This window comes from Mesorhizobium sp. M0778 (genome assembly GCF_040320105.1).
Taxonomy (GTDB): Bacteria; Pseudomonadota; Alphaproteobacteria; order Rhizobiales; family Rhizobiaceae; genus Mesorhizobium.
On the sequence record NZ_JAMYPA010000003.1, the window covers coordinates 170,864 to 225,507 of the forward strand.

Genomic DNA, 54,644 nt, shown 5'->3' on the forward strand with positions numbered 1-54,644 from the left:
CCAGGCAGAGATAATAGAAGGCCTTCGGGTCGCGCCAGTTGACGCCCCAGAACACCGGCGCGCGAATGCCGGCATAGCCGGAATGGCCGTTGAAGATCGCGTAGTTTTGCTGGGCGAAATAGAAGGTCGCGGTGGCGATCGCCAACGTGATCATGATGGTGTAGATGCCTTCGGTGCGCACCGAGATCCAGCCGATCAGCGCCGATGCCACCGCAGCTGCCAGAATGGCGAAGGGTGCTGCGATCCACCACGGCCAGCCGAGGCCGAGCACGTTCGAATTGTTCTCGCCGAGGATGGCGATGGCATAGGCGGCGATGCCGGCGACAGTGATCTGGGCAAGGCTGACCATACCGCCATAGCCGGCCAGCATCATCAGCGACAGTGCGAGCATGCCGAAGATCAGCGAATAACCGCCGATCTGCGTCAGGAAGAAATCGGATGCCACCAGCGGGTAGAGAACCAATGCTACGGCAAGGATGATGTGACCGGCGCCGAGCTTCTCCAGCCAGTTCTGTCGAGGCGCGGCGCCTACGGCGACGGTCAGGCTCATCGCGCTTTCCCCATGATGCCTTGCGGCCGCACCGACAGCACTACCACCATGATGACGAAGGTGAGCACGATGCCGTAGGTCGGGAAATAGACGAGGCCGATCTGTTCGGCGAGGCCGATCAGCAGCGCGCCGATTGCAGCACCGGTAATCGAACCCATGCCGCCGACGATGACGACGACGAGCGAGGCCAGGAGATAGCGGACGTCCTCGCCGGGCGCAACCGACAATGCCGAGCCGCCGACGACGCCGGCAAAGCCGGCAAGCCCGGCGCCGACGGCAAAGACGATAGCAAAGACCGCGTGTACGTTGACGCCCGAGGCCGACAGCATGGCGCGGTCGTCGACGCCGGCGCGGACCATCATGCCGACGCGCGTCTTGTGCAGCATCAGCCAAAGGCCGATGCCGATAACGATCGCAGCCGCCAGCACGACGACGCGATAAAGCGGGTAGGTGAGAAACACCGAGACGCCGTTAGACCGCACGGCCGTGACCACCGGTAAGGTCAGTGCACCGTCGAGCCATTCCGGCACCGGGATCTGATAGGTGCCGCCGGCCCAGACCGCCAGCATCAGGTCGGCGGCGACGATCGAGATACCGATGCTGACCAGGGTCTGGCGAAGGTCGTCGCCTTCCAGTCGCCGGAAGACGAAGATCTGCATGACGACGCCGACAAGGGCCAGAACGATGAAGCCCGCGGCGACACCCAGCAGCCAGTAGCCGGTGCGGTTCGCCACCTCATAGCCGATATAGGCGCCAAGCAGATAGAGCGAGCCATGCGCCAGGTTGACGTTGCGCATCAGGCCGAAGATCAGGGTAAAGCCGCTGGCGACCAGGAAATAAAGGCCAGCCAGGGTGATGCCGTTGAGGATGGCGCTGACGAATGCCTTCTTGGAAATCAGGATGGCGTTCAGCCAGTCCGGCCAGACGGCAAAGACCAGCCATGCAATGACGGCAGCTGCGAGGAGCCAGAAAAGACCCCACGCCTGTCTGCGCGTCATGCCGCCGCCAGAAATCTCGAGCCCCGAAGTCTTAGGCCGCGAAATGTCGGGCGAAGATGGCCGGTCCAGAATGCTCATGCGGTCAGCCGGCGGCGCTGCTCATTCAAGCGCGGCGCCTTGTGGAACTTGCCGTCCTTCATGATGGCGAGGATGCGGTTCTTGTCCTGCAGGATGCGCACGTCCGATATCGGGTCGCCGTCGATCAACAGCAGATCGGCGAGATAACCTTCCTTGATCATGCCGAGCTCGTCGGCCATCCCCATGATCTGTCCGCCATATTTGGTCCCGGCCTGGATTGCCTCCATCGGCGAGAAGCCAAGCATCTCGACGAAGGTCTGGATGTCCTTGGCGTTGGTGCCTTGCGGCGTCCAGGCAAAACCGTAGTCGCCGCCGATGCAGACGCGGATGCCGCGTCGATGCATCTTTTTCATCGTCTCGATGCACATTTCGAGCTCGCGCTCATATTCGAGCGAGAGCGGCGAGCCGGGCTTGATGCCCCATTGCTCGGCATGGCGCGCGGTGTTGATCAGCCAGGCGATGCCGGGGGCCACGAAATGCTTGTCCTTGGCCGCCTCGAGCATGTCGAGCGCTTCCTCGTCGGCAAACGAAGCGTGGTAGATGTTCTGGATGCCGTGGCGGACACATTGCTTGACCGAGCCGGATGAGCGCGCATGCGCCGACAGCACCTTGTTGCGGCAGCGCGCCTCGGAGGCGGCCATGGCGACCTCTTCCTCCGACATCGGCGTTTCTTCGGCGCCCATGCCGGTGATGCTTTCGCCGGACAGATTGAGCTTGATGGAATCGACACCGTATTTGATCAGCTGGCGCACCGTGCGGCGGATTTCCTCGGGACCGGAGACAACGATGCCGAGATTGAGGCCTTCATGCGGAATGTGCGAAGGCGCGGAATCGCCGAGGCCGCCGACCGTCGTGATCTCGGGACCGGCGGCGAGGTAACGCGGCCCGGGAAAACGCCCCTGATTGATGAATTTCTTGCACACCACGTCGAGCCGCGGCTTGGCGGCTGCGGCGCCGCGGCCGGCAGTGAAGCCGGCGTCGAGTACCAGCTTGGCCATCTCCATGGTGACCAGCATGTGCTCTTCCACCTCCATCATCTGGATCGGGTCGATGCCGGGCGCGTTGTTCCAGGAGATGCAGATGCGCGTCGATCATGCCCGGCATCAGCGTCGCGCCCATGCCGTCGATCGTTGTGACACCGCCTGACAAGCCGCTGTAGGAGGACGACACAGCCGGCGAGCCGAAACGCGACGAGCCCTTGGTGATCTGCTTGATACGGTTGCCCTGAACCAGCACTTCGCCGGTGTAGGGGTATTCGCCGGTCGCATCGAGCACGCGCACATTGGTAAAGAGCGTGCTGCCCGAACCGTTTCCGTTCCAGCCGTCGTCTGCCATCAGAAAACCTCCCAAACTGTCGGGCGCACTGTTTTTACGCCCGAATTCCGATCCTCACCTATCAACGCGTCTCAAAAAATCGGCGAGCCTTTGGCTGCTTTCGCGGGGGCACTCCACCGTGGCCCAATGTCCGCACCGATCGAGGGACAAGAATATCGCTCCCTTTATCCTGTCGGCAAGCGCCTGGCCGACGCTCATCGGATTGATCGTATCGGCGTCGCCGGTAACCAAAAGGGTCGGCGCTGAAATCCGGCGCGTATCCACAGCCGTGGCCTTGGCCAGGGCTTCGCAGGTGCGGGCATAGGCTTCCGGGTCCTGCCTGGTGATGGATTCGCGCACGAAGGCGACGGCGGCCGGCGAGGTCTCCCTGGTATGGGCCGACAGTGCATTGGCAACGATCTGGTCGGCGATGTCGGCGATACCGCCCGATCGCGCCAATCGCGCCCGGTTGGCAAGGCCTTGCCGCGTCGCCTCAGCTGGCTCGGCGAGAGCACCGAACAAAACCAGCGACCTGACCAGCGACGGCTGCATCGCTGCGACCAACTGACAGACGATCGTGCCCATGGAGTGGCCGACGAAATGCGCCCGGGTGACGCCCATGCCCGCCATGGCGCGGATGACGGCGTCGCTCATGACCTCGATCGTCAATGGATCGAGCGGCCGCGGCGAGCGGCCGGATCCAGGCAGGTCGAGGCGGATGACACGGTAGGCCGAGAGCGCCTCCAGCTGCGGCTGGAACATGTTCGAGGTTCCGCCGAGACCGTGGATCATCACCACCGGCTCGCCCTCGCCGGCGACTTCCGCGACAATCGGACCGACGGTGACAGTCGTCATTGCACCCGCTCCACGATCCGGTTCTCCAGCGTCCCGATGCCGTCGATCTCGACCCGCACAATGTCGCCGGCTTTGAGATATTTCGGCGGATCAAAGCCGATGCCGACACCGACCGGCGTGCCGGTGGCGATGATGTCGCCCGGCTTCAAGGTGATGCCTTGCGAAAGCGTCGATATGATCGTCGGAATATCGAAGATGAGCAGCGATATTTTGGAATTCTGGCGGAGGTCGTCATTGACGAAACAACGTACCGAAGCGTTTTCCAGGTCGAGCTCATCCTTGGTGATCGCCCATGGCCCCATCGGGCAAAACGTATCCTGCGACTTACCGATTAGCCATTGGCTATATTTTCCCTGCAGGTCGCGGGCAGTGACGTCGTTGACAATCGTATAACCCCAGACGTGATCGTAAGCCTCGGCTTTCGAAATGCCGCGTCCGCCCTTGCCGATAATGACCGCCAGTTCCGCCTCATAATCGATCGCAATCGATATGGAAGGGTCGATCAGCACGTTCGAATGTGTTGCAACGACCGATTCGGGGACCTTCGAGAAAATGATCGGATGTTGCGGAATGGCGCCGGCACCGGCGCTCGAATCGAAGCCGCTGCGGGCAAACTCGTGGGCGTGTTCATAATAATTCTTGCCGACGCAAAAGATGTTGCGGGCAGGCAAAGGTATCGGCGCCTCGAGCTCGACCTGCGCCAGCGGAACCGGCGACAGCGTGCGCGGCATCCCGGCGCCGTTGCGCCGCAACAGCGCCAGCACGCCAGACAGCGCCTGGTCAACAGGGATATCGAAGGGGGCGACCGACTGATTGTCGACATCGACAACGCCGACGCGACGTTCGCCTGCAATCGAAAACGTCGCGACCTTCATTCGTTCCTCCCTGAACCTTTTATGAGCCAATATAAGCTCTTTCGTTACACGCTATCGCCGATTGGTTTAGGCTGCAAGAGGGTTTTCGTCACTTGTCGCGGTAAATCGGGCCTTGACCTCATCAGGTACTGGACCGGCAGGGCGCCGGCTGATAGTATTGGTTCAACATTGGATCAGATTAAAAGCTCTCAACAAATGCCCAAGCTCGTCGCCAACGACATCGCCACTGTGCTGAAAAAACGGATTTCGGCCGGCGAGTGGCTTCAGGACGGGCGGATGCCGCCCGAGCGCGACCTTGCGGCCGAGTTTGGCGTGGCGCGCAATACGGTGCGTCGTGCCGTCGGCTTCCTGGAGGAGGACGGAACGGTTGTCCGGCATGTCGGGCGCGGCACTTTTCTGACTGCGACCAATCCCGATTCCATCGCGGCGACGGTCACGCGGATGGAAGGCACCAGCCCCGCCGACATGATGGAGATCAGGCAGTTGCTGGAGCCAGCGGCGGCGGCCTTCGCCGCCACAAATGCCAGCATGGCGGAACTAAACGCGGTTCGCGAAGCGCATCAGACCGCATGCGCTGCCGAGGACATGCCGGACTTCGAGCATTGGGACGCCGAGTTCCATCACTGCGTCTTCGCCTGCTGCCGCAATGACTTCCTGAAAGAGATTCACAATCTCATGCGCACGATCCGCAACCAATCGCCGTGGTTCGAAATGAAAAAGCGCTCATTCTCGGAGGAGCGCAGGCGCGTTTATTGCGACGAGCATCAGACAATATTGGACGCATTGCTGCGCCGCGACCCGGAAAGCGCCAACCAGGCGATGCTCGCCCATCTCAAGACAGTCGAGCGCAACCTTCTGGGCCGCTAATAGACGCGCGGCTCAAGGAGAGCGGGTGAGATGCGTCCAACGACTAAGCCTTCAGTACCGAGACGGCCAGTTCGCTGTTGTGGACGTATTCGTTGGCGTCAGGCTGCTTCTGCACGAGCAGGATGAACAGCAGGTCGGTGAGCGTCAGTTGTGCGTCGCGCGCGGTTATCGACGAAGAGCGCGCGCGCTCTTCATCGGCGATCGTGTGGAGGCGAATGTCGGCAACGCGGCTCAGCGGATTGTCGCGAAGTCCAGTGACGGCGATCACGGTGGTGCCACGTTTGCGAGCCAGTTCGGCTATCCGCAGGGTTTCGATGCTCGCCCCGGAATAGGAGAGCGCGAACAGCACGTCGCCTCGTCCAAGCGTCGAGACATTGGCCATTTGCACATGGCTGTCGCTGTCGTGCAGCACGTTGCGGCCGAGCTTCATCAGCTTGTAGGAGAAATCGCGCGCCACGAGCGAGGATGCGCCGACGCCGGCCAGATGAATGCGGCGCGCCCCGTTCAACGCTTCGAGGGCTTTGCCGATTTCCTGCTCGGTGTTGGCTGCGACGGTCTGTTGCATCGACAAGAGCTTGCTGCCGATCAGCTTGCGCAAGATGACCAGATAGCTGTCGCCGACCTCGATCGAACCGTGGATCATGCCGGCCGGCACGTGCCATTCCTGCGACTTGGCCTCGCTGACGGCGAGCTTGAGCTCCTGATAGCTGGCATAGCCGAGCTTCTGGCTGAACTTGACGACGCTCGACTGACTGCGGCCGATTTCGGCGGCGAGCGCCGCCGTCGACAGGCGCAGCATCTGGTCGGGATTGTCGACGATGTACCGCCCGATCTCGCGATCGCCGGGCGCCATGATCTCGAGCTTGGCCTCGATCTTCTTCAGGACGGACATGCGTTCCCCTGTTGCCAGTCATCGACAATGCCAAGCCAAGGAATAAATTATTCCGTTCCTGATTGACAGCCAAGAATGATCTATCAAATCTCGACCCGTGCGGTTTCGGCCTAGCCTTTCGCCCACACCAACGATCGGACATGCACGGGAATTCGGACATGAAAGATCGCCTGCAAGCGCGTAGACTCGCCGACACCTTGGATTAGGTCAGAGCCATGGATAGATTGCGGATCGTCGGCGGGCACAGGCTTGAGGGCGCGGTGACGATCTCCGGCGCCAAGAACGCGGCCTTGCCGCAAATAGCGGCAGCTTTGCTCAGCCCCCACCCGCTGGAGCTGACCAACCTGCCTGAGGTGACCGATGTCGACAACATGCTTGGCGTCGTCGGGCTTCATGGGGCTGAAGTCACCAGATCGGCGCATGCCGCCACAATCGATGCCAGTGCTGCCGTCTCCAGGGAGACAAGCTACGACACAGTCAGGCGCATGCGCGCGACGGTGCTGGTTCTCGGTCCGCTGCTTGCCCGCTTCGGCCATGCCCGGGTCTCGCTGCCTGGCGGATGCGCGATCGGCGCACGGCCGGTCGACATGCATGTCGCCGCGCTTGCGGCACTTGGCGCCGACATTGCCATCGAAAACGGGCTGATCGTCGCGTCTGCGCCGGGCGGGCTGAAAGGCGCGCGCATCGTTTTGAGCTCGCCGTCGGTCGGCGCGACCGAAACTGCAATGATGGCGGCGACGACTGCAAACGGCGAGACCGAGATCCTCAACGCGGCCCGTGAGCCGGAGGTGGCCGATCTTGCCGCCTGCCTGAACGCCATGGGCGCGCGGATCGAGGGCGCCGGCACGCACCGCATCCTGATCGCGGGCAGCACAGACTGGCGCGCCGCCACGCACGACATCATCCCGGACCGGATAGAGGCCGGCACCTATGCTGTCGCAGCGGCCATCACGGGCGGCCAGCTCGAGCTGACCCATGCCCGGCTCGAGCACATGGCATCCGTCGTCCAGCTGCTCGAAGCCAGCGGCGCGAAAATCTGGCCGGGCGATCGCGGGCTGATCGTATCGAGAGATGGGCCACTCGAGGCGGTCGACGTGACGACGGAGCCCTATCCGGGCTTTCCGACCGATCTTCAGGCGCAGTTCATGGCGTTGATGTGCTGTGCCGAGGGCGCTTCGCTGTTGCGCGAGACGATCTTCGAGAACCGTTTCATGCATGTGCCCGAACTGATGCGGCTCGGCGCCAATATCAAGCTGCAAGGCACCATGGCGCTGGTGCGCGGAGGCGAGAAGCTGAGGGGCGCGCAAGTGATGGCGACCGACCTGCGCGCCTCCGTCTCGCTGGTGCTGGCGGCGCTGGTGTCCGAAGGCGAGACGACGATCAACCGGGTGTACCACCTCGACCGTGGCTATGAGCAGCTGGACCGCAAGCTCCGCCTGTGTGGCGCCCAGATCGAGCGGATAAGTGGATGAGTGCCGGCGCGGCGTCTCCGCATTATTTCCTGGGCGTCGATGGCGGCGGAACCGGCTGCCGGGCGCGTATCGAAGACGAGGCAGGAACTGTGCTCGGGCAAGGCCTGTCGGGCCCGGCGACAACGCGGCTCGGTATAGAGGCGGCCTGGGCCTCGATTGCCAAAGCCTTTGGCGCGGCGATCGAAGAGGCAGGGTTCGCGGCGGCGGAAATCGCCAGGATCCGCGCCGGCATCGGTCTTGCCGGCATCGGCCGCAAGGGTGCGCTCGAGGCGTTTCGTGGCATCGAACATCGCTTTGCGAGCATCGACTTCGTCAGCGACGGCGTCGCGGCTTGCCTGGGCGCTCATTCGGGTCAAGACGGCGCCATCGTCATAGCCGGAACCGGTTCGATCGGGCTCGGCTTTGTCGAAGGGCGCGACATGCGCGTCGGCGGCTACGGTTTTCCGATTTCCGACGAGGGCAGCGGCGCCGATCTCGGACTAAAGGCAGTGCAGCTTGCCTTGCGTGCCCATGACGGCCGGCATGAGCGGACGGCGCTGCTGACCGAGGTGATGCAGCGCTTCAGGGACGATCCGTTCGAGTCGGTGGCCTGGATGGACCGCGCCACCGCGACCGACTATGCCGCCTTGGCGCCGATGGTGATCCGCCACGCCGACCAGGGCGATCCGGCCGGACGGCGCATCGTGCAAGGTGCTGCCGAGCAGGTCGACACGTTCGTGCGGGTGCTGTTCGAAAAGGGCGCGCCGCGGGTTACGCTGCTCGGCGGTCTGTCCAGCCCGCTAGAGCCATGGCTCGCTCCCGACGTCCGCCGACGTCTGAAGCCGGCCGATGGCGATGCGGTTTCGGGAGCCATAATCCTGGCTAGGAAATCCCTGTGTCAGCGATAGTGCTCCTGCCTGAAGGAATATTATATTCCTAGTATCCGTTGACACGAGGAATATCGAATTCTAAAAAGTTAACCAAGCAGAAGCAAGTTGCCGGTCGCCGGCTGCGGGCACTGGTCGTCGGCTGGCACCGCATCACATTCCTGCTCACAGCAGATTGAAAGCAAGCAAGTGGTCGAACACGGGTTGATGTCGGAGCTGGAGCGATTGGTTTCCGAGGACCGGAATCCGAAGACGATGGACATCGATCTGTTGCCGACCCTCGAGGTGCTGCGCAAGATCAATGACGAGGACAAAGGCGTTGCGGCAGCCGTCGAGAAGGTCATCCCCGACATTGCTGCGGCCGTGGACCGGATCGTGAGCGCGTTCCAGAAAGGTGCACGCCTTGTCTATATGGGCGCGGGCACGAGCGGCCGGCTTGGCGTCCTCGACGCCTCGGAATGTCCGCCGACCTTCGGCGTGCCCGAGGACATGGTGATGGGCCTGATCGCCGGCGGCGTCGACGCGCTGGTGCACTCCGCGGAAGGCGCGGAGGACGATCCGAAGCAGGGAATAAAGGCGCTGCAGGACATCAAGCTGACCGCCGGCGACGTGGTGGTCGGCATCGCTGTCAGCGGACGCACACCCTATGTCATCGGCGGCTTAACCTATGCCAAGCAGGTGGGAGCCACCACCGTGGCGCTGTCCTGCAATCCGCGATCGACCATTGCCGGAATTGCCGATATTGCCATCTCTCCGGTGGTTGGACCGGAGGTCCTCACCGGCTCGACCCGACTGAAATCGGGAACCGCGCAAAAGCTGGTGCTCAACATGCTGTCGACCGCCAGCATGATCCGCATCGGCAAGAGCTATCAGAACCTGATGGTTGACCTCAATCCAAGCAACAAGAAGCTGATCGCCAGGGCGGTCAGGATCGTGATGCAGACGACCGGCTGCGCGGCGCAGCAGGCACGACAGGCACTCGACCAGACCGGCAATGACGTAAAACTGGCAATCCTGGTGACGATCACCGGCATGGGCGTCGAAGAAGCACGTAAGGCGCTTGCCAATGCGGGAGGTTTCCTGCGCAAGGCGATAGGCGAAAAGACGGTGTAAGACCGCATGGATGCTGGGCCGATGTTCCGGGGCGTGTGTCCCTTTGAACCGGTCCGGGGAACTGCAAGGCATCAGGTTTAACAATAATGGGAGACGACAATGGTACGGCACATTGGCAAGAAACTGCTTTCCGGGATGACGCTTGCGGCAATGCTGGCCATTGCCGCGGCACCGGTGCAGGCGAGTGCGGCGACGCTGCACATGGCCTGGTCGCAGGACGCCACCGGTCTTGATCCGCACAAGCAGACGGCATTCTCCTCGCTGCGGTTGCTGGAGCTGATCTATGAACCGCTGGTACGGCTCGACGCCAATCTGCAGATCACGCCCGCGATTGCCGACTCCTGGCAGTTCTCGGCGGACGGCAAGGAGCTGAGCTTCAGGCTCAATCCGAAAGCAAAATTCCAGAACGGCGCCGCCGTGACCTCGGCCGACGTCAAGGCATCCTTCGAGCGCATACTCGACGAGAAGACCGGTGCGGCCGCCCGCGCCAACTTTCTCTCGATCGCCAGCATCGACACGCCCGATCCAGCCACCGTCGTGTTCCACCTCTCGCAGCCGGATGTGCCGATCCTGACCGCGATGAGCGACGTCAATGCCGCGATCGTCCCGGCAAGCGAAATCACGGCCGGCTCGATCGGCACGACGACGGTCGGCTCGGGTCCGTTCAAGCTCGAAAAGTGGGATCCTAATTCCAAGGAAGTGCTTGTCGCCAACAAGGATTGGGCGGGCGGCGCGACCGGTGTCGACGGCATCGAGATCAGCGTGCTGCCGGACGAAACGGCGATCCTGGCGGCGATGCGCACCAAGCAGATCGACTTCGCCCTGCTCAACGATCCACTTGTCGCCACGCTGGTGCCCAAGGAAGCCAGCCTGCAGTTGAACCGCGTGCCGGTGCTTGCCTACCACGTGCTGCAGCTCAATCCGTCCCGCAAGCCGATGACCGAACTCAAGGTGCGTCAGGCGATATCCTGCGCCATCGACCGGCAGGAAGTGCTGGACACCGCCTCGCTCGGCGAAGGCAAGGTCACCGGCCCGCTGACCATCCCGGCGCTGGCGACCGATCCGAACCAGTTGTTCTGCTATAAGCGCGACATTGACAAGGCCAAGCAGTTGATGGCCGAGGCCGGCTATGCCGACGGCTTTTCGGCGACCGTGATCGGCGCCACCGGCGAGCCGCCGACAGCAGCGGCGGAAGCCCAGGTGATCCAGTCGCAACTCGCCGAAATCGGCGTCAAGCTCGATATCAAGATGATGGAGCTCAACGTCTATGTCGATGCCTGGCTGAAGGGCGATTTCGACATGGCCGTCGCGCTGAACGGCGGCAGGGCCGATCCCTACACTATGTACAACCGCTACTGGACCAAGACCGGCAATCTGCAGAAGGTGGCGAACTATATCGACGATACGCTGGACAGCCTTATGCAGAAGGGCCGCACCGAGACCGACCCGGCGGCGCGCAAAGCGATCTTCGCCGACTTCGAGAAGCACATCACTGAGATGTCGCCCTGGATCTGGCTCTACACGTCCTACAGCTACACGGCCCAGCAGAAGAATATCGCAGGATTCGAACCGGTGCCGACAGGTTCGCTGTTCAGCCTCGCCAAGGTGACGATCCAGTAGCTGCTTCGATGCCGGACGAGAGGATATTATTCGCGTGAACTATCTGATGCGGCGACTGGCGACCTTCCCTCTCGTCCTGCTTGGCGTGTCCATCGTGGTGTTCCTGGCGATCCGGATGGTTCCGGGCGATTCGATCACGGCAATGCTGGGAACCGAAGCCGGCCTGCTGACGCCTCCTCAGCGCGACGCGCTTGCGGCCTATTTCGGCATCGACCAGCCCTGGTTCATCCAGTACTGGCGCTGGCTGCTTGGTCTTTTCCAAGGCAATCTCGGCATTTCGTCCACCTATGGCAGGCCGGTGCTCGGCGTCATCCTCGAACGCTTCCCGCTGACGCTGGAGCTTGCGCTGCTGTCGATGATCATCGCCCTTGTCGTCGGCATGCCGGCCGGGATCTTTGCCGCCACCCACAATGAGAAGCTTTCCGATCTCGGCGTGCGCGTTGTCGCAATGATCGGACAATCGACGCCGAACTTCGTCCTTGCACTGCTGATCATCTACACGCTGTCGGCGGGGTTTGGCGTTTTGCCGGCGATGGGCGAGTTTTCGCCGCTGTGGCGGGATCCGCTGCGCAATATCGGCCAGCTGTTGCTGCCGGCCGTCACGCTCGGTTTCGCCTTCGCGGCGTCGGTCACCCGTATATCGCGTTCGGCGATGCTCGACGTGCTGAGCGACGATTACGTCAGGACCGCGCGCAGCAAGGGCGTCTCGGCGCGCGGCGTCATCTGGCGGCATGCTTTGCCCAATGCGCTCATCCCGGTCGTGACGCTGAGCGGCATAGAGTTCGGCTATCTCCTGGGCGGGGCAGTCATCGTCGAGCAGATCTATGCGCTGCCCGGTCTCGGCCGCATGGTGCTGGACGCCATCCTGCAGCGCGACTATGCGCTGGTGCAGGGAAGCGTGCTGTTCATCGCCTTCAACTTCATGATCGTCAATCTCCTCGTCGACCTCGCCTATGTCGCGCTCGACCCGCGTATTCGGCTAAGCGAGCACTGATGGCGACATTGCGGGCCATACTTGCGCACACCAGCGGCCGCATCGGCGGTGCCATCGTTGCGCTTTATCTGCTGCTTGCCGTACTTGGCATGCTGGGGCTGACGCCGGACAATCCGCTGACGCAGCACCGGGTCGAGCGGCTGCATGCGCCTGACAGCACGTACTGGATGGGCACGGATCTGTTCGGCCGCGATGTCGCAAGCCGGCTGATGACCGGGATCGGCCAGTCCTTCCTCGTGGCCTTCTTTTCGGTCGCCTTCGCGACGCTGGCCGGCACCGTGCTCGGGCTGGCGGCAGCCTGGTTCGGGCGCCGCTGGGACGGCCTGGTGATGCGCATCATGGATGTGCTGCTGGCATTCCCGGCGATCCTGCTGGCGCTGCTGATCGTCGCGGTTGCGGGACCGGGAACCTGGACCAGTGTCGTCGCCATTGCCATCGTCTACACGCCGATCTTCACGCGCGTGGTGCGCGGCCCGGCTCTGTCGCTGAAAGCGCGTGAGTTCGTCGACGCGGCCCGCACGTTCGGCAGCAGCTCGAGCTACATCGTGACACGGCATCTGCTGCTCAATCTGGTCGCGCCGTTGACCGTTCAGGTGACGCTGGCGCTGGCCTGGGCACTGCTCACCGAAGCCGGCTTGAGCTTCCTCGGGCTCGGCACGCAGCCGCCCGCCGCGTCGCTCGGCCTGATGCTGAGCGACAGCCGCAACCTGATGGAGACGGCTCCCTGGTTGATGATCTTCCCGGGGGTGGCGATCATGATCAGCATCCTCGGTTTCAACCTGCTCGGCGATGCGTTGCGCGATGTGCTCGACCCGAAGACGCGGAGATCGATCGCATGATCCCGCTGCTGTCCGTCAGCGGTTTGCGCGTCGGCTTCGGCCGAAAGCCGTCAGCCAATGAGGTCGTGCGCGGCGTCAGCTTCGATCTCGCTGACGGCGAAACGCTGGCCATCGTCGGCGAAAGCGGCTCGGGCAAATCGGTGACGGCGCTCTCGATCAATCGCCTTGTCGATTATGGCGGCGGCCGCATCACCGCGGGCTCGATCAAGCTGAAGCGGGCCGACGGCAGCATGTTCGACCTGACCGCCGCGGCCGAGCCGCAGCTGACGAAGATCCGCGGCGGCGAAATCGGCATGATCTTCCAGGAGCCGATGACCTCGCTCAATCCGGTGCTGACCATCGGCAGGCAGATCGAGGAGTCGTTTCGCCTGCATCGCGGCCTGACCGGCCGGCAAGCGACGGCGGCGGCCAAGGACGCGCTCGACCGTGTGCGCATTCCCGACGCAGCACGGCGGCTGAAATACACGCCCAACCAGCTTTCGGGCGGCATGCTGCAGCGGGTGATGATCGCCATGGCGCTCGCCTGCAACCCGCGCCTGCTCATTGCCGACGAGCCAACGACGGCGCTGGATGTTACGGTGCAGGCGCAGATCATGGCGTTGCTCGCCGAGTTGAAGCAGGAAACCGGGATGTCGATGATCTTCATCACCCACGATATCGGCTTGGTTGCAGGTATCGCCGACAAGGTGATGGTGATGCAAAGCGGAGAAGCTGTCGAGCAAGGCGCGCTGAACCAGATATTGGACGATCCGCAGCATCCCTATACGCGGCATCTGCTTCATGCGGTGCCGCATTTCGCCGGCGGCAGTGCGACACGCAAAGACATGCAACGCGAAAAGCAAAAAGCTACCGAGCCGGCGCTGAAGGTCGATGGCCTCGTGGTGCGATTTCCCGTCAAGGGTGGCTTTTTGAGCCGCGCCAGCGGTGCCGTGCATGCGGTGGACGGTGTGGATTTCGACTTGATGCCGGGCGAAACATTGGCCGTCGTCGGCGAGAGCGGTTCCGGAAAATCCACCGCCGCCCGTGCGATTCTGGGGCTGGTGCGCTCGACGCGCGGCACAATCTTGGCCAGCACGCGCAAGGCCGCCGCCGGGCAGAGCGCCCTTCCCGTGCAGATGGTGTTCCAGAATCCCTATGGCTCGCTTAATCCCAGGCTCGCCATCGAAAGCATTCTTGCGGAACCGGTGATCGCCACGGGCGGGCGGATAACTGCTGAGACGCGAGCGAAAATGGCCGCGCTGCTGAACCGCGTCGGCCTGCCGGAAAACAGCCTGCAGCGTTATCCGCACGAATTCTCCGGCGGCCAACGCCAACGGCTGTGCATTGCCCGTGCGCTGATGCTCAATCCCTCCGTTGTCGTCCTCGACGAAGCGGTTTCGGCGCTCGACGTATCGGTGCAGGCCAGAGTGCTGGAGCTTTTGATCGAGCTGCAGAGTGAATTCGGGCTGGCCTATCTGTTCATCTCGCATGACATGGCTGTGGTCGAGCGGATCGCCCATCGCATCGCGGTCATCTATGCCGGCCAGATCGTCGAGATCGGCGATGCCAGATTGGTGCTCTCGGAGCCGAAGCACTCTTATACCAAACAGCTTATCGCGGCCGTTCCCACCATAGACCGGCGGCATGAACGTTTCGAGCTGGACACGCGCCAGGTTCCCTCGCTCGTGCGTCCGCTGGGATTTGAGCCGGGCCCGGCCAAATGGCAGCAGTTCGGGCCGGATCATAGAGTACGGGTGGAAGTGTGATGATTGTCGCCCAGACGGATGCAAGGCCAGAGGGAGTGGGACGGATCGCTGCTTTTCAGACGGAGGCCGCAATTGATCGACCATGATCTTTTCGACCGGGCGTTTGCCCCACTCGAAGCGGCGGTGGCTGCGTCGCGCATTCCCGGCGGGGTGCTCGGCATGGTCGACCGGGACGGCCAACGCGTCGTCCGGGCAATCGGCTCGGCCCAGCGGGTGCCGAAGGTGCGGCCGATGCATGCCGAAACCTGGTTCGATCTGGCATCCCTGACAAAAATCATCTTCAGCACGCCGCGTATATTGGCACTGGCGGAAGAAGGCGTCATCGACCTCGAGGCGCCGCTGATTTCGGTCCTGCCCGACCTTCGCCAATATGACGAAAAAGCCTGGGAGCGGACGGTGACGTTTCGCCAGTGTCTCGGCCATCAGACACCGTTTCCCGCCGTCGCGCCGATCTACACCTATGGGCGTGACCCCGAGCTGTTGCGCGCCTTTGTCTTGCAGCGCGAGTGGCAGGTCGGGGAGCCGGTCTATTCCGATATCAACTTCATTCTGCTCGGCTTCGTCCTGGAGCGCCTGTCCGGCAAGACCATTCGCGACATGGATCCCGGTCCGGGCTTCGCGTTCTCCGCCGAACCGGGTCAAGCGGCGGCCACAGAAGATTGCACATGGCGCTATCGCGTGCTGTCAGGCGAGGTCCACGACGACAATTGCTCGGCATTGCAAGGGGCCGGTCACGCCGGGCTGTTCGGAACGGCAGCTTCGGTCCTCGACTTTGCGCGAGGGCTGCTGGACGGGACCGGCGCGTCGCAGCGCTCGATAGCGCTGATGCGCACGCCCTTGTCGGCAACCCGCACCCATGGCTGGGAGCGACCCTACGAAGGCTGGTCCGGCGGCCGGCTGTGCAGCCCCGAAACCATCGGGCATACCGGCTTCACCGGCACCGGGCTTTGGGTCGACTTCGACAAAAGCAGAGCGTGGACCTTGCTCACCAACCGGATCCATCCGACACGTCATTTCAACAGCGGGATCGCAGCGCTTCGCCAAGCGGTCGGCGATCTCGTCAACGGAGCCTGACAATCATGAAAAATGGCGAACCAATGTGGGCCGTCGGCTTGATGACCGGCACCGTGCTGGACGGCAATATCGACGTCGCGCTGATCAAGACCGACGGCGAGCGGATCGCGGATTTCGGCACCTACACGCTGGCCCCCTACCCGCAGTCGATCCGGACCTTGCTGGAAGAGACGCTTAGGCAGGCAAGGAACTGGAATTTCACCGGGCCGGAACCGGCAATCTTCCACGAGGCAGAGGAAGCGCTGACGCGCGCCCAGTCTGCGGCGGTCAAGGATCTTGTCGAAAGCCACGGCCTGACCATGGCCGACATCGGCGTCGTCGGCTTTCATGGCCAGACCGTGCTGCACCGTGCCCCGCAAGTAGGCCGACTGGGCCAGAGTCGCCAGCTCGGTGATGGCGAGCTGATGCATGCCATCCTGGGCACCAAGGTCGCCTATGACTTCCGCTCGGCCGACATGCGCGCCGGCGGCCAGGGCGCGCCGCTGTCGGCGGCCTATCACGCCGCGCTGCTGCGCGAAGCCGACGCCAGCGGCGACACGGCGGTGCTCAATCTCGGCGGCGTCGCCAACATCACCTGGTGGGACGGCAAGGACAATGTCATCGCTTTCGATACCGGACCCGCCAACGCGCCGCTGAACGACTTCATCAAGTCGAAGGGGCTTGGCGAAATGGACCGCGACGGCGCGCTGGCTCGCGTCGGGACGGTCGATGAGGCACGGTTGGCCAAGCTCCTGCAGCACCCGTACTTGACCAAGCCATACCCGAAATCGCTGGACCGTTTCGATTTCGGCGCCTCGATGGCGGACGGGATGAATGCCGAGGATGGCGCTGCCCTGCTGACGGCCTTCACCGCGGCCGCGGTCGGCAAGGCGCTCGATCTTCTGCCGCGCCGGCCGAAGCGGCTGGTGGTCAGCGGTGGCGGTCGCCACAACCCAACGATCATGGCCATGCTTGCCAGCCGCGCCGGCGTCGAAGCCGTGCCGGCGGAGGCGCTTGGCTGGAAGGGCGACGCGGTGGAGGCGGAGTGTTTTGCCTTCCTGGCTGTGCGCGTGCTTAGGGGCTTGCCGATCAGCTTCCCCAGCACGACCGGCGTGCCACAGCCGATGTGCGGCGGACGCCTTGCCGGCTAGTTAAGCCACCAATTTCTTCTGCAGGAAGATACGGCTTCGGCCAATGGGAAAGTCGGCGAGCACACCGAACGGTCGATAACCTTGGCGCTCATAGGCCTTGGCGGCCTTGGGATTGAACGTGTCGATCCAGGCGCCGTGACAGCCGCGCGCCATCGCCTCCCTCTCGGCTGCCTCGAGCATCCGGCCGGCCATGCGCTGGCCGCGCAGCTTTTCATCGACCCAGAGCCATTGCACATAGAGCCAGCCCCAGGCGGTGTATCCCGAGATGCCGGCGACAATCGCGCCGTGCTCATCGCGCACGAACACGGCCAATGTCTTCCTGCCGGAGGCGCCGACATCGCTGTCGTTGAACGCCGCAAGCCGCTCTCCAAGAAAAGCCAGCTCGTGCGGCAAGGGATTGGCGGTTGTCTCAAGCGTTGTATTGTCCATCCAACGAGCATCTATCGAAGGACCGGGCCGAGACGCAAGCCTTGCTGCGCTATAGCTTCGGCGAACGCCACGCCGCTGCCGCAGCAGCGATCAGCATGAGCAAGGCTGCAACCACCGCCGATGCCGCAAACCCGAACGTGGAATAAAGCGGCCCGAACGCCGTGGTGCCGACGAACACCGCGAGATAGGTCACCGCGCTGTTCAAACCCATGATCGTGCCGCGGCGCGCAGGGTCGAGCGCCGATAGGCGCATCACCAGGACGTTCAGCCCGAAATGATTGGCAAGGCCCCAGACGGCTATCATCGCTATGGTCAGGCCGAAGCTGCCACTTGCCGCAGCAATCGCGACATAGACGAGCGCGACGAGCAGATAGGCAAACGGCATGACCCGCCGCGCGCCCAGACGATCGATGACGCCGTCAAGAAGTGCCGCCGTGCCAAAGCCGGCGCCATAGGCGAGCGCGGCCAGCCCGTTGGCACTGACCGGCCGTCCTAGGCCGTTGTGAAGGTGATCGCCGAGATAGCCATAGACGCCATAAAACGCCGTCATGAAGGCGGCGCAGGCGACCAGAAGCGGCACTATGCCGGGAACACCCAAGGCGCCCAGCGGCGTCGGTGCCGGACCGCTCTTCCTGACGTCGCTGAGCAACGTCAACGTGAGGCTGGCCAATGCGAGTGTTGCGAGCACCGCGACCGCCGCGAACACGGCGCGCCAATGCACCAGGTCGGCAAGTACGGCCGACAGCGAAACGCCGGCGACCATGCTCAGCGTCCAGCCGGTCAGCACGACGCCGATGGTCCCGCTTTCACGACCGGGCGGCGCAATCGCGGCGGAGCTGGCATAGATTGCCGGCATGGCGACACCCGCAGCAATGCCGGCGAGAAGCTGGGCCGCGACCAGCGCCGTCACCGTCGGCGCCGCAGCGCTGGCGACGAGCGCTATTGCCAGCAGCAGCAACGCTCCCTGCAGCATGCGGCGGGCGCCGAGCCGGTCGATGTAGCGCGCCAGGAACAAGGCGCTTGCCGACGTACCGAGCCCGAACGCGGCGGACGCGATCATGACCGCCGGCACGCTTGTGCCGAACGACGCGGCCACCGCCGGTGCAATCGGACCGAGCACAAGCGAGTTCGAGCCGATCACGGCAATGCACCCGGTCAGCAGGTAAGCGAGTGCCGGGATTGGCGGCTTGGGGGCCGCTGCGAATGTGGCGACTTGATCACTGTTCGACATATGGCAATAATGGCCGTATTAAATTCTGCATCAATCGGGAATTTTAATATGGATGAAGAAACAGATGGCGTTCCGCAGAACAGGCCTGCCGCCCGCGATATCGATGCAATCGACCGAAAAATATTAGGCGTCCTGGTCGACGACGCGACGATCAGCTATGCCGAGCTCGGCGACCGCGTCGGCCTTTCGCCGCCGGCAGTCCATGAACGCGTCAAGCGCCTGCGGCGGAGTGGCGCCATCCGCAACACCGCGGCCATCATCGATCCCAAGGCGGTACACAAGCCGCTGCTCGCCTTCGTCCATATCGATACCAAGGGGTGGGGAAAGACGCCGGAGCTGATGGCGATTTCCGAACATCCCGAAGTCGAGGAGATCCATTCGGTGGCCGGCGACACATGCATGCTGATCAAGGTCCGCACCGAGGACACGCGGGCGCTCGAAGGCCTGCTGTCGCGCCTCTACGAAACACCCGGCGTCACCTCGACGCGAAGTTACGTGGTGCTATCGACCTATCTGGAGCGGCCAGTGCAGCCGGGGATTACGACGGAGTGGCCGACGCCCCGGCACATGGCCAAGCCGCTCTATTAACTCAAACGATCCTCACGCGTATCCAAAGTCGAACCGGGAACGTCCTAGAGACTGCATCCTGTGGTTATCCATCGGGCCGTTTCGTTTTCGCCGGTTCTTGGGTCTCACGGGACGCCTGTGCGCAACCGGAGATATGCGATGAGAAAATTGATCGTGGGCAGCTTCATTTCGCTGGACGGCGTCATCGAAGCGCCAATGGAATGGGCCTCGCCCTTCTTCGACGAGGAGATGAAGGAGCACTCCTATGAAAAGGCCGGCGAGGCCGATTTTTTCCTGCTCGGCCGCATCACCTATGAAATGTTTTCGGCGCGCTGGCCGCAGGTCAAAGGCAGCAAGTACATGGACCGCATGAACGGACTGAAGAAGCTCGTTGCGTCGCGCAGCCTCAAGGAGGTGAGCTGGAACGCATCGCTGATCGAAGGCGACGTCGCTGCCGAAATTGCCAGGATCAAGCAACAGGCCGGCGGCAACATACTGAAGTATGGAGTGAGCAATCTCGACCAGACGCTGCTCGCCAACAGGCTTGTCGACGAGTATCAACTCTCGATCGTGCCGACCCGCGTCGGGCATGGCAAACGCGCTTTCCAGGATGTCGACCCATCCCTGGTCAAGCTGGAGCTTATAGATACGCACCGTTTCAAGAACGGCGTCATTACGCTGACCTATGTCCCGCTGTGATCCGCCGCCGAATTGAATGCCCATGAAGATGCAGCCAAGACTTGACCCGACCGGGCTTTTCGACGTCCGCTACGCCGGCTTCCTGGAGACAGTCGCGCATTTGCGTGGGCGGCTGCACCGCTACTGTGCACGCATGACCGGTTCGACGCTCGACGCCGAAGACGTGATGCAAGAGGCGCTGTTCGAGGCCTATCGGAAGATCGAGAAGCTGGACGATGCGAGTGCTCTTCGCCCCTGGCTGTTTCGCAACACATAATCGCTGCATCGATTTCCTGCGAAGCCGGCAGGTGCGTCAGCATGCGGAGGCCAATTTCGTCGAAGACGAGATCATCCTGCCGGTCGAGCCGGTGGGCAACGGCGCGGATCGCGCGATCGAACGGCTGGTTATCCACCTGCCGCCCAAGGAACGCGCCTGCGTCCTGCTCAAGGATGTCTTCGACTATTCGCTGGAAGAGATCGCCGATCTCGTCGGCTCGACCGTGGGTGGCGTCAAGGCCGCGTTGAGCCGTGGCCGCTCCAAATTGGCCGCCTTGTCAGGCGAGCCAATCGTCCGTTCGGAGCCCCAGCGCGATCCGGAACTTCTGGAATTGCTCAGCCGCTATGTCGAACTGTTCAATCGCCGCGACTGGGACGGGGTACGGGCGCTGACCAGCGCGGATGCCCAATTGCAAGTCGCGGATTGCTTCAAGGGAAGGCTATCGGAATCACCTTACTTCGTTGAATACGAAAGAGCCTCGACGACCTGGAAAATGGCGATTGGCATAATCGATAGCGAGGCGGTGCTGCTCGTGCTTCACCATGGCGAAGACGGTTGGAAGCCGGCCCATCCGGTTCGGATCGAAGCCGCTGGCGGGATCATAAATCGCGTCACCGATTACTATGCCTGCCCCTGGATCATGCCGGCCGCTGGTGCGGTGGTCGTTTCCGGGCCGGCCTAACCGGCAGCAGGACCTGCAAGTGTCCGGCATCGACCTCAATGAAATGGGATCGATGCCGGACGGGGCATAGGCGCTTACTGAAGTTTCGCCTGCAAGGCGTTGACGTCATCCGTCGTCATTTCGCCGTCGGTCGTCACCTTGCCGTCGACGATCTTCCAGAGCCGGAACGGGCCGGTGATGTCGCCATACTTATCGAAGGCGACCGGACCGATGACGCCTTCGTAGCGGATCGGCTTGCCCTCCTTGATCAGGCCGAGCGCCTTGGCGAACTCGTCCTTGCCGGCATAGATCGGCGTGCCGGCCGGGTCGACCGCCTTGTACATCGCGTCCTTGATCTTGGCCGGATCCTCAGAGCCGGCAATGGCGATGGCCAAGCCGACGATGGCGCCGGCATCATAGGATCGATCGGCCGCCGGGTTCGAGGGTTCGATGCCCGAAAATTCCTTGTAGTTTTTGGTGAAATACTCGGTCGATGCGGTCGGGCTGGTGCCGGAGGAAGTGCCGTACGCATCCTTCAGGTAATCCGCGCCAACGGATTCGATGAAGTCCGGGCTGTTCATACCGTCATTGAGCAGGAACTTCTGGACACCGCCCTGCGAAATCCAGGTGCGGGCGATGGTCGCGCCGTCGACAGGCGTGCTGACGAGATAAAGCCCGTCCGGTTCGCCGGCCATCGCCGCGGTCACTTCCGAGGCATAGCTCGACTGCTTTTCATTGTAGGGCGTGTCGGAGACGATGGTGCCGCCGAGCGCCTTATAGGCGCGTGAGAATTCCGCCACCATGTTAACGCCGAAGTCGTTGTTGACGTGGATGACCGACAGCTTCTTGAAACCCTTGTCGATGGCGTATTTGGCGGCAGCGACACCCTGCAGCGCATCAGATGTGATGGTGCGGAAGAAGATGCCGTTGGTCTTGCCGTCGCGCCCAAGCGCCGTCAGCGTCGGCGACGAGGAAGCAGGCGACACCTGGACGATCTTGGCCGGAGCGGTGACCGAGGTCAGGATCGGGATCGACACCGAGGAAATGATGCCGCCGATGATCACCGGCACCTTCTTGACCTGCACGAGTTGTGTCGCGGCATCGACCGCGATGTTGCCTTGGCTCTGGCTGTCGCGGGTGTCGGTTGCTAGGTCGCAGCCGCGCACGCCGCCCGCCTCGTTGATATCGCGGAAGGCCATTTCGACCGATTTTGCGCCGGCCTGGCCGTATTCGCCGGCGGGACCGGTCAGTTCCATGACGAGGCCGACCGTGATCTTGCAATCCGCGGCCTGCGCTGCACCGGCCGCTGTCACCAGAGCCAGCGCAGTGGTGATCTGAAGTATGGTCTTTTTCATTGTTGTTCCCCTTTCGTTACACGACTCTCATTGACGCCTTGAGCCTGTTCAGTCTTCCGGCATCTGCAGCCAGGTTTCATGCAGATGTCGCCATTCGACGCCGTTGGGCGCCGATGAGCTGGTGGTGAAGACCGCACTCGAGCGGCGGCGGCTGTGCTTGCCGCCGCGCTGCTGTGCTTCGATGTAACAGACGACGATCGTGTCGTCTGACTGCCAGCCGGCCCGGATATCCTCGATCGAGATACTGAAATCGCCATCAGAGGTGGCGCGGCTTGCCCTGACATGGTCGAGCACCGCGTCACGATCGAGGACCTGACCGTCCGGCGCAACCATGCAGAAGCCTTCGCCCATGACGCGTTCGAAGCGGCTGAAATCTGCATTGTCCGCACTCGCCGCATTGAACCAGTCGACGAAGAAGCGGTGGAGATCGACCACTTCGGCACTGGCGCGGGAAAGCAAGGAGGGCTTCTCGTCCATGGCCGCGCTCATTTCCTGCCTGCATTCAAATTGTAATGCATGATCGAGCCGTGGCGGCCGTGACGGTCGCGTTCCAATGTGTAGACGTCGCCCAGCGGCCCACGGCTTTGCGCGATCACGGCAGCGATCCTCGCCCGGTCGTCGGCATCGAGCGCGATGTCCATGATTCTGGCATTGGCAAGGGCGTGCGCCTGGTTGCGGGCGCCGACGATGACGGCCGCCACTTGCGGCTGCTCCAGCACCCAGGCGCTGGCGATGGTGGCGATGTCGACGCCGTGGTGGTCGGCGACGGCCTTCAGTGTGCGAAGCAACTCCTGGAAAAGCTCCCAACCGCCAAAGTCGTCGATGATCAGCTTGTATTTGACCAGCGACCGGTTTTCGAGTGGCGTTTGTGGCTCGGCAACGCCTAGCCATTTTTCGCTGAGGAAGCCGCCCGCCACCGAACCGTAGCAGAGGAAACTGACGCCGTGCTGGCTGGCGAGCGCCGCAGGGCTGTTGGCCGGCCGCTGGTCGAGTACCGAGTATTGCAGCTGTTGGCTGACCAGCGGCACGCCGGCGGCCAGGATCTCGGCCAGCCGCGGCGTGTCGAAATTGGTGGTGCCGATGTTGCGCACCTTGCCTCGGAGCCGCAGGTCGTTGAGCCAGCCCATCGCATCGACGTAGCCCGGCAGCGCATAGTCCCACCAATGGAACTGAACGAGATCGAGCCGCTCGGTCTTCAGCCGCCGCAGCGACTGGTCGACGATGCTGCTGATGTAGTCGCGGCTGATGCTGGAAAGCCTTTCGAGGTCAGGCACCAGCTTGGTGTGCACCTTCATCTTGGCGGCGGCGTCGAGGCCGCGCTCATTGGCAAGCCGCAGGCGCGCGGCACCGATCAGTTCCTCGACGCCGGTATAGATGTCGGCACAGTCATAGGTCCCGATGCCGGCGTCGAACGTGGCGATCAGGTCGGTTACCGCCTGTTGGCGGTCGATCGCGCCGTGCCCGCCGGCAAGCTGCCAGCCGCCACGAATGACGCGCGAGATCGTGTAGCCGGGGCTGAGCTCGAACGCCTTGGCGGTCATCTCTGGTCAGTCTCCTTGGGCAGTGGCACAGCCGTGGTTTCTGAATGACTGAACCGCCGCTTGCCGGTCCTGACGATCCTGAGCCGGCTGGCGCAATTGGGATCTGGACAGGCGATCTCGGCATCCGAAGTCATCCAGTCGTTCCTGTGGGTCGGGCGTTGCTTTGCGGCCAGAAGCGGCAACACTGCCGCAATGGAATAGATCGAGAAGCCCTGCCCCGTCGGCATCGACAGCATCTCGCCCTTCAACTCGAAATAGTCGCCGGCCTTGGCACCGCAATAGATCGGCTTGCCCTCGGGGACGACCGCCTCGACGCGAAGGTCGAAGAGTTCGAAACTGTCGTCGGCCATTCAGATCTCCACCCGGGTGAAGGTGATGTCACAGGCACCGTTGCGGCGGATCGCGCCACAGGCGGCAGCGAATTGATCGCGCTCTTCGGGACGCACCTGCGCGACGACGCTTTCGGCAAGCCAGCCGATCGGGAACAGCAAGCGCGCGCCCGGTCCATAAAACAAGCCGATGTCGAAGATGGCATTCGGGTTGCCGCCCCACATGCGCGGCGGCACGTAGGACAACACGATGTCACCCGGCTGCGGCGTTAGCGTTGCGTTCTCCGCCGGCAAGGGCCTGGCATAGGTTTGGCCCTCAAGTTCGGCTGATGGAACCGGGCAGGAGATTTCCGGCCCGGTCCACATCGCATGGATGCCGGCAACGACGCGCGGCTGCTCGAGATAGGCCAGCAGGAAGGCGGCGTTGTCGGGCGCCTTTTCAGGCAACAGCAGCGCGGTCACGGAAAGCTTCGAGCGTGGCTCGGTGATCCTGATGCCAGGCGTCGTCATGCTCTCAATCCTTCTTTGCTTGCGGATTGGAGCTTGTCGCGCAGGAAGGCGAAGGGCCGGCTGATGTCCGCCACCAGCGCCTCGCGCGCTGCCTGGGCATCCTGCCTGGAAAGCGCTGCGACGATACTACGATGGTAGTGGGCGGTATCGACTTCACCGGCATCGGAAAATGCGTAAATGGCCACGCGAATGCACGGCCCGGATTGCAGCCACAGGCTCTCGATCATCGGGATCAGCACGGCGGAGCCACAGCATCGGTAGATCTCGAAGTGGAAGCTCTGGTTGAGCGTCGCCTCGCGGTCGATATCCTTCTTGTGCTTCAGCGCCCGCATCTCGTCCCATTGGCCCAGCATGGCTTCGACCGTGGCTATCTGGCGCGAATTCATGCGCGTAGCGGCAAGTGCTATCGCTTCGCCCTCTATGAGGGAGCGGGCGCGCAAGAGGTCGTCGATACGCTCCAGCGTGATAGGCGGCACGCGCACCGAGCGGTTGGGAAGCGCCTCCAGCGCCTTCTCCGTGATCAACCGCCCGAGCGCCTCACGCACCGGCATGGTACTGGTGATCAGCGCGTCGGCGAGGCCACGGATGGTCAGCACCTGACTCGGCTCAAAAAGGCCGCCGATCAAGGCACGGCGCAGCTCCGAATAGACGCGATCCTGCACGGTTTCGCGGCCGACCGGCGTAAGCTGGGCTGCGATCGTTTCGTTATTCCGTTCGATGGCGGCCTTCTGCATGGCGTTCCCGGTGGCCATTCGGCCCGTTTTCGGCTTGCGGAAGAAATTAAAGCCGAATAGCGTGATCAAAGCAAGTGTGATCACAAATCATAGGCGGCGAAGATCGCTTTCGGCCAGAGGGATTGATGGGCGACACGACAGAACGGCAGGAGGAGATCCGCACGCCGGTTCTGACGGCCAGGAACGTCGTCAGACGCTTCGGCGGCCTTGTCGCGGTCAACAATGTCTCGTTTGACGTCCAGCCAGGCGAAATACTCGGCCTTATCGGCCCGAACGGCGCCGGCAAGACGACGATGTTCGACCTGCTGGCCGGCAGCATCCTGCCGACCAGCGGCGAAATCCTTCTCAACGGCGTATCGGTGTCGGGGGAAGCTGCCCATCGCCGCATTGGCCGCGGCCTTGGCCGCACGTTCCAGATCCCCCGGCCCTTGCCTAACCTGACGCTGATCGAAAACGTTATGCTGGCCGCGCAAGGGCAGGCCGGAGAAAAACTGCTCGCCAATTTCCTGACGCCCCGGCGGGTCGCTGCCGAAGAAAGGGCTGCCGAGACAAGAGCCGTCGAACTGCTTGAGCTCGTCACGATCGCTCACCTCGCGCACGAACCTGCGCGCGTGCTTTCAGGCGGCCAGCGCAAGCTGCTCGAACTGGCCCGCGTGATGATGGCCGACCCGGCGATCATCCTGCTCGACGAGCCGGCGGCCGGGGTCAACGCAACCCTGCTCGAGATCATTATCGACCGCATCCGCGACATCAATGCGCGCGGCATCACCTTCCTGCTGATCGAGCACAATATCGACATGGTGACGCGGCTCTGCCACCGGGTGCTGGTCATGGCAAGCGGCCAGCTGCTGTGCGAGGGCACTCCGGACGAGGTTGCGCGCGACCCGCGCGTCATCGAGGCCTATCTCGGAGGCGCTGCATGAGCCAAACGGTACTCGACGTCCGCGGTCTCGAAGCCGGCTATGAGCCCGGCGTGCCGATCGTGCGCGGCGCTTCGATCACCGTCGACCAGGGCGAGATCGTCGTCGTCCTCGGTCCCAACGGCGCCGGCAAGTCGAGCCTTATCAAGGCCATCGCCGGCCTTGTCCCGATCACCGGCGGCACCGTGCTGCTGGACGGCAAGGACATCACGGCGGCGCCCGCCCACACCATGGTCCGCCTTGGCCTTGCGTTCGTGCCGCAGACCGAAAACATCTTCCCGCTGATGTCGGTCGAGGACAATTTGAAGGTCGCCTGCGGCATCCTGAGGCCGCGCGAGATCCCTGCCCGCATCGAGGAAATGTATGCGGCCTTTCCCGATCTCGCCCGTCAGCGCAGAACGGCCGCGGGCAATCTCTCGGGCGGACAGCGGCAGATGCTGGCCGTCGCCCGGGCGTTGATCGTCCATCCCACGGTGCTGGTGCTCGACGAACCGTCGGCCGGCCTGTCACCGAAATTCGTGGCGATGGTGTTCGAGATGCTGGCCGGTATCCGCAAATCCGGCGTCACCATTCTGCTGGTCGAACAGAACGCCAAGGCAGCGCTTGCGATCGGCGATCGCGCCTACGTGCTGGTCGAGGGCAAGGACCGGCACCAGGGCATCGCCTCCGAGCTCTGGAACGATCCTGTCGTCGCCGAGCTCTATCTTGGCCAGCGCCGCCCCGACCTTGGAAAAGGAGGCGCGGCATGAACCTGCAATTCGTCGCCGACGGGCTGCTGGCAGGCTCGATGATCGGCCTCGGCGCCATCGGCGTGACGCTCACCTATTCAATCCTGCGCTTCTCGAACTTCGCCCATGGCGACTTCATGGCCTGGGGCGCCTATGCGACGCTCGCCGTGGTTGGCGCTATCGGCGCGATGTTCGGCAAGATCGCGCCGATCGCACCCCTCTCCTTCGGCTGGCCGCTGATCGTCGCGCTCATCATCGGCATGGCGGCCACCGGCCTGCTGGCGCTGGCGCTCGACATGGTGCTGTTCGCGCGGCTGCGCGCCAAGGGCCAGGCGATCATCGTGGTGATGGCGAGCTTCGGCGCCTCGATGGCGCTGAGAAGCCTGCTCGAATTCATCTTCACCTCGCGTCCGACCTATTTCAGCCGGGCGATCCAGATCGCCATGCCGATAGGCTTCGGCATTCGCATCACCCCGGACCAAATCGCGCTGCTGCTGCTGACCGCCGTTCTGGTGCTCGGCGTACATCTTTTGATGACGCGTACCCAGACCGGCCGCTCGATGCAGGCGTTGAGCCAGAACGCGGCACTTGCCCGCATTGTCGGTATCGACGTCGCCAAAGTCGTGCGCGTCACCTGGATCATCGGCGGGGGGCTGGCCTGTGTCGCCGGCGTCATGATCGGCATGCTCATTCAGATCCGCCCGTTCATGGGTTTCGAGATGCTGCTGCCGATGTTCGCGGCCGCCATCCTCGGCGGCATCGGCAGTGTACCCGGCGCCGTTCTCGGCGGCTTGATCATCGGTTTGGCCGAAGCCGGCGCGGTGCAATTGATCGGCGCCGAATGGCGGGCGGCCATCTCCTTCATCATCCTGATGGCGGTGCTGTTCGTGCGGCCTATCGGCCTTTTCGGAGTGGGGGAACGCTGATGGATCTGCTCGGCTACGGCGCTTTCTTCCTGACCACCGCGCTGATTTTTTCGCTCGTCACGCTCGGGCTCAATTTGCAATGGGGGCTGACCGGGCTTTTCAATGTCGGGGTCGCCGGCTTCGTTGCCATCGGCGCCTACACCTCGGCACTGCTGACCACGCCCGACGATGCCGCGCGACTCGGCGGCTTCGATCTGCCGATCCTTGTCGGCTGGCTCGGCGCCATGCTGGTGGGCGGTGTCGCCGCCGCCATCACCGGCATCGCCACGCTGCGCCTGAGATCGGACTATCTGGCGATCACCACCTTTGGCGTCGCCGTCGTCGTGCAATTGGTGGCTCTCAATGCCCAGACGCTGACCGGCGGCCCGTTCGGCATCGGCTTCATTCCGCGTCCGTTCGGCGGTCTTGCCGAAACCCCATTACTGTTCAACCTGTCGAATCTTGCCGTCGTCTCGGTGGTGACGCTGATCGTCTATCTCGCGCTGGAGCATCTGTCGCGCAGCCCGTGGGGGCGCGTGTTGAAGGCGCTTCGCGAGGATGAGCGGGCCGCGATATCCCTGGGAAAAAGCGCGCGGTTCTACCGGGTCCAGGCCTTTGCCGTCGGCGGCGCCATCATGGGGCTGGCCGGTGCGCTGCAGGCGCATTTCACCGGCTTCATCGCCCCGGACAATTATTTGCCGGCGCTGACTTTCCAGGTCTGGGTGATGCTGATCGTCGGCGGCTCGGGCAGCAATATCGGCGCCGTCATCGGCAGCATCCTGGTCTGGGCGATATGGGCCGGATCGGGAGCCTTGACCAGTATGTTGTTCTCGCCGGAACAGCAGGCCCGCGCCGCTTCGCTGCAGATCGTCGCCATCGGCGTGATGCTGTGCGTCATCCTTCTGGTCAGGCCGAACGGCCTGTTTGGCGACAGGCCGCGGCGTCCAAGGTTCGGCAAGCGTGCACGCGTGGCCCCGAGCGAGAGCGGCTCATGAACGCTGTGACCCGGCCGCACGGCGTTTCCCTTTGGCATGCCGTCAGCCGCAGTCGCCGCGACCGGCCCACCCTCGAAGGCGCACTCGATGTCGATCTGGCAATTGTCGGCGGCGGGTTTTCGGGCCTTTCAACCGCGCTGCACACCGCCGAAAGAGGCATCTCGGTGGCCGTCCTCGAGGCGGAAATCATCGCCTGGGGGGCAACCGGCAGGAACGCCGGCTTCGTCGTGCCGAATTTCGCGAAAAGAGACCCCGACGATATCATTGCCCAGCTTGGGCCCGAACGCGGCGAACGCCTTGTCGATTTCGCCGCCGGCAGCGCCGACCTCGTCTTTGCCCTGATCAAGCGGCATGCCATCGAATGCGATGCCGTCCAGAGCGGCTGGATACAACCAGCCCATTCACCGGCCGCTTTGCAAAAGACCAGATCGCGCGCCGAACAATGGGCACAACGCGGAAGACAGACTGTCGCGCTGGACAGACAGGCGGTCGAAGAGCTGACCGGCGTTCGCGGTTATCTCGGTGGCTGGATGGACAGGTCGGGTGGCGTCCTCAATCCGGTCGAATATGCGCGCGGATTGGCCGACGCGGCGGAAAAGGCCGGAGCGCGCATCTTCGAGCATACGCGTGTCGCGTCGATCGATCACATAGGCGATGGTTGGGCTTTGAAGACGGCCGCCGGTTCGGTGCGTGCCGAAAAAGTGCTGGTCGCCACCAACGCCTATGGCGGGGCGCTGGATCGCGCGCTGCAGCGAACCTATTTCCCGCTGAAAATCTTCCAGATCGCGACGGCGCCGCTGCCGCGCGAATACCGCACCCGCCTGCTTTCAGGAGGGCAAGGCGTCGGCGACACAAGGCGCAATCTCTTCACCTTCCGCTTCGATGGCGAAAACAGGCTGATAACCGGCGGCATGCATGTTCTTAGCCTCGGTGCCGACACTCGGGTGCCGCAGGCAATCTGGCGACGGCTTGCCAGGCATCTCGATCTCCCGGGAATGCCGCCGATCGACTACAGCTGGTCGGGTATGGCTGCAGTCGAGCCCGACTTCCTGCCGCGCCTCGTCGATCTCGGCCCCGGCCTGGTTGCGGGCTTTGCCTGCAATGGGCGCGGCATCGCCATGACGACTGCCATGGGCCAGGTGCTTGCCGACTGGGCTGATGGAACAAAGCCTCAGGATTTGCCGCTGCCGTTTGGACCGTCGTCGCCGATCCCGTTCCACAGCCTGATGCGGCATGCACCAAACATGGTGCTCCCCTGGAGCATGCTGCGCGACCGGCTGGATGGCTGATCGACGCGCGTGTCCGTCCGCCGTCCTGATACCCGAACTGCTAGACTCGCCCACATCATGTTGTTAACGACAGCGGATGAAGCAGAACTATCTTTATCTCATCATCGGCGCTTTGGTCGTCGCCGTCATTGCCTTGGGCATCTATGTTTATCGCGAGGAGACTAAGCCGAAAGGCGTGGAACTTCGTATCGACGATTCCGGCATTTCGGTTCAGGAAAAATAGACCAGGTATTCGTGTTGCCCGACTTTACGGTAGACGTCGGCTTGCACCGTTTCAGCCAAGCTCCAACGTCGTTATCGCAAAAACCCCGGACTGCATGAGCTGCGGCGCCCTTCCCTTGTACATCCGAGCTGTCTCGAAGCCGGGTTGAAGGCCGGCGGACGACAGCAAATCTGCAAATTGCCCGCTGGTCTCGGGCACGTCGAGATGGACGTTTCCGGGACCGGACATGTGCGCGAGTGCGGCGAAGAGACGGCTCGCTGCATCCAGGCTGTCGGCAAAGAGCGGGCCGATCTTGCAGCCGTCCCGGCATTGGCGCGCGACGCCATATCCTGCAATGGCGCCGTGCTTGACGATCGCATGGGCCATATGCGGCGGGCGCAGCCAGTGCTCCAGGAAGGATCGCCTCGGGCCGGGAAAGAAGCGGCGGTCATAGTCCAGTATGTCCGGCACGAGTTCCGGCCCTACGGCGCGAATGTCGCTGCCGGCGGCTGCCGGGGCATTCGACGACCCCATGAGCCGTATCGTCCGGTAGGCCGGCGCAAAACCCATGCTGCGGTAGTTGGCCTGTTGTTCGACGACGCCGTCGAGGCCGATCGTGCGGTTGTCGAGCCGCGCCATGCCGGCATCCCAAACGGCCTTACCATGGCCTTGGCCACGCCTGTCCGGCCGGCAGATATACAGGCCGATGAAGCCGAATTCCTCGCCATAGGCAACGGCTGAAATGCCGGCCGCCATCTCGCCGTCGACAAAGGCGCCGATGAAGCCCTGCGGGTCGGCTGCCTGGAACAGCGCGGCGTCGCTGAGGCCGGGGTTCCAGCCTTCCGCCGCCGCCCAATCGACAAGGGTTTGCACTTCTTCACGTGCGAGCGTTCGGATCGTTCGGGGCATTGCGATCACTCGGCGGCATCAGGCGCGAAGGACTTCAACGCACCATGATAGGGCTTTGCCAATGGGCTTGCATAGGCGCCGCGCTTGGATGTCGTCAGGCCAAGCGTTATCAAGGCCTCGGCCTGCTTGACTGCGGCGCCGACGCCGTCGATGACCGGAAGCCCGAATTCCCGCTGCAGCGCGGCCGCCAAGTCGGCCATGCCGGCACAGCCGAGCACGATCGCTTCGGCGCGATCCTCGTCGATGGCGCGCGCAATCTCGTTGCGCAGCTTCAGGAGCGCATCGGATGCCGGATCTTCGAGGGCAAGAACCGGGATATCGGCAGCGCGCACGCGCGCGCGCCCCGCCATGCCATAGCGCTGCACCAACCCTTCGACCGGCACGTGCGAGCGTCCGGTGGTGGTGACGACGGTGAAGCGCTGGGCGATGAACGAGGCCGTGCTGAGCGCTGCCTCGCAAATGCCGATGACCGGAATGTTGGCCATGGCGCGTGCGGCGTCGAGGCCGGTGTCGTCGAAACAGGCGATGATCGCAGCCTGCGCGCCTGAGCGCTCGCCGGCAGCGATCTCGACCAGCAGGCCGGGTACGGCAAGCGCTTCATCATAATAGCCTTCGATCGAAACCGGGCCCATCGTCGAGGTGACGGCAACGATCTTCGTCGATTGACCAGCGACCGATCGGGCCGCCGCCGCAATAGTCTCGGTCATGCTGGCGGTGGTGTTTGGATTGACCACGAGGATCTGCACTGTCAGGCACGCTCCCGGCGGCGGCCGACATAGACGATTGCGCCGAGCGTCAGCAGGATCACCAGAAAGGAAAACACGGTCGTCACTGTACCGAGCGCATAGAGCACCGGCGTCGTCACATTCGTCGTCATGCCGTAGATTTCGAGCGGCAGCGTGTTGAAGGTCCCCGAGGTCATCAGCGTGCGGGCGAACTCGTCATATGACAGAGTGAAGCCGAACAGGCCGACACCGATCAGGCTGGGCGCGATCATCGGCAGAACGACATGGGCGAAGGTCTGCCACGACGATGCTCCGAGATCCCGCGCGGCTTCCTCATAGGCCGGCGAGAACCGGTTGAAGACCGCGAACATGATCAGCACGCCGAAAGGCAAGGTCCAGGTCAGATGGGCGCCGAAAGCAGAGGTGTACCAGGCGGGGCGGAAGCCGACCTGCTGAAAGACGACGCCGATGCCGAGGCTGATAATGATCGACGGCACGACGAGGCTGGCGACGGCCAGATAGAACAAGGCAGTTGCGCCGCGAAATTTCTGCCGGAAGGCAAGGCCGGCAAGCAGCGACACGACGACCGTGACGATCATCACCATCAGGCCAAGGACGAGCGAGCGTTTGAAACTGCCGCCGAAATCGCCGACCGCCTGGCGCTCGAACAGATTGGCGAACCAGTGCAGCGAAACGCCGTTCAACGGAAACGTCAGACCGCCATTCTCGCCCTGGAAGGACAGGATAAGGATCGCCGAAAGCGGGCCGTATAGGAATAGCACGAAAAGCGCGAAGAAGGCCGCCAGCACGTAGAATTCGAAGGTGCGCTTGTCGTGGCTCATCGCCTCACAGCTCCTTGCGAATATCGACGATGCGCAGGATGCCCGCGACCATCAACAGCACCAGCACCAGCAGCACGACGGCGTTGGCGGCGGCTGCCGGATATTGCAGCAGCGACATCTGGTTTTTCATCATCAGCGCGACAGAGGCGCTCTGGCCGCCGGACATCACCTGCACCGTCGAAAAGTCGGCCATCACCAGGGTGACGACGAAGATGGTGCCGATCGCCATGCCGGGCTTGGCAAGCGGGATGACGACGTTCCACAGAACCTGCCAGCCGGAAGCGCCGGCGTCGCGCGCGGCCTCGACCAACGACTTGTCGATGCGCATCAGCGTGTTGAAGATCGGCGTCACCATGAACAGCGTATAGAGATGCACCATGGCCAGCACCACGGCGAATTCGGAATAGAGCAACCATTCGATCGGCTTCGGGATCAGCCCCATCTGCACCAGCGTCGAGTTGACCAGGCCATTGCGGCCAAGCACTGGAATCCACGAGATCATGCGGATGATGTTGGAGGTCAGGAACGGCACGGTGCAGACGAGGAACAGCACCATCTGCATGGCTGTGGTTCTGATGTGGAAGGCGAGGAAATAGGCGACCCAGAAACCGATGAACAGCGTCAGCGCCCAAACGATGGCGGCGTATTTCAGCGTGTTCAGATAGGTTTTCCAGGTGACCCAGGAGCCGAGCGTGTCGGCATAGTTGGTGGTCAGGAAATCCGGATACATCGCCGCGAAATCGTAGTCCCAGAATGAGACCACGGCGATCATCAGGATCGGCAACAGGAGGAACGCGCCGAGGATCAGCGCCAGCGGTGCCGCCTGGAGATAGGGTGCGACGCCGGCAAAGGAGCGCCTAGGTCTGGCCGGCTTCGCAGACGTAACGTGCGTGGATTGTTCGAGCGCTACTGCCATCTATCTCTCGGTCCAAGTCGGCGATGCGACTGAGGGGTGTTCCCTTCTCCCCCTGTGGGAGAAGGTGGCCGAGCGAAGCTCGGTCGGATGAGGGGTGTTCCAGCGTGGCACCAACAGTGCTCCGTCCAGCACCCCTCAACCGTCTTGGCGCTGCGCGCCAATCCACCTTCTCCCACAAGGGGAGAAGGCAGAGGGCATCAAGCAGCGATGAACTCGTTCCAGCGCTTTACCATATAGCGGTCCTCGTCCATGACCGAGTTCCAGCAGGCGACCTTGCCCATGCGCTCTTCGAACGAGCCGCCGTCACGCACGGCGCCTGCCTTTTCCATGACCTTGCCGTCCGGCGACAGGATATCGCCCTTTGCTGGCTTACCTTCGATCCAGTAGCCCCATTCGTCCTCGGACATGAACTTCTTGGCCGACACCATGTTGGCCGAGTAGTAGCCCTGGCGATTGAGGTAGCCGCCCACCCAACCGGACGTGTACCAGTTGATGTATTCATAGGCGGCATCGAGTTCGGCGCCGGAGAGATGGGCTGCCAGGCCAAGCCCGCCACCCCAGGACCGGTAGCCTTCCTTGAGCGGCTGGAACCGGCACGCGATGCCCTTGGAGCGGACCGCGGCCACGGCCGGCGACCACATCGACTGGATCACCACTTCGCCTGAAGCCATCAGGTTGACGCTTTCGTCGAAGGACTTCCAGAAGGCACGGAACTGGCCGTCCTGCTTGGCCTTAATGAGGAAATCGATGGTCTTGTCGATCTCCTCCTTGGTCATGTTGCCCTTGTCGGCATATTTGATATTGCCAGTGGCTTCCATGATCATCGCCGCATCCATGATGCCGATCGACGGGATGTTGAGGATGGCTGTCTTGCCCTTGAAGGCCGGATCCATGATGTCGGCCCAGGTGGTGATGTCACGGCCGACGAGGTCGGGGCGGATGCCGAGCGTATCGGCATTGTAGATCGTCGGCACCATGGTGAACCAATTGGTCGGCGCCTTGGCGAATACCTTGCTGTCCTGCGCCTCGACGTAACCGACCGTGTGCGGCGCGGTGCCCTGGGCGATGACGCTGTCCGGCGTCAGCTTGCCGGTTTTGAACAGCGGCACGAGCTCGTCGTAGTATTTCAGCTTGGTGACATCCATCGGCTGCAGGACGCCTGTCGGAAACACCTTCTTGCAGATCCAGTATTCGATATCGGCGATGTCGTAGCTGTCGGGCTGCGTTACCGCGCGCTGGGCGGCGGCATCGGAATCGGTTGCCGTCATCTCCAGCGTGATGCCGAGATCCGCCTTGCACTTGTCGGCGATGGCATTGAGGTTGGACACGCCGGTGCCGAACTGGCGCAACGTGATGTTCGATTGCGCCCAGATGGTCGGAAAGCCTGATATAGCGCCGGAACCGGCGGCAAAACCGACGGCGGCGGCGCCTGTCTTGAGCAGCGAGCGACGCGATATTCCAGTCTTCTTGTCTGTGGTGTTGGTCATGTTCAGTTCCCCTGTTTTGGTTGGTTATGCTGGATTTCAGGAATCGAGACGGCCAAGGACGATCGCGTCCTCGGCGTCCCAGGCGATCGGCACTGCGTCGCCGACGGCAACCGGGCTGGCGAAGAAGCTGGTGTCGTCGACGATCACCGTGAAATCCTCGATGCCCGCGCCATTGACCGAGAGCTTCACGGTCGAACCGCGGTACTCGACGTTTGAAACGATGCCAGTGAAGCCGAGCCCCGCCGCGGGCGGCTCGCCGATCCGCACGTGGTCGGTGCGAATGGCGATGTCGATGGGCTCCCCGGTCTCCCTGCCCTGCCCACTGGCGGCGAGCGTGACGCCGCCGGGCACATCGAAAACGACCATGCCGTCGCGACTACCGGTGACGCGGCCGGAGAGGACATCGTGGTCGCCCATGAAACGAGCGACGAAGGCCGTAGCCGGCCGCTCGAACACCGTGCGAGGGTGCGCCGCCTGCTCGATACGGCCATCGTTCATGACCACTATCAGGTCGGCCAGCGCCATCGCCTCTTCCTGGCTGTGGGTGACGTGGACGAAAGTGATGCCGAGCGACGTCTGCAGCTTCTTCAGTTCGGCCCGCATGCGGATCTTCAGGAACGGATCGAGCGCCGAAAGCGGTTCGTCGAGCAACAGCGCCTCGGGATCGGTGATCAGCGCGCGGGCGAGAGCAACACGCTGCTGTTGGCCGCCGGACAGCTGCGCCGGACGGCGGCTGGCATAAGCCTCCATCTGCATCAGCTTCAGCATGTCGAGTGCCTTGGCGCGGCGCTCCTCCTTGCCGACGCCTTTCATCTTCAGGCTGAACGCGACATTGTCGATCAGGTCGAGATGCGGAAACAGCGCGTAGGATTGGAACATCATGGCAGTGCCGCGCCTGGCCGGCGGCAGGTCGGTGACCACTGTGTTGCCGAGCCGCACATCGCCGCTCGATATGCTCTCGTGCCCGGCGATCATGCGCAGCGTCGAGGTCTTGCCACAGCCGGACGGACCGAGCAGGCAGCAATAGGTTCCCGCAGGGATTTTCAGGCTGATGCCTTCGACGGCAGTCGTCGCGCCATAGACTTTCGAAACGGACACAATGTCGATTTCGGCGGCTTTGGACATCCAGCTTCCCCTTTGGTCGGATTAGCCAAAGCATCATGTGTGCCAGTTGCGCGCCGGTGCACCAACCGACTGAATCCTCGAAGAAATCAGGGCTGCATCTACATGGCTGCCGATACGGCATCCTTGTGCAATGCACAAATTATAGGCGATCGCCGCCGATCCTCGCAAAAATCGTATGCAATCTTTTCCATCCCTGTATTCACTTTGTCTCTCGTCCAAGCGATGCGATTCAGGGTAGAAGAACGCAGGACCATCGCCATGAACATTGCCGACCAGACTTTCCCTGCCATCGAGGCCGCCAACGAGGATCGCGCGCAGGCGATTCGCGACCAGTTGCGCGACGCCATCGTCGATCGCCGGCTGGCGCCGGGAACCAAGCTTTCCGAAGGCGAAGTCGGCACGCTGTTCGATGTCAGCCGCACCGTGGCGCGCGCCGCACTGCAGATGCTCTCCTTCGAGGGATTGGTGCGCACCGAACGCAATCGCGGCGCCTTCGTCGCCAATCCGTCGCCGGAGGAAGCGCGGCAGGTCTTTGCTTCGCGCCGACTGATCGAGCCCGGAATCGCAATCGCCGCGGCTGGGCGGATGACGCCGGCGCATGTCGCCGCGTTCAAAGCCCAGCTCGATGAAGAGGGCCGCTTCATTGCCGAACGCGGACCGAACGCAAGGCGATCGGAGATCAAGGCGTCGGGAGATTTTCACCTGCTTCTGGCGTCGGTCGCCGGAAACGTCATCCTGCAGCGCTTCATGGAGGAGCTGGTCGCTCGTTCATCTCTGGTGATCGCACTCTATGGCCGCTCGGGTATCTCGAGCTGCGGCCACAACGAACACACGCAGATCCTCGAGGCGCTGGAAAATGGCAATGCCGAACGCGCCAGCGCGCTGATGCTGCACCACATCGACCATATCGAGGCCGACCTCGATTTGCGTGTCAGGAGCGGCCCGGCACTCAGGCAGGCGCTCGAGTTCTGAGATCGCGTCAACGCACGATCCTCACGCACATCGGCGTGCCAATGCCGATGGATCGGCCGGTGTCGGTCAGCCGGCCGGTTGCGGCATCACGGGCGAAAATCGAGATGCGGTCGGCATTCTGGTTGGCCGAGAACAGATGGCCGCCCGAGGGCGTCAGTGCCAGATTGCGCGGCGTGGCACCGCCGCAAGGCGTATAGTCGACAAGGGCAAGCCTGCCGGTTTGCTGGTCGATCGAAAACACGGCGATGCTGTCATGGCCGCGATTGGAGCCGTAGAGAAAGCGGCCGTCGGGCGAGATCTGGATGTCGGCACAGTGATTGCCGTCGCGTGCCTCGGCCGGCACGGCCGGCTTGCTGTCGACCACTGTAAGCTTGCCTGATGCTTCGTCCAGCGCCAGCGAGACGACCGTCGAATCCAGTTCGTTCATGACGAACACGAAGCGGCCGCCGGGATGCAGCGCGAGATGGCGCGGACCTGCGCCCGGCGCAAGCGCCGACTCGGCCAGTTTGGTCAGGCTGCAGTCTGAGCCGATGCGGTAGGACACCAGCCGGTCGATGCCGAGGTCGGCGACGATCGCAACACCGCCGGCAACCGTCTCGGTTACGCTATGGGCATGCGGCCGCTCCTGGCGTGCGAGGTCTGGTCCGGTCCCGCTATGGGCGACGCTCGACAATGGCGCGGTCAGGCCGCCATCATCGCGCAGCCCGAAGACCACGACCGAGCGATCGGGGCCACCCTCGCCCATGCCGTAATTGGCGACCAATAGCTTCGTCCGGTCGCGCGTGATGGTGTTGTGCGCCGTTATGCTGCCCAGCGTCGGCTGCTTATTGATGTAGGACAGCGTGGCGGCCTGCCTGTCGAAACGGTAGGCCGAGACCGCGCCTTCGCGCCAGGTGAACACTTCGGAATTGGCGTAGATGTAGGAGCCATCCGGCGTCACCGACAGGAAGGTCGGATTGTCGATGCCTCCCGTCTCGGCCAGTTTCTTCGTCTCCAGCGCCCCCTCGTCGAAACTATAGACGCCCAGCCCGACGCCGCGCGCGCCCTGAAAATATGGGGCGTCGCGGTTGAGGCTGCCGACGAAAACCAGACAGGCATTCTGCATCATTTCCTCCTGTTCCGCCGGCGTTGGCCGCCGCGGATCGCAGCAAAATTTCGCTGAGACTCGCTTGCAACACAACCCCATATGTGAAAATACTATTCACAAAAGAAGATTGACGGGAGGATCGATGATGCATTTCGCTGGTCTGCGGCGCGCCCTGATGGACGATTCCCGCTCCCAGAGGAAGTCGTCATGAGCGGCTTCGCGCCGACCGTTGGCGTGGCATCGACACACCCCGCCAACATGCCGAAGGAACACGCCGACCTTGCCGTCTGGAACGCGGAGAACTGGTTCTACGAAGACTGGCCGGTCGGCCAGAAAATCCGTTCGCTGCGCCGGACCATTGCCGAGGGCGACAGCCATCTCTTCAATACGCTGGTGCTCGACATCCATCCATACGTGCAGGACCAGATGTTCGCTGAAACGGAAGGCATCTTCGGTAAGCGGCTGGTCGCCGGCGCCTTCGTGTTCTCGGCCGGGCTCGGGCTCGTCGCCACCAATTGCATCAACGCCTTTTCGTATGGCTACGACAAATTGCGCTTCATCAAGCCGGTGTTCATCGGCGACACGATTTATTCGATCCGCTCCAACCTCGACAAGAAGCCGAAATACAAGGAAATGGGGCTGATCCGCGCCAGCTATGAAGTCTTCAAGGGCGAAGGCGAGCTCGTGCTTTATTGCGAGCACCTGCAGACGGTGAAGTACCGCAATCCGGCCGATTTCGCCGGCAAGACGGAGAGATAGGCAATGGCTGCCATTGCCGAACTGCCGCTGACCGGGCTCATCGTCGTCGATATGAGCCAGTTCCTGTCCGGGCCTTACTGTTCACTCAGACTGCTCGACCTCGGCGCCCGCGTCATCAAGATAGAACGGCCGGATGGCGGCGACCTGTCGCGCCGGCTTTATCTCAGCGATACCGAGATCGGTGGCGATTCCACCATTTTTCATGCCATCAACCGCGCCAAGGAAAGCCTTGCCATCGACTTGAAGGACGAGGCCGATCTTGCGGCGCTGCGCGGCCTGCTGGCCAAGGCCGACGTGCTGATCCAGAATTTCAGGCCCGGCGTCATCGAACGCCTGGGCTTCGATTACGAGGCGGTGCGCAAGATTAATCCGCGCCTGGTCTATGCCTCGATCAGCGGCTATGGCGAGGAAGGCCCCTGGGTCAAGCGGCCCGGTCAGGATCTGCTGGCGCAGGCCCGCTCCGGCGTGATGTGGCTGAACGGCGACGAGGACCAGGGGCCGGTGCCCTTCGGGCTGGCCATCGCCGACATGCTGGCCGGCTCCGCCGCCGCGCAAGGCATCCTTGCCGCACTGGTGCGGCGCGGCGTGACCGGCAAGGGCAGCCATGTCGAGACCAGCCTGCTCGAAGCACTGGTCGACTTCCAGTTCGAGGTGCTGACGACGCATCTCAATGACGGACGCCGGCTGCCGCGGCGGTCATCTTTCCGCAGCGCCCATGCCTATCTGTCGGCGCCCTACGGCGTCTATCCGGCCAAGGACGGTTATCTGGCGATCGCCATGACGCCGATATCGAAGCTGGCCGATCTTCTGGGCCTCGAAGAGCTTGCGCCCTACCGCGATCAGCCGTCGACCTGGTTCACCGCCCGCGACGAGATCAAGGCGATCATCGCGCAAAAAATCGCGACGAAGACGGTCGACGAATGGCTTGCCATTCTCGAACCTGCCGACATCTGGTGCGCCAAGGTTTTGACCTGGCCGGAAATGATGGCCAGCGAAGGCTTCAAGGTTCTCGACATGCTGCAGACGGTGACGCGCGAGGATGACGTTTCGATCCTCACCACGCGCTCGCCGCTCAGGGTCGACGGCATCCGCGCCAAGGTCGAGCGGGCCGCGCCACGCATCGGCGAGCACAGCGCAAAGATCCGCGAGGAGTTCGGGCTGTGAGCGACGTGACGCTCAAAGGCATGACCTGGAGCCATCCGCGCGGCTATGACCCGATGGTCGCCTGTTCAGCGCTGTGGACGGAACGCACCGGCGTCGCCATCGAATGGGACAAGCGCTCGCTGCAGGATTTCGAATCCTTCCCGGTCGAAGAACTGGCCCGTGCCTACGACCTGATCGTCATCGACCATCCGCATGTCGGCCAGATCACCGCCGAGAATTGTTTGACGCCGCTCGATGCGGCCGGCCGGGAAGCCGAACGTGCAGCACTTGCGGCGGGCAGTGTCGGCCGGTCCTTTCCGAGCTACAACTGGCAAGGCCGGCAGTGGGCGTTTCCGATCGACGCGGCAAGCCAGGTGGAGGCCTGGCGGCCGGACATGCTTTCGGCTGCACCGGCGAACTGGGCCTATGCCCTCGATCTGGCCCGGCAAGGCCACGTGCTGTTGCCGCTCAGGCCGCCGCATTCGCTGATGGTGTTCTACACGCTTGCCGGCACTCTCGGCCGGCCCGCCGGTGAAGGCCCTGGCGACCATGTGGACCCGGCAACCGGCAAGCAGGTTTTCGAGATGATGCGCGAGATCGCGGCCCTCGTCGATCCGGCCTGCCTTGGCATGGATCCGATAGCGGTTCTGGAGCAAATGGCCGGATCCGGCTCGCGGATCGCCTGTGCACCGCTGATCTATGGCTATGTCTCCTATGCCATCGCCGGGTTTCGACCCAACCGCCTGGCTTTCACGGATATCCCGGCGGCGGGCAATGCCGGCCCCAAAGGCTCGGCGCTCGGCGGGACTGGCATTGCCGTGTCAGCTTTTTCGAAGGCCAGGCAGGAGGCCATCGACTTCGCCTACTGGATCGCCAGCGGTGACGTGCAGCGCGGCCCTTACGCCTCGGGCGGCGGCCAGCCCGGCCATGCGGCAGCCTGGGAGGATGCCGCCGTTAACGCTGCCACCGGCAATTTCTACAAGGACACCCGAGCCACACTCGAAGGTGCCTGTGTCAGGCCGCGGCACGACGGCTACATGGCCTTCCAGCAGGCGGCGTCAGATCGCGTCAATCTTGGCCTGAGCGAAAGGCACAATGCCGCTCGCGTCGTTGCCGATCTCAATCGCCTGTTTCGGGAGAGCCTTTCGACGCAGGTGTCCGGCGTTGCCGGCGGAGGAGCCTGAAAACAACCGAACGGAGGAGAACATGAACAGCCTGATCCGCGGCCTTATGGCCGCAACCGCACTTGCATCGCTCACGACCATAGCCTGCGCTCAAGACGTTTCGGGCGTGATTGCTGGATTGCCGACCGAACTGAAGGCGCAATATGACGGCGCGCCGCAGAAGATGCTGCCGTCGGCCTGGGACAATTTCACGCCGCCGCCAAAGCCGTGGAAATGGTGCCACTCCGAGTCCTACCAGGGCAATCCGTGGCGCGTCACCGTCACTAAGGAGTTGAAGCGGCTGGTCGACGGGCTGATCGCCGACGGCACGGTGGCGAGTTTCGAAGTGTCGGATTCCAACAACGACGCCAGTCAGCAGATCAACCAGATCCGCGCCTTCATCGATAAGAAATGCTCGATCATCACCTCGATCCCCGGCTCGGCGACGGCGTTGGACGATGCCATCGATGCCGCAGCCAAAGCCGGCATCCCGTTCATCACGGCGGCTGGGTCGGTGACCAGCCCGAATGCCATCAATGTCGATTCCAACTATGCCCGCTGGGGCTACGACATGATGACCGCGATCGGCAAGGCGATGCCGGACGGCGGCAGCGTGCTTCTGGTCGAAGGCATCGCCGGCCATCCGATCGTCGTGCAGGAGCGCCAGGGCGGCGACAAGGCGCTGGCCGAAAATTCAAAGCTCAAGGTCTCGCGCAGCGTCAACGGCAACTGGACGGCCAATGTCACCAAGACGGCGGTGCTGCAGGCGATCGCCACCAATCCGGCGCCGATCGATGCGGTGTGGACGACCGGCAGCGAAAGCCGAGTCGTCGCCGAGGCCTTTGCCGAAGCCGGCCGCCCTGCCCCGCTGATCACCGGCTCGATCACCGGCGATGCGCTCGGCTACTGGAAGGCCAATCCCGACAAATACCGCTTCGAAGGCCATGCGGTTCTGCCGCACTGGACGGCCGAGACGCTGTTTCGTGTCGGCGTGCGCATGCTCGATGGGCAGAAGCCGAAGCTCAACACGCTGCTGATCCCGATTCCGCCGGTGCACAATGCCGACCTCGGGGCCTGGTACAAGGACTGCATGACGCCGGACGCCGTCTCGATCTTCCCGGTCCCGCCGAAGGATCCGATGCCGGAGGAATGGCTCGATGCCTACTTCGCCAATCCGGCACCGACCAAGGGCTGGGATTATTCGAAGGTGCCGGACGCCTGCGCCAAGTAGCATTTATGAAGGCCGGCTCCGCACGGGCGGTGCCGGTCTTCTCCATCAGGATTGCTCATGCTGGAAGTCCAGGCCATCTCGAAGCGCTACGGCGAAACGATTGCGCTGGCCAATGCCTCCATCGCGTTCCGCGCCGGCACGATCCACACCATCCTGGGCGAGAACGGCTCGGGCAAGAGTACCCTGGTCAAGCTGCTGTCCGGGATCGTCCAGCCGGACAGCGGCGCGATCCTGCTCGACGGAGCGCCCTTTGCCGGCCTCTCGCCGGCGGCGTTCCAGGGCGCCGGGTTGGCCACCGTATTTCAGGAAGTGCTGATCGCGCCTGACCGTTCGGTGACGGACAACATCCTGCTCGGCCTCGACGGCTTGCTGACGCGCACGGTGCCGCGCGCCGAGCGGCGGCAGCGCGCCCAAGCGGTGCTGAAACAATTCGCAGTGACCGAGATCCCGCTCGACCAGTTGGCCGGCCAATTGCCGCTTGCCGTTCAGCAATTGGTAGTGCTCGCCCGCGCCGTGGTCCGCAACCCGCGCATTCTCATCCTCGACGAGGTGACGGCGGCGCTAGACTTTGCCGATCGCGAGGCGGTTTTCGCCATGATGCGCAAGCTTGCTTCGGAAGGCTGCCTGATCCTGTTCATCACGCATCGCATGGACGAGGTGAGGGCGCTGTCCGATCGGATTTCCGTGCTGCGCGGCGGCAGCGTGGTGACGACCGAGGAACGCGGCACGTCCACCGCATCCGAACTTCTCAGGGCGATGGCGCCTCGTACGGCGGCGGAGCTGGCGCATGGCTGATCGCGCCGGCCTTTCGGTGCGCGGCCTGGTGATCGCGCCCGGCGTAAGCCCCACGACGCAAACCATTGCGCCAGGCGAGATCGTCGGCCTTGCCGGTCTCGACGGCCATGGACAGGAGCGGTTCCTGAAAGTGCTGGCCGGTCTGGAACGCCCGGCTGGCGGCGAGGTGACCGTCGAGGCGCCAACCGGGGCGCGCGCGATCACCAATTTCCGCAAAGCGGTCGCCTGCGGCATCGCCTATTTGCCGCGCGACCGGCGCACCACCGGCATCTTTCCGACCCAATCGGTACTCGACAATTTTGCCGTTTCGACGTTGTCGCGCGACATGCGGTACGGCCTGCTCAGCTTCGCCGGGCGACGGCAGCGCTATGAGAGCTACCGGGACAAGTTGTCCATCGTCGCGCCGCGACCGGACGCGCCGATCACCACGCTGTCGGGCGGCAATCAGCAGAAAGTGCTGCTGGCCCGTGCACTGGCGCTGGAACCGGCGATCCTGCTCCTCAACGATCCGACGCGCGGCGTCGACGTGGCGACACGGCATGTCCTTTATGACGTGTTCCGTGGGCTCGCGGCGGACGGCATGGCTCTGGTCATCCTGTCGAGCGAGATCGAAGAGATTCTGCTGCTTTGCCATCGCGTGCTGGTGTTCCGCGAACAGCAGGTCGCGGCTGAAATCACCGGCGACGAGATGAAAAGCACTACGGTGATCGCGGCCATGTTCGGGCGCGCGGCATGAGCGGGTTTCAGCGCATGGCGGCGCGATGGCGCGGCGCTGGCTTCGCGACGGTGCTGCTGGTCATCCTGATCGCGGTCAATCTGCTGCTCAATCCGGCGCGCTTCCATCCCGCCGCCTGGGGCGCGCTGATCGGGCTCGCCGCACCGCTGATCGGCGCAGCGCTCGCCTCGGCTCCAGTGATCCTCGCCGGGCGCGGCGGCATCGACATTTCCGTCGGGCCGCTGATGGGCTTGGTCAATGCGATGGTGATCCAGGTGCTGTTTCTCAGGCTTGGGATGTCTTCGCCGCTGGTCATCGTGCCGGCGGCGCTTCTGATCGGCGCGGTCGTCGGCGCCGCCAACGGCTTCCTGGCGACCATCGTCCGCATCCAGCCGATCGTCGCAACGCTAGGCACCTATCTGATCCTCACCGGCATGACGCTGACCATCCTGCCGGCGCCGATCGGGCCGGCGCCGGGCTGGCTGAAGGCGATGGCCGGACCCTGGTCGGCACTGCCGCTGTCGCTGATCTTCCTGTTCTGGTGGCTGGTGCGGCAGACGCCTTATTACGACCAGCTGATGGCGGTGGGCAGCGACGACCGCGCCGCCTACACGGCCGGCGTTCCAGTCTCGAAAGTGCGTTTCATCGCCTATGTCATGACCGGCATACTTGCCGCCTGTGCCGGCCTGATGCTGACCGCCTTGATCGGTTCGGCCGACCCCAATATCGGGCCAACCTACACGCTGATCGCGATTGCCGCGGTGGCGCTCGGCGGCGTCAGCCTTGCCGGCGGGCGCGGCGGGCTCGCCGGGGCCGCGATCGGCGCTATCGACATCTTCCTGCTGCAGAGCGTGCTGACCGCCTTCAACGTCTCCACCTATGTGCTGCAGATCGCCTATGGCGCGATCCTTGTCGTGGCCGTCATCATGACGGCAGTGCAGGAGCGGCTCTCGGGGCGGAAAGGCTGAGAAGCATGAGCCGGAACTGGTTCCAATCCACCAATGCCCGCGTCGCCGGTGCTTTTGCTGTCGCTGTCGCCTTGCATCTTCTTGGCACCTTGCTCATTCCGGGCTACTCCCAGCCGTTCGCCATCCGGGCGCTGCTGGTGATTGCCTCGCTGCTGGCGGTGGCATCGATCGGCCAGACCCTCGTCGTCATTCTCGGCGGCATCGATCTGTCGATCCCCTTCATCATCGGCTTTGCCAATGTCGTTGCCGCACAGCTCTACGGCGGCGGCTGGAATTTTGCTCTTGTCTGCGCGGTCGTCGGCGCGCTCGCCTTGCTGATCGGGGCGCTGAACGGCCTGATCTCGCGTGGGCTCGATATCCACCCGCTGATCGTCACGCTCGGCGTCGGCATGATCGTGCAAGGTGCCGTCCTGTTGTGGACCGGCGGCTTTCCATCCGGATCGGCGCCTGCAGCGGTTTCCGCCTTCGTTTCGATCGGCGGTTCGGTCGGACCGCTGCCGGTACCGGGGCTGGTGCCATGCGTCGCGGTGCTGACCTTGCTGGTGGCGCTGGTGCTGGCGCGCACGCCATACGGCCGCCGTCTCTACGCCCTCGGCAGCAATCCAGGTGCTGCGCCGCTGGCGCTGATCGATCCAGTCCGGATGTGGACGGTCACCTATGCCGCGAGCGCCTTCTTCGCCGCCGCGGCCGGCGTGCTGCTGCTCGGCTTCACCGGCTCAGCCTATGGTGATGTCGGCCAGCCCTATCTGTTCCAGACGATTGCGGCAGTGGTGGTCGGCGGCGCCGCCCTTGTCGGCGGCCGCGGCAGCTATTTCGGCACCATTGCCGGCGTGCTGGTGCTGACGGAGATCAACACGCTGCTGATCGGCCTCGGCTTCCGACCCTCGACCGTGCAGGCGGCACTTGGCCTGGTCATCGTGCTCCTGGTTTCGCTCTACGGCCGCGAGCGGTACGTGTCGGCGACCATCTGAGGCGCTTACAAACGCCACAGCCGCTTGGCGTTGCCGGAGAGCAGCTTTTGCCGTTCATCGGTGCTGGTGCCGGCAAGCAGCGCGTGCGTTGCCGCCACCCAGGTCGCAAGCCCGCCGCCAAGCGTGCAGACCGGCCAGTCGCTGCCCCAGACGACGCGGTCCCAGCCGAAGCATTCGATGGTGTGCTCGACGTAGGAACGCAGCGTTTCGACAGTCCAGGATCCGGCATCCGCATACGCGACCACACCAGAAATTTTGCCGACGACGTTCGGGCGCCGCGCGATCTCCGCCATATGCTCGCGCCAGGGGTGCTCGGCACCGCCCTTGATGTCGGGCACGCCGCAATGGTCGAGCACGAACTGCACATCCGGCGCGAGATCGGCGAGTGCGATCGCCTTGGGGATCTGGTGCGGCAGAACGACAAGATCGAAGGTCAGGCCGCTGCCGGCTAGCCGCTTGATGTTTTCACGAAACAGCGCGCCCTCCGACAGCTCATCGGGCATGACGTGCAGCACACGGCGAAAGCCCTTGACGAAAGGATCTGCGCGCTGCGTTTCCAAATAAGCAGCAAAGCCGGGCTCCTCCGGACGGCAGGAGGCAATCGCTCCCCTCAGCAAACTGCCCTTTTGCCGCGAGAGCGCTTTGACATGGCCGGTTTCGGCCTCGATATCGGCTGGATCGACATCGACCTCCATATGGAACGCGCCGTCGATGCCAGCGCGACGGGCCTGGACTGCATATTCGTCGTAGGGGAAATCGCGGTTGAGCGCCGGCACGCCGGCCAGCCATGGATAGCGCAGGGCGGACTGGTCGATCAGGTGCAGATGGGTGTCGAAGATCATGGCGGCGCGCTCCTCCTTGGCGACTTCGAGATCATCTCACGGAGAAATTCTTCATTCAAATAAGAATTCATCGCGATTGCTTGACAGTCGATCCCGCCAGTTGCGACAGCTTTTCGGTCGCTGCCAGCAGCAGCTCTATCGTCCTGGTGATGTCGGGCGCCTTGGGTGCGTTGACCAGGGTTATGTAGGGGATCGACAGTGCGGCGATTGCCTTGCCGTCCGAGCCGAGAACGGGCGTCGACAGGTTGAACACGCCGGCCGTCTGCATCGACGCCATCATCTCGTAGCCGCGTTCCCGGATCTGATCGAGGCGAGCGAAAAACTCTGGCGATTGCGGTGGCTTGTCGGTGCTGCGCAGATGTTCGGAAATCATCATCTGCCGCTCTTCCGGCGGGCGGAACGCCAGCAGCACATGGCCGGACCCGGTGTCGAACAGGCTGATATGCGAGCCGACGCGGATGGAGATGCCCCAGTAATCCGGCGCTTCCTGCTGGGCAATAACCACCGCGGAGCCGCGATCGAAGACGACGAGCTGGTTTGCCTGCTGTGTGGTTTCGGCCAGTTCGCGCATCAGCGGCGTCGCATAGGAAACCAGCCGGCGCACCGGCGCGTGCAGCTGCGCCAGGCCAAACAGCTTGAGCGTCAGCGAATAACGGTCGCCATCCGGCCGCGTGACGTAGCCGCGACGCACCAGCCGATCCAGCATGCGGTAGAACTCATTCGGGCTGCGGTCGAGTTTCTTGGCGATTTCCGCCTGCGTCAGGCCGCCGTCGACGCCGGCCAGCAGCTCGAGGATGTCGAGCCCCTTGTCCAGCGCCGGGGCTCGATACCGGTCGTCTTCCTCGTCCTCTGCCATTGCGCCTCTCCAGTGAATTTCACTTTTCATATACGCAACAGCCTTGCTTCCGAAAGAACTTTCGGCTTGACGATCCTATAAATGTTTTGTTTGTATATGAATGAAGCTGCCGATCGACCTCGCTACGCGATCGATGCAGGCTCTTTGGGAGGATACCAATGACGAAACTGTTTTGCGGCCTGTCGGCCGGCGTAACGCTACTCGCGTTTGGTGCTAGTGCTGCCCTTGCTGCCGAACTGCCCGGCAAATTCGACGGCGTCACCATCGACGCCAAGCTGATCGGCGGCCAGCAATATGAAGGGCTCTACGCGCGGATCGGCGAATGGGAAAAACTGACCGGCGCCAAGGTCAACGTGATCTCGAAGAAGAACCACTTCGAGCTCGACAAGGAGATCAAGTCGGACATCGCCTCCGGCAGCATCAACTGGTGCGTCGGCTCGAACCACTCGTCCTTCGCGCCGCAATATCCTGATATCTACACCGACCTGAACAAGCTGCTGCCGAAGGAGGAGATCGACGCCTTCGTGCCGTCGACGATCAAGGCCTCGACGCTCGACGGCAAGCTGGTAATGCTGCCGCGCGCGCAATTCGATGTCTCGGCGCTCTATTACCAGAAGAGCCTCTATCAGGATGAAGCCAAGAAGGCCGCCTACAAGGCCAAGTACGGCAAGGAACTGACACCGCCCGACACCTGGGACGAGGTCGCCCAGCAGGCGGAATTCTTCGCCAGCCCGCCCGATTTCTATGGCACCCAGTTCGCCGGCAAGGAAGAGGCGATCAACGGCCGTTTTTACGAGATGCTCATCGCCGACGGCGGCGAGTACCTCGACAAGGACGGCAGGCCCGCTTTCAACTCGGAGGCCGGCGTGCACGCGCTCGACTGGTTCGTCAATCTCTACAAGGCCAAGGCGGTGCCGGCCGGCACCACCAACTATCTGTGGGACGATCTCGGCCAGGGTTTTGCCTCGGGCACGGTCGCCATCAACCTCGATTGGCCTGGCTGGGCAGGCTTCTTCAACGATCCGAAGTCGTCGAAGGTCGCCGGCAATGTCGGCGTGAAGGTGGCGCCGAAGGGATCGGCCGGCATTCGCACCGGCTGGTCGGGGCACCACGGGTTTTCGGTCACCGAAAACTGCGCCAGCAAGGAAGCGGCCGCTTCGCTGGTCTGGTTCCTGACCAATGAGGACAGCCAGAAGCTCGAGGCGGCAAGCGGACCTCTGCCGACCCGCACGGCGGTGTGGGACTGGGACATCCAGCAGGCGGCAAACGATCCTTACAAGAAGGAAGTGCTGGCGGCTTTCCAGGAAGAGGCAAAGCACGCTTTCGCCGTGCCGCAGACACCTGAATGGATCGAAATCTCCAACGCCGTCTATCCCGAATTGCAGGCCGCCATCCTTGGCGACAAGACCTCCAAGCAGGCGCTGGACGACGCTGCCGCCAAGGCCACCCAGATCCTCGAGGACGCCGGCAAGCTTTGACCATTCTCCCAAGGGGGCGCCGCGCTCATTGAAGAGCGGCGCCCCCGAACTTTTTTCGAACCATGCGCAACCCGCTTTGTCTTGATCCCAGCTCGCCGATGGCGGGCTTCGGTGTCCGGGCACCAACCAGAACCGGATCGCCATGAAAGGCTGGAGACCCTCGCCACCATTGCTGCTCCTGCTGCCGGCGGTGATCGTGCTGGCGGCCGTGGTGGTGGTGCCGTTGCTGCTGTCGCTCTACTCCAGCTTCACGCCGTTCCGGCTGACCAGGCCTGAGACGTTCTGGGTCTTCATCGGCGCCCGCAACTACGTCACCATCCTGACCAGCCGCGATTTCTGGATCGCCTTTGCCCGTACTGTGGTGCTGCTGACGGTGGCGCTCAACCTGGAAATGCTGATCGGTCTCGGGCTGGCCCTGCTGGTGGAAAAAGCCTCGCGCGGCCAGCGGGTCCTGCGCACCATCATGATGTTTCCGATGATGTTTTCGCCGATCCTCGTCGGCTTCCAGTTCAAATTCATGTTCAACGACAATATCGGCCTGGTGAACAACGCCCTGCAGGCGCTCGGCCTGACCGATCGCGCCATCCCGTGGCTGATCGACGGCAATCTCGCCTTCATCGCCATCCTGACCGCCGAGATCTGGTCGTCGACTTCGGTGTTCGCGATCCTCATCCTAGCCGGGCTGCTGGCGATGCCGCGCGAACCGGTCGAGGCGGCCCGCGTCGACGGCTGCACGCCATGGCAGACATTCCGCTATGTCACCTGGCCGTTCATCATGCCGTTTGCCTTCATCGCCATGACCATCCGCTCGCTCGACGTCGCGCGCGCCTACGACATCGTCAAGATCATGACCGACGGCGGCCCTGCCGGCCGCACCGAGCTGGTCTGGACGCTGGTCGCCCGCACCGCCTATGGCGATGCCAAAATGGGCATGGCCAATGCCATGGCCTATTTCTCGATCCTGCTGTCGATCCTGTTCACCGTCTATTTCTACCGCAAGCTCGCCGCGGCGCGCACGCAGATCGCGGCGGAGTGGTGAGGATGGACCAGAACAGCCTGCATCGCGCCGGCAACAAAGCGCTTCGGATCGTCCATGGCATCGGGCTGTTCCTGGCCATGCTGGTCATCTGCCTGCCCGGCATCTGGATCGTGCTGTCGTCGCTGCGGCCGACTGTCGAGATCATGGCCAAGCCGCCGGTGTGGATTCCGCAGCAACTCTCGCTCGATGCCTACGTCGCCATGTTCAGCGGCGTCGGCAAGGGCGGCATTCCGGTGCTCGACTATTTCCGCAATTCGCTGATCATCTCGGTGACCTCGACGCTGATCGCCATCGCCATCGGCATGGCGGGCGGCTATGCCTTTGCGCGCTATCGCTTCCAAGCCAAGTCGGCGATGTTTCTCGGCCTGATGCTGACGCGCACGGTGCCCGGCATCGCACTGTCCCTGCCGCTGTTCTTCGTCTTTGCGCGGCTCGGCATCGTCGACACGCATTTCGGGCTGATCCTGGTCTATGTCGCGCTCAATGTGCCCTTCACCATCTGGCTGATCGACGGCTTTTTCCGCCAGGTACCGAAAGACCTTGCCGAGGCGGCGCAGATCGACGGCTGCACGCGCTGGCAGGCCTTCTGGCAGGTCGAGTTTCCGCTCGCCGGGCCCGGCATCGCCTCGGCCGGAATCTTTGCCTTCCTCACCTCGTGGAACGAGTTCGCGCTGGCCTCGCAGCTGACACGCTCGATTAACTCCAAGACCCTGCCGGTTGGCCTGCTCGACTATACGGCCGAATTCACCATCGACTGGCGCGGCATGTGCGCGCTCGCCGTGGTCATGGTCATACCGGCGCTCACGCTTACCTTCATCGTCCAGAAACACCTCGTCGGCGGCCTCACTTCCGGCGCGGTGAAAGGCTGACATGGCAACCGTATCGCTCAAGAATCTCACCAAAAGCTACGGCCCGGTGGCGGTGGTGCACGGCATCGATCTCGAGGTCGCCGACCGCGAGTTCATCGCGCTGGTCGGGCCGTCCGGTTGCGGCAAGTCGACAACCCTGCGCATGATCGCCGGCCTCGAGGCGATCAGCGACGGCGTCATCGAGATCGGCGGCCGCATGGTCAACGACCTGCCGCCGCGCTCGCGCAACATCTCGATGGTGTTCCAGTCCTACGCGCTCTATCCGCATATGACGGTGCGCGAAAACCTCGGCTTCTCGCTCAAGATCGCCGGCGCCGCGAAAGAAGAAATGGACCGTCGCGTCGCCGAAGCGTCCGGCATTCTCGGCCTCGACCAGTTGCTCGACCGCCGGCCGTCGCAACTGTCCGGCGGACAGCGCCAGCGCGTGGCCATGGGCCGCGCCATCGTGCGCGATCCCGATGTCTTCCTGTTCGACGAGCCACTTTCCAATCTCGACGCCAAGCTTCGGACGCAGATGCGCACCGAGATCAAGAAGCTGCACGCCAAGGTCAAGTCGACGGTGATCTACGTCACCCATGACCAGGTCGAAGCGATGACATTGGCGGACCGCATCGTCATCATGCGTGACGGTTTTATCGAGCAGGTCGGCACACCCGACGAGGTCTTCCGCCGGCCGCAGACACGCTTCGTCGCGGGCTTCATCGGCTCGCCACCGATGAACCTGCATGAGGCGGTTGTCGACGACGGACAGCTGCTGTTCGCCAGCGGCGAGAAGCTGCCTCTGCCCAGCCAGTTCAAAGCCAATGTCGAAACCGGCGACAAGGTCGTGTTCGGCCTCAGGCCCGACGACATCTATCCGACCGGACACGGCATCAGCTCCGGCGAAGATGTCGACGTCCACCAGGTCGAGTTGCCGGTGACCGTCACCGAGCCGCTCGGCAATGAGACGCTGGTGTTCGCCGAATTCAACGGCAGCGACTGGGTATCACGGATGCTCAATCCAAAGCCGCTCAAAGCCGGCGACCGGGTCAAGATGAGCCTGGACCTGTCGCAGGCCCATCTGTTTTCTGCTGAAACGGGCAAGACATTGCGAGGTTAAAATCATGGCAAAGATCGAGAAAGTCGAACTGCGCATGGTCGACTTGGTGCCTAAGGTCAAGCGCACCGATGCCATCCAGAGTTTTGTCAGCCAGGAAACACCGATCGTCACCATCACCGATGCCGACGGCGCGGTCGGCTCCGGCTACAGCTACACGATCGGCACCGGCGGCTCGTCGGTGATGCGACTGCTGGCCGACCACCTTGCGCCGCGGCTGATCGGCCGCGACGCCGACATGATCGAGGCGGTCTGGCGCGAGTTGGAGTTCGCCACCCATGCCACGACGATCGGCGCGATCACGGCAATCGCGCTGGCGACCATCGACACTGCTCTTTGGGACCTGCGGGCGAAGAAACAGAGACTGCCGCTGTGGAAGCTGGCCGGCGGCGCCAAGGACCGCTGCCCGCTCTACACGACCGAAGGCGGCTGGCTGCATATCGAAACCGAGGCGCTGGTCGAGGATGCGCTGGCCGCCAAGGCCAAGGGTTTTCGCGGCTCGAAGGTCAAGATCGGTAAGCCGCACGGTTCCGAGGATCTTACTCGGCTGACGGCGGTGCGCCGGGCGGTTGGAGACTCCTACGAGATCATGACCGACTGCAACCAAGGCTTTTCGGTCGACGAGGCAATCCGCCGGGCCGAACGCTTTCGCGACCTCGACCTCGCCTGGATCGAGGAACCGCTGCCGGCCGACGACATTGACGGCCATGTGCGGCTGTCGAGTGCGACGTCGACGCCGATCGCGGTCGGCGAGTCGCTCTATTCGATCCGGCATTTCCGCGAATATATGCAGAAGGGCGCTTGCTCGATCGTGCAGGTCGATGTCGGCCGCATCGGCGGCATCACGCCGTGGCTGAAGGTGGCGCACGCGGCCGAGGCGTTCGACATCCCCGTCTGCCCGCATTTCCTGATGGAACTGCATGTCAGCCTGACATGCGCCGTTCAGAACGGCAGATATGTCGAGTATATTCCCCAGCTCGACGAGCTGACCGGCAAGAAAATGCGTATCGAGGACGGGCATGCATTGGCGCCGGACGAGCCCGGCATCGGCATCGACTGGGACTGGGATGCGATCAAGGCGAAGAGCATCGCGGAATTCACCACGACGATAGTGAAATAGGAGGCGGACATGCAGCGAATGGGAATGGTGCTCGGCCTCAAGCCGGAGAAGGTCGCCGAGTATGTGCGGCTTCACGCCGCCGTCTGGCCGGACGTCCTCAAGATGATTTCCGCCTGCAACATCAAGAATTATTCGATTTATCTGAGGGAGCCGGAGCACCTTTTGTTCAGCACCTTCGAGTACCACGGCACCGACTATGCCGCCGACATGGCCAAGATGGCCGCCGATCCCACGACGCAGGAATGGTGGGCGCTGTGCATGCCATGCCAGGAGCCGCTGCCGACCCGCAAGGAGGGCGAGTGGTGGGCGTCGATGGACGAAGTCTTCCATTATGACTGATGACATTTTCGATCCTGCCTCGCTCTCCCAGGCCTGGGCACAGCCGTCAAAGCCCAGGCCGATCGTGATTTTCGGCGCCGGCTCGATCGTCGGCGATGCGCATTTCCCGGCCTATGGGAAGGCCGGTTTCCCGGTTGCCGGGCTTTTCGACCCCGACCTGGCCAAGGCCGAAAAACTGGCGCAGAAATGGGGCGTCACCGCTTACCGGTCGGTCGAGGAAGCTGCTGCGATCAAGGACGCCGTCTTCGATCTGGCGACACCGCCGGCCTATCATGCCGGCGTGCTCAGGGCGCTGCCCGATGGTGCGGTGGCGCTGATCCAGAAGCCGATGGGCAGCAATCTCACCGAGGCGACCGAGATCCTCGAAATCTGCCGCTCCAAAGACCTCAAAGCGGCGGTGAACTTCCAGCTCCGCTTTGCACCGATGATGCTGTCGCTCAGGGATGCGATCGCCAAGGGCTGGTTGGGCGACGTGGTCGATTTCGACGCATGGCTGGCGCTTGCGACACCCTGGCAGCTCTGGGAATTCCTGTTGCAGGCGCCGCGCGTCGAGATCGCCATGCA

At 63.2% G+C, this 54,644-nt stretch carries 60 protein-coding genes (2 of these 60 running past the window's edge); 37 read left to right on the forward strand and 23 right to left on the reverse strand.

From position 1 onward, the window contains the following. From NKI22_RS06370 to NKI22_RS06380, 3 genes are all read right to left on the reverse strand, one after another. Positions 1 to 550 carry the 5' portion of a branched-chain amino acid ABC transporter permease gene (locus NKI22_RS06370; protein WP_023716706.1) on the reverse strand. Its footprint begins 476 nt before the window's first position, so 550 of the gene's 1,026 nt are visible here — the first part of the coding sequence; it begins with the start codon at positions 548 to 550; its stop codon lies beyond the left edge, outside the window. Next, complete coding sequence (locus NKI22_RS06375) at positions 547 to 1,548, reverse strand: branched-chain amino acid ABC transporter permease (RefSeq protein WP_023716705.1); 1,002 nt, start codon at positions 1,546 to 1,548, stop codon at positions 547 to 549. The genes NKI22_RS06370 and NKI22_RS06375 overlap by 4 nt, the downstream gene beginning before the upstream one ends. A 74-nt stretch (positions 1,549 to 1,622) precedes the next feature. Continuing rightward, the gene (locus NKI22_RS06380) at positions 1,623 to 2,642 is read right to left on the reverse strand and encodes an amidohydrolase family protein (RefSeq protein WP_352958301.1); all 1,020 of its coding nucleotides are present in this window, start codon (positions 2,640 to 2,642) and stop codon (positions 1,623 to 1,625) included. Between NKI22_RS06380 and NKI22_RS06385 the strand changes: the two genes are divergently transcribed. Continuing rightward, entirely contained in the window at positions 2,641 to 2,772 is a 132-nt protein-coding gene (locus tag NKI22_RS06385; RefSeq protein ID WP_352958303.1) for a hypothetical protein, read from the forward strand. The genes NKI22_RS06380 and NKI22_RS06385 overlap by 2 nt on opposite strands. Positions 2,773 to 3,015: 243 nt before the next feature. On the opposite strand, the gene NKI22_RS06390 is transcribed toward NKI22_RS06385, so the two are convergent. Together NKI22_RS06390 and NKI22_RS06395 are read right to left on the reverse strand one after the other, a co-directional pair. Further along, on the reverse strand, positions 3,016 to 3,795 hold the full coding sequence (locus tag NKI22_RS06390; protein WP_023716703.1) for an alpha/beta fold hydrolase: 780 nt from the start codon (positions 3,793 to 3,795) through the stop codon (positions 3,016 to 3,018). After that, positions 3,792 to 4,670 carry a fumarylacetoacetate hydrolase family protein gene (locus NKI22_RS06395; RefSeq protein ID WP_023716702.1) on the reverse strand — a complete coding sequence of 293 codons (879 nt, stop codon included), beginning with the start codon at positions 4,668 to 4,670 and terminating at the stop codon, positions 3,792 to 3,794. Before NKI22_RS06395 ends, NKI22_RS06390 begins: the two co-directional genes overlap by 4 nt. Before the next feature lie 21 nt (positions 4,671 to 4,691). On the opposite strand from NKI22_RS06395, the gene NKI22_RS06400 reads away from it, so the two are divergent. After that, positions 4,692 to 5,537 (forward strand): FadR/GntR family transcriptional regulator, encoded by an 846-nt coding sequence (locus NKI22_RS06400; RefSeq protein ID WP_245278491.1) that lies wholly within the window; start codon positions 4,692 to 4,694, stop codon positions 5,535 to 5,537. Between the two features lie 43 nt (positions 5,538 to 5,580). On the opposite strand, the gene NKI22_RS06405 is transcribed toward NKI22_RS06400, so the two are convergent. Beyond that, positions 5,581 to 6,429: a MurR/RpiR family transcriptional regulator gene (locus tag NKI22_RS06405; protein WP_023716700.1), complete on the reverse strand. Its 849-nt coding sequence runs from the start codon at positions 6,427 to 6,429 to the stop codon at positions 5,581 to 5,583. Positions 6,430 to 6,644: 215 nt separating this feature from the next. On the opposite strand from NKI22_RS06405, the gene murA reads away from it, so the two are divergent. The 9 genes from murA (at position 6,645) to NKI22_RS06450 (ending at position 17,282) form a co-directional block, all read left to right on the forward strand. Continuing rightward, positions 6,645 to 7,901, forward strand: a complete 1,257-nt coding sequence (murA, locus tag NKI22_RS06410; protein ID WP_023716699.1) for a UDP-N-acetylglucosamine 1-carboxyvinyltransferase — start codon at positions 6,645 to 6,647, stop codon at positions 7,899 to 7,901. Continuing rightward, positions 7,898 to 8,788, forward strand: coding sequence for a glucosamine kinase nucleotide-binding domain-containing protein (locus NKI22_RS06415; RefSeq protein WP_023716698.1), 891 nt, complete (start codon positions 7,898 to 7,900; stop codon positions 8,786 to 8,788). The genes murA and NKI22_RS06415 overlap by 4 nt, the downstream gene beginning before the upstream one ends. Positions 8,789 to 8,974: 186 nt before the next feature. Then, on the forward strand, positions 8,975 to 9,880 hold the full coding sequence (gene murQ, locus NKI22_RS06420) for an N-acetylmuramic acid 6-phosphate etherase (RefSeq protein ID WP_502896899.1): 906 nt from the start codon (positions 8,975 to 8,977) through the stop codon (positions 9,878 to 9,880). A gap of 99 nt (positions 9,881 to 9,979) precedes the next feature. Then, positions 9,980 to 11,500: an ABC transporter substrate-binding protein gene (locus tag NKI22_RS06425; RefSeq protein ID WP_023716696.1), complete on the forward strand. Its 1,521-nt coding sequence runs from the start codon at positions 9,980 to 9,982 to the stop codon at positions 11,498 to 11,500. Between the two features lie 34 nt (positions 11,501 to 11,534). Continuing rightward, positions 11,535 to 12,494, forward strand: coding sequence for an ABC transporter permease (locus NKI22_RS06430; protein WP_023716695.1), 960 nt, complete (start codon positions 11,535 to 11,537; stop codon positions 12,492 to 12,494). Continuing rightward, a complete protein-coding gene (locus NKI22_RS06435; RefSeq protein WP_023716694.1) occupies positions 12,494 to 13,333 on the forward strand; it encodes an ABC transporter permease in 840 nt (279 codons plus the stop codon). The genes NKI22_RS06430 and NKI22_RS06435 overlap by 1 nt, the downstream gene beginning before the upstream one ends. Continuing rightward, positions 13,330 to 15,078: an ABC transporter ATP-binding protein gene (locus tag NKI22_RS06440; RefSeq protein WP_023716693.1), complete on the forward strand. Its 1,749-nt coding sequence runs from the start codon at positions 13,330 to 13,332 to the stop codon at positions 15,076 to 15,078. The genes NKI22_RS06435 and NKI22_RS06440 overlap by 4 nt, the downstream gene beginning before the upstream one ends. A 72-nt stretch (positions 15,079 to 15,150) precedes the next feature. Beyond that, the gene (locus NKI22_RS06445) at positions 15,151 to 16,152 is read left to right on the forward strand and encodes a serine hydrolase domain-containing protein (protein ID WP_031193321.1); all 1,002 of its coding nucleotides are present in this window, start codon (positions 15,151 to 15,153) and stop codon (positions 16,150 to 16,152) included. 5 nt (positions 16,153 to 16,157) lie between these two features. Continuing rightward, positions 16,158 to 17,282: an anhydro-N-acetylmuramic acid kinase gene (locus NKI22_RS06450; protein ID WP_352547484.1), complete on the forward strand. Its 1,125-nt coding sequence runs from the start codon at positions 16,158 to 16,160 to the stop codon at positions 17,280 to 17,282. On the opposite strand, the gene NKI22_RS06455 is transcribed toward NKI22_RS06450, so the two are convergent. Continuing rightward, entirely contained in the window at positions 17,283 to 17,711 is a 429-nt protein-coding gene (locus NKI22_RS06455; protein WP_023716691.1) for a GNAT family N-acetyltransferase, read from the reverse strand. Between the two features lie 49 nt (positions 17,712 to 17,760). After that, on the reverse strand, positions 17,761 to 18,942 hold the full coding sequence (locus NKI22_RS06460) for an MFS transporter (protein WP_023716690.1): 1,182 nt from the start codon (positions 18,940 to 18,942) through the stop codon (positions 17,761 to 17,763). A gap of 48 nt (positions 18,943 to 18,990) precedes the next feature. Between NKI22_RS06460 and NKI22_RS06465 the strand changes: the two genes are divergently transcribed. The 4 genes from NKI22_RS06465 (at position 18,991) to NKI22_RS06480 (ending at position 21,146) form a co-directional block, all read left to right on the forward strand. Continuing rightward, positions 18,991 to 19,530: an Lrp/AsnC family transcriptional regulator gene (locus tag NKI22_RS06465; RefSeq protein ID WP_023716689.1), complete on the forward strand. Its 540-nt coding sequence runs from the start codon at positions 18,991 to 18,993 to the stop codon at positions 19,528 to 19,530. A 138-nt stretch (positions 19,531 to 19,668) separates the two neighbouring features. Then, complete coding sequence (locus NKI22_RS06470) at positions 19,669 to 20,208, forward strand: dihydrofolate reductase family protein (RefSeq protein WP_023716688.1); 540 nt, start codon at positions 19,669 to 19,671, stop codon at positions 20,206 to 20,208. 22 nt (positions 20,209 to 20,230) lie between these two features. Continuing rightward, positions 20,231 to 20,464, forward strand: a complete 234-nt coding sequence (locus NKI22_RS06475; RefSeq protein WP_245278490.1) for an RNA polymerase sigma factor — start codon at positions 20,231 to 20,233, stop codon at positions 20,462 to 20,464. Positions 20,465 to 20,495: 31 nt separating this feature from the next. Then, positions 20,496 to 21,146, forward strand: coding sequence for a sigma factor-like helix-turn-helix DNA-binding protein (locus NKI22_RS06480; RefSeq protein ID WP_245278489.1), 651 nt, complete (start codon positions 20,496 to 20,498; stop codon positions 21,144 to 21,146). 74 nt (positions 21,147 to 21,220) lie between these two features. On the opposite strand, the gene NKI22_RS06485 is transcribed toward NKI22_RS06480, so the two are convergent. From NKI22_RS06485 to NKI22_RS06510, 6 genes are read right to left on the reverse strand one after another with little or no spacing between them, the layout of a single operon-like run. Further along, complete coding sequence (locus NKI22_RS06485) at positions 21,221 to 22,480, reverse strand: ABC transporter substrate-binding protein (protein WP_023716687.1); 1,260 nt, start codon at positions 22,478 to 22,480, stop codon at positions 21,221 to 21,223. A 48-nt stretch (positions 22,481 to 22,528) separates the two neighbouring features. After that, positions 22,529 to 22,957 (reverse strand): DUF4440 domain-containing protein, encoded by a 429-nt coding sequence (locus NKI22_RS06490; protein WP_023716686.1) that lies wholly within the window; start codon positions 22,955 to 22,957, stop codon positions 22,529 to 22,531. 8 nt (positions 22,958 to 22,965) lie between these two features. Beyond that, entirely contained in the window at positions 22,966 to 24,021 is a 1,056-nt protein-coding gene (locus NKI22_RS06495) for an aldo/keto reductase (protein ID WP_023716685.1), read from the reverse strand. Further along, entirely contained in the window at positions 24,018 to 24,371 is a 354-nt protein-coding gene (locus tag NKI22_RS06500) for a TIGR04076 family protein (RefSeq protein WP_023716684.1), read from the reverse strand. The genes NKI22_RS06495 and NKI22_RS06500 overlap by 4 nt, the downstream gene beginning before the upstream one ends. Beyond that, on the reverse strand, positions 24,372 to 24,860 hold the full coding sequence (locus NKI22_RS06505; protein ID WP_023716683.1) for a DUF3830 family protein: 489 nt from the start codon (positions 24,858 to 24,860) through the stop codon (positions 24,372 to 24,374). Next, on the reverse strand, positions 24,857 to 25,594 hold the full coding sequence (locus NKI22_RS06510; RefSeq protein WP_084642406.1) for a GntR family transcriptional regulator: 738 nt from the start codon (positions 25,592 to 25,594) through the stop codon (positions 24,857 to 24,859). The genes NKI22_RS06505 and NKI22_RS06510 overlap by 4 nt, the downstream gene beginning before the upstream one ends. A gap of 125 nt (positions 25,595 to 25,719) precedes the next feature. On the opposite strand from NKI22_RS06510, the gene NKI22_RS06515 reads away from it, so the two are divergent. The 6 genes from NKI22_RS06515 (at position 25,720) to NKI22_RS06540 (ending at position 30,654) form a co-directional block, all read left to right on the forward strand. Beyond that, positions 25,720 to 26,517 (forward strand): ABC transporter ATP-binding protein, encoded by a 798-nt coding sequence (locus tag NKI22_RS06515; RefSeq protein WP_023716681.1) that lies wholly within the window; start codon positions 25,720 to 25,722, stop codon positions 26,515 to 26,517. Next, positions 26,514 to 27,263, forward strand: coding sequence for an ABC transporter ATP-binding protein (locus tag NKI22_RS06520; RefSeq protein ID WP_023716680.1), 750 nt, complete (start codon positions 26,514 to 26,516; stop codon positions 27,261 to 27,263). Before NKI22_RS06515 ends, NKI22_RS06520 begins: the two co-directional genes overlap by 4 nt. After that, the gene (locus NKI22_RS06525; protein ID WP_023716679.1) at positions 27,260 to 28,168 is read left to right on the forward strand and encodes a branched-chain amino acid ABC transporter permease; all 909 of its coding nucleotides are present in this window, start codon (positions 27,260 to 27,262) and stop codon (positions 28,166 to 28,168) included. The genes NKI22_RS06520 and NKI22_RS06525 overlap by 4 nt, the downstream gene beginning before the upstream one ends. Next, entirely contained in the window at positions 28,165 to 29,142 is a 978-nt protein-coding gene (locus tag NKI22_RS06530; protein ID WP_023716678.1) for a branched-chain amino acid ABC transporter permease, read from the forward strand. The genes NKI22_RS06525 and NKI22_RS06530 overlap by 4 nt, the downstream gene beginning before the upstream one ends. After that, complete coding sequence (locus NKI22_RS06535) at positions 29,139 to 30,431, forward strand: NAD(P)/FAD-dependent oxidoreductase (protein WP_352958306.1); 1,293 nt, start codon at positions 29,139 to 29,141, stop codon at positions 30,429 to 30,431. The genes NKI22_RS06530 and NKI22_RS06535 overlap by 4 nt, the downstream gene beginning before the upstream one ends. A 76-nt stretch (positions 30,432 to 30,507) precedes the next feature. Then, positions 30,508 to 30,654 carry a hypothetical protein gene (locus NKI22_RS06540; RefSeq protein ID WP_023716676.1) on the forward strand — a complete coding sequence of 49 codons (147 nt, stop codon included), beginning with the start codon at positions 30,508 to 30,510 and terminating at the stop codon, positions 30,652 to 30,654. 51 nt (positions 30,655 to 30,705) lie between these two features. Here NKI22_RS06540 and NKI22_RS06545 read toward each other — a convergent pair whose 3' ends face one another. The 6 genes from NKI22_RS06545 to NKI22_RS06570 form a co-directional block, all read right to left on the reverse strand. Beyond that, on the reverse strand, positions 30,706 to 31,542 hold the full coding sequence (locus NKI22_RS06545) for a GNAT family N-acetyltransferase (protein ID WP_023716675.1): 837 nt from the start codon (positions 31,540 to 31,542) through the stop codon (positions 30,706 to 30,708). Positions 31,543 to 31,547: 5 nt separating this feature from the next. Beyond that, positions 31,548 to 32,288 carry an aspartate/glutamate racemase family protein gene (locus NKI22_RS06550; protein WP_023716674.1) on the reverse strand — a complete coding sequence of 247 codons (741 nt, stop codon included), beginning with the start codon at positions 32,286 to 32,288 and terminating at the stop codon, positions 31,548 to 31,550. Positions 32,289 to 32,290: 2 nt separating this feature from the next. Continuing rightward, the gene (locus NKI22_RS06555; RefSeq protein WP_023716673.1) at positions 32,291 to 33,109 is read right to left on the reverse strand and encodes an ABC transporter permease; all 819 of its coding nucleotides are present in this window, start codon (positions 33,107 to 33,109) and stop codon (positions 32,291 to 32,293) included. Between the two features lie 4 nt (positions 33,110 to 33,113). Beyond that, positions 33,114 to 34,025, reverse strand: a complete 912-nt coding sequence (locus NKI22_RS06560) for an ABC transporter permease (RefSeq protein WP_023716672.1) — start codon at positions 34,023 to 34,025, stop codon at positions 33,114 to 33,116. A 197-nt stretch (positions 34,026 to 34,222) separates the two neighbouring features. Next, on the reverse strand, positions 34,223 to 35,512 hold the full coding sequence (locus NKI22_RS06565) for an ABC transporter substrate-binding protein (RefSeq protein WP_023716671.1): 1,290 nt from the start codon (positions 35,510 to 35,512) through the stop codon (positions 34,223 to 34,225). 36 nt (positions 35,513 to 35,548) lie between these two features. Further along, on the reverse strand, positions 35,549 to 36,637 hold the full coding sequence (locus NKI22_RS06570) for an ABC transporter ATP-binding protein (RefSeq protein ID WP_023716670.1): 1,089 nt from the start codon (positions 36,635 to 36,637) through the stop codon (positions 35,549 to 35,551). Positions 36,638 to 36,895: 258 nt separating this feature from the next. On the opposite strand from NKI22_RS06570, the gene NKI22_RS06575 reads away from it, so the two are divergent. Further along, positions 36,896 to 37,609 (forward strand): GntR family transcriptional regulator, encoded by a 714-nt coding sequence (locus tag NKI22_RS06575; RefSeq protein WP_023676076.1) that lies wholly within the window; start codon positions 36,896 to 36,898, stop codon positions 37,607 to 37,609. Positions 37,610 to 37,616: 7 nt separating this feature from the next. Here the strand turns inward: NKI22_RS06575 and NKI22_RS06580 are convergent, their stop codons facing one another. Next, on the reverse strand, positions 37,617 to 38,714 hold the full coding sequence (locus NKI22_RS06580) for a lactonase family protein (protein ID WP_023716669.1): 1,098 nt from the start codon (positions 38,712 to 38,714) through the stop codon (positions 37,617 to 37,619). A gap of 189 nt (positions 38,715 to 38,903) precedes the next feature. Between NKI22_RS06580 and NKI22_RS06585 the strand changes: the two genes are divergently transcribed. Genes NKI22_RS06585 through NKI22_RS06620 form a run of 8 tightly spaced genes read left to right on the forward strand, consistent with a single transcriptional unit; the run spans position 38,904 to position 46,441 of the window. Next, a complete protein-coding gene (locus NKI22_RS06585; protein ID WP_023716668.1) occupies positions 38,904 to 39,455 on the forward strand; it encodes a MaoC family dehydratase in 552 nt (183 codons plus the stop codon). Positions 39,456 to 39,458: 3 nt separating this feature from the next. Beyond that, positions 39,459 to 40,619 (forward strand): CaiB/BaiF CoA transferase family protein, encoded by a 1,161-nt coding sequence (locus tag NKI22_RS06590; RefSeq protein WP_023716667.1) that lies wholly within the window; start codon positions 39,459 to 39,461, stop codon positions 40,617 to 40,619. Between the two features lie 20 nt (positions 40,620 to 40,639). Then, positions 40,640 to 41,782, forward strand: coding sequence for an ABC transporter substrate-binding protein (locus NKI22_RS06595; RefSeq protein ID WP_198030453.1), 1,143 nt, complete (start codon positions 40,640 to 40,642; stop codon positions 41,780 to 41,782). Positions 41,783 to 41,804: 22 nt separating this feature from the next. Next, on the forward strand, positions 41,805 to 42,992 hold the full coding sequence (locus NKI22_RS06600) for an ABC transporter substrate-binding protein (protein ID WP_023716665.1): 1,188 nt from the start codon (positions 41,805 to 41,807) through the stop codon (positions 42,990 to 42,992). 57 nt (positions 42,993 to 43,049) lie between these two features. After that, entirely contained in the window at positions 43,050 to 43,787 is a 738-nt protein-coding gene (locus NKI22_RS06605) for an ATP-binding cassette domain-containing protein (RefSeq protein WP_023716664.1), read from the forward strand. Then, on the forward strand, positions 43,780 to 44,523 hold the full coding sequence (locus tag NKI22_RS06610; protein WP_352715838.1) for an ATP-binding cassette domain-containing protein: 744 nt from the start codon (positions 43,780 to 43,782) through the stop codon (positions 44,521 to 44,523). The genes NKI22_RS06605 and NKI22_RS06610 overlap by 8 nt, the downstream gene beginning before the upstream one ends. Then, positions 44,520 to 45,470, forward strand: coding sequence for an ABC transporter permease (locus NKI22_RS06615; protein ID WP_352715841.1), 951 nt, complete (start codon positions 44,520 to 44,522; stop codon positions 45,468 to 45,470). The genes NKI22_RS06610 and NKI22_RS06615 overlap by 4 nt, the downstream gene beginning before the upstream one ends. Positions 45,471 to 45,475: 5 nt before the next feature. Beyond that, entirely contained in the window at positions 45,476 to 46,441 is a 966-nt protein-coding gene (locus NKI22_RS06620; RefSeq protein ID WP_352715844.1) for an ABC transporter permease, read from the forward strand. 5 nt (positions 46,442 to 46,446) lie between these two features. Here the strand turns inward: NKI22_RS06620 and NKI22_RS06625 are convergent, their stop codons facing one another. Continuing rightward, positions 46,447 to 47,283, reverse strand: coding sequence for an amidohydrolase family protein (locus NKI22_RS06625; protein ID WP_352715846.1), 837 nt, complete (start codon positions 47,281 to 47,283; stop codon positions 46,447 to 46,449). 67 nt (positions 47,284 to 47,350) lie between these two features. Beyond that, entirely contained in the window at positions 47,351 to 48,139 is a 789-nt protein-coding gene (locus NKI22_RS06630; protein ID WP_352502210.1) for an IclR family transcriptional regulator, read from the reverse strand. A 158-nt stretch (positions 48,140 to 48,297) separates the two neighbouring features. On the opposite strand from NKI22_RS06630, the gene NKI22_RS06635 reads away from it, so the two are divergent. From NKI22_RS06635 to NKI22_RS06665, 7 genes are all read left to right on the forward strand, one after another. Then, positions 48,298 to 49,617 (forward strand): type 2 periplasmic-binding domain-containing protein, encoded by a 1,320-nt coding sequence (locus NKI22_RS06635; RefSeq protein WP_352715849.1) that lies wholly within the window; start codon positions 48,298 to 48,300, stop codon positions 49,615 to 49,617. Between the two features lie 142 nt (positions 49,618 to 49,759). Beyond that, on the forward strand, positions 49,760 to 50,656 hold the full coding sequence (locus tag NKI22_RS06640) for a carbohydrate ABC transporter permease (RefSeq protein WP_352715852.1): 897 nt from the start codon (positions 49,760 to 49,762) through the stop codon (positions 50,654 to 50,656). Positions 50,657 to 50,658: 2 nt separating this feature from the next. After that, on the forward strand, positions 50,659 to 51,525 hold the full coding sequence (locus tag NKI22_RS06645) for a carbohydrate ABC transporter permease (RefSeq protein WP_352715854.1): 867 nt from the start codon (positions 50,659 to 50,661) through the stop codon (positions 51,523 to 51,525). A gap of 1 nt (position 51,526) precedes the next feature. Continuing rightward, positions 51,527 to 52,624 (forward strand): ABC transporter ATP-binding protein, encoded by a 1,098-nt coding sequence (locus NKI22_RS06650; protein ID WP_023716655.1) that lies wholly within the window; start codon positions 51,527 to 51,529, stop codon positions 52,622 to 52,624. 4 nt (positions 52,625 to 52,628) lie between these two features. Next, positions 52,629 to 53,741, forward strand: coding sequence for a mandelate racemase/muconate lactonizing enzyme family protein (locus tag NKI22_RS06655; protein ID WP_023716654.1), 1,113 nt, complete (start codon positions 52,629 to 52,631; stop codon positions 53,739 to 53,741). A 9-nt stretch (positions 53,742 to 53,750) separates the two neighbouring features. Then, complete coding sequence (locus NKI22_RS06660) at positions 53,751 to 54,080, forward strand: L-rhamnose mutarotase (RefSeq protein ID WP_023676093.1); 330 nt, start codon at positions 53,751 to 53,753, stop codon at positions 54,078 to 54,080. Next, on the forward strand, positions 54,073 to 54,644 hold the 5' portion of the coding sequence (locus NKI22_RS06665; RefSeq protein WP_352715857.1) for a Gfo/Idh/MocA family protein. The gene runs 505 nt beyond the window's last position; only the first 572 of its 1,077 coding nucleotides appear in the window; the start codon lies at positions 54,073 to 54,075; its stop codon lies off the right edge, out of view. The genes NKI22_RS06660 and NKI22_RS06665 overlap by 8 nt, the downstream gene beginning before the upstream one ends.

Bases quoted from the DNA above. Each gene is read 5' to 3' on its own strand.
- NKI22_RS06495 (WP_023716685.1), bottom strand. From the start codon at position 24,021: ATGACCGCCAAGGCGTTCGAGCTCAGCCCCGGCTACACGATCTCGCGC.
- murA (WP_023716699.1), top strand. From the start codon at position 6,645: ATGGATAGATTGCGGATCGTCGGCGGGCACAGGCTTGAGGGCGCGGTG.
- NKI22_RS06390 (WP_023716703.1), bottom strand. From the start codon at position 3,795: ATGACGACTGTCACCGTCGGTCCGATTGTCGCGGAAGTCGCCGGCGAG.
- NKI22_RS06580 (WP_023716669.1), bottom strand. From the start codon at position 38,714: ATGCAGAATGCCTGTCTGGTTTTCGTCGGCAGCCTCAACCGCGACGCC.
- NKI22_RS06570 (WP_023716670.1), bottom strand. From the start codon at position 36,637: ATGTCCAAAGCCGCCGAAATCGACATTGTGTCCGTTTCGAAAGTCTAT.
- NKI22_RS06595 (WP_198030453.1), top strand. From the start codon at position 40,640: ATGACCTGGAGCCATCCGCGCGGCTATGACCCGATGGTCGCCTGTTCA.
- NKI22_RS06645 (WP_352715854.1), top strand. From the start codon at position 50,659: ATGGACCAGAACAGCCTGCATCGCGCCGGCAACAAAGCGCTTCGGATC.
- NKI22_RS06415 (WP_023716698.1), top strand. From the start codon at position 7,898: ATGAGTGCCGGCGCGGCGTCTCCGCATTATTTCCTGGGCGTCGATGGC.
- NKI22_RS06470 (WP_023716688.1), top strand. From the start codon at position 19,669: ATGAGAAAATTGATCGTGGGCAGCTTCATTTCGCTGGACGGCGTCATC.
- NKI22_RS06515 (WP_023716681.1), top strand. From the start codon at position 25,720: ATGGGCGACACGACAGAACGGCAGGAGGAGATCCGCACGCCGGTTCTG.
- NKI22_RS06575 (WP_023676076.1), top strand. From the start codon at position 36,896: ATGAACATTGCCGACCAGACTTTCCCTGCCATCGAGGCCGCCAACGAG.
- NKI22_RS06520 (WP_023716680.1), top strand. From the start codon at position 26,514: ATGAGCCAAACGGTACTCGACGTCCGCGGTCTCGAAGCCGGCTATGAG.
- NKI22_RS06585 (WP_023716668.1), top strand. From the start codon at position 38,904: ATGAGCGGCTTCGCGCCGACCGTTGGCGTGGCATCGACACACCCCGCC.
- NKI22_RS06540 (WP_023716676.1), top strand. From the start codon at position 30,508: ATGAAGCAGAACTATCTTTATCTCATCATCGGCGCTTTGGTCGTCGCC.
- NKI22_RS06425 (WP_023716696.1), top strand. From the start codon at position 9,980: ATGGTACGGCACATTGGCAAGAAACTGCTTTCCGGGATGACGCTTGCG.
- NKI22_RS06615 (WP_352715841.1), top strand. From the start codon at position 44,520: ATGAGCGGGTTTCAGCGCATGGCGGCGCGATGGCGCGGCGCTGGCTTC.
- NKI22_RS06555 (WP_023716673.1), bottom strand. From the start codon at position 33,109: ATGAGCCACGACAAGCGCACCTTCGAATTCTACGTGCTGGCGGCCTTC.
- NKI22_RS06485 (WP_023716687.1), bottom strand. From the start codon at position 22,480: ATGAAAAAGACCATACTTCAGATCACCACTGCGCTGGCTCTGGTGACA.
- NKI22_RS06490 (WP_023716686.1), bottom strand. From the start codon at position 22,957: ATGGACGAGAAGCCCTCCTTGCTTTCCCGCGCCAGTGCCGAAGTGGTC.
- NKI22_RS06650 (WP_023716655.1), top strand. From the start codon at position 51,527: ATGGCAACCGTATCGCTCAAGAATCTCACCAAAAGCTACGGCCCGGTG.
- NKI22_RS06640 (WP_352715852.1), top strand. From the start codon at position 49,760: ATGAAAGGCTGGAGACCCTCGCCACCATTGCTGCTCCTGCTGCCGGCG.
- NKI22_RS06455 (WP_023716691.1), bottom strand. From the start codon at position 17,711: ATGGACAATACAACGCTTGAGACAACCGCCAATCCCTTGCCGCACGAG.
- NKI22_RS06620 (WP_352715844.1), top strand. From the start codon at position 45,476: ATGAGCCGGAACTGGTTCCAATCCACCAATGCCCGCGTCGCCGGTGCT.
- NKI22_RS06630 (WP_352502210.1), bottom strand. From the start codon at position 48,139: ATGGCAGAGGACGAGGAAGACGACCGGTATCGAGCCCCGGCGCTGGAC.
- NKI22_RS06375 (WP_023716705.1), bottom strand. From the start codon at position 1,548: ATGACGCGCAGACAGGCGTGGGGTCTTTTCTGGCTCCTCGCAGCTGCC.
- NKI22_RS06505 (WP_023716683.1), bottom strand. From the start codon at position 24,860: ATGACGACGCCTGGCATCAGGATCACCGAGCCACGCTCGAAGCTTTCC.
- NKI22_RS06560 (WP_023716672.1), bottom strand. From the start codon at position 34,025: ATGGCAGTAGCGCTCGAACAATCCACGCACGTTACGTCTGCGAAGCCG.
- NKI22_RS06435 (WP_023716694.1), top strand. From the start codon at position 12,494: ATGGCGACATTGCGGGCCATACTTGCGCACACCAGCGGCCGCATCGGC.
- NKI22_RS06380 (WP_352958301.1), bottom strand. From the start codon at position 2,642: ATGCTGGTCACCATGGAGATGGCCAAGCTGGTACTCGACGCCGGCTTC.
- NKI22_RS06660 (WP_023676093.1), top strand. From the start codon at position 53,751: ATGCAGCGAATGGGAATGGTGCTCGGCCTCAAGCCGGAGAAGGTCGCC.
- NKI22_RS06610 (WP_352715838.1), top strand. From the start codon at position 43,780: ATGGCTGATCGCGCCGGCCTTTCGGTGCGCGGCCTGGTGATCGCGCCC.
- NKI22_RS06440 (WP_023716693.1), top strand. From the start codon at position 13,330: ATGATCCCGCTGCTGTCCGTCAGCGGTTTGCGCGTCGGCTTCGGCCGA.
- NKI22_RS06405 (WP_023716700.1), bottom strand. From the start codon at position 6,429: ATGTCCGTCCTGAAGAAGATCGAGGCCAAGCTCGAGATCATGGCGCCC.
- NKI22_RS06590 (WP_023716667.1), top strand. From the start codon at position 39,459: ATGGCTGCCATTGCCGAACTGCCGCTGACCGGGCTCATCGTCGTCGAT.
- NKI22_RS06385 (WP_352958303.1), top strand. From the start codon at position 2,641: ATGTGCTCTTCCACCTCCATCATCTGGATCGGGTCGATGCCGGGCGCG.
- NKI22_RS06605 (WP_023716664.1), top strand. From the start codon at position 43,050: ATGCTGGAAGTCCAGGCCATCTCGAAGCGCTACGGCGAAACGATTGCG.
- NKI22_RS06655 (WP_023716654.1), top strand. From the start codon at position 52,629: ATGGCAAAGATCGAGAAAGTCGAACTGCGCATGGTCGACTTGGTGCCT.
- NKI22_RS06460 (WP_023716690.1), bottom strand. From the start codon at position 18,942: ATGTCGAACAGTGATCAAGTCGCCACATTCGCAGCGGCCCCCAAGCCG.
- NKI22_RS06625 (WP_352715846.1), bottom strand. From the start codon at position 47,283: ATGATCTTCGACACCCATCTGCACCTGATCGACCAGTCCGCCCTGCGC.
- NKI22_RS06565 (WP_023716671.1), bottom strand. From the start codon at position 35,512: ATGACCAACACCACAGACAAGAAGACTGGAATATCGCGTCGCTCGCTG.
- NKI22_RS06545 (WP_023716675.1), bottom strand. From the start codon at position 31,542: ATGCCCCGAACGATCCGAACGCTCGCACGTGAAGAAGTGCAAACCCTT.
- NKI22_RS06635 (WP_352715849.1), top strand. From the start codon at position 48,298: ATGACGAAACTGTTTTGCGGCCTGTCGGCCGGCGTAACGCTACTCGCG.
- NKI22_RS06525 (WP_023716679.1), top strand. From the start codon at position 27,260: ATGAACCTGCAATTCGTCGCCGACGGGCTGCTGGCAGGCTCGATGATC.
- NKI22_RS06475 (WP_245278490.1), top strand. From the start codon at position 20,231: ATGAAGATGCAGCCAAGACTTGACCCGACCGGGCTTTTCGACGTCCGC.
- murQ (WP_502896899.1), top strand. From the start codon at position 8,975: ATGTCGGAGCTGGAGCGATTGGTTTCCGAGGACCGGAATCCGAAGACG.
- NKI22_RS06395 (WP_023716702.1), bottom strand. From the start codon at position 4,670: ATGAAGGTCGCGACGTTTTCGATTGCAGGCGAACGTCGCGTCGGCGTT.
- NKI22_RS06465 (WP_023716689.1), top strand. From the start codon at position 18,991: ATGGATGAAGAAACAGATGGCGTTCCGCAGAACAGGCCTGCCGCCCGC.
- NKI22_RS06500 (WP_023716684.1), bottom strand. From the start codon at position 24,371: ATGGCCGACGACAGTTTCGAACTCTTCGACCTTCGCGTCGAGGCGGTC.
- NKI22_RS06535 (WP_352958306.1), top strand. From the start codon at position 29,139: ATGAACGCTGTGACCCGGCCGCACGGCGTTTCCCTTTGGCATGCCGTC.
- NKI22_RS06510 (WP_084642406.1), bottom strand. From the start codon at position 25,594: ATGCAGAAGGCCGCCATCGAACGGAATAACGAAACGATCGCAGCCCAG.
- NKI22_RS06450 (WP_352547484.1), top strand. From the start codon at position 16,158: ATGAAAAATGGCGAACCAATGTGGGCCGTCGGCTTGATGACCGGCACC.
- NKI22_RS06400 (WP_245278491.1), top strand. From the start codon at position 4,692: ATGAGCCAATATAAGCTCTTTCGTTACACGCTATCGCCGATTGGTTTA.
- NKI22_RS06600 (WP_023716665.1), top strand. From the start codon at position 41,805: ATGAACAGCCTGATCCGCGGCCTTATGGCCGCAACCGCACTTGCATCG.